The following is a 57,671-nucleotide window of genomic DNA, read 5'->3' on the forward strand; positions in this document are numbered from 1 at the left end:
CGTCGGCGATGCGGTTGTACATCGGAGTGACCTGGGTGGCCTCGATGCGGCGAGCGGCGGCGAAGAGGTCCTCGCCGGGCCGCATGCGCCCCATCGGCTCGTTGATCAGGTCGTAGCCGAACACGGCCGGGTGGCCGGCGAGGCGGGCGGCCAGCGTCCGCCACATGCGGGTCTGCGCGCGGCGCAGGTCGGGGTCCTCGTAGAGGTGCTCGAACGCGGCCTGCACGGCGGGCTCGAAGTACTCGGCGAACCAGTCGTCCGGATGCGGCCGGTAGGACAGCCCGTCCGTGCGGGTGGCCCATTCGGGGATGCCCCGGTGGTCGCCGAAGGCGGGACCGTAGACGTCCTGGTGGGCGTCGATGACGACCCGGACGCGGTGGGCGTGCGCCCAGTCCAGGATCCGCTCGATCCCGCGGAGGTAGCGCTCGCTGCACTGCCCGCGCCGCGGCTCCAGGTCGTCCCAGAACACCGCGAGCCGGGCGAAGCCGAAGCCCCGCGCGGCCATGTCGCGCAGGGACCGCTCGGTGATGCTCTCCAGGGCCCGCTCGCCGCGGTGCTCCTTGTCCGCGAGGTTCCAGCCGCGCAGGGTCAGGGCGCGGCCGTGGTCGTCGGTGAGGCGGGGGATGCCGCCCTCGGTGCCGGCGGTGGCCCCGGTCGTGGGAACGAGCAGGGCCAGAACGGTGGTTACGGCGAGGAACGCCGCCGTGCGCAAGCGTCTCTTCGGCATCCGTCGTTCATACCGTCAGCACCACTTTGCCGAACAGGTCGCCGCTGGACATCTTTTCGAAACCCTCGCGTGCGCGGTCCAGGGGCAGAACGGTGTCGATCACCGGCCGAACGCCCGTCGCCACACAGAAGTTGAGCAGGTCGGCCAGTTCGTCCTTGGTGCCCATGGTCGCGCCGACGACGTTCAGCTCCAGGAAGAAGATGCGCGTCAGCTCGGCCGCCGGCGGCCTGTCGCCGCTGGTCGCGCCGGAGATCACCAGGGTGCCGCCGGGCCTGAGGGACTTGACCGAGTGCGACCAGGTGGCCGCGCCCACGGTCTCGATGACGGCGTCCACGCGGTGCGGCAGGCGGGCGCCCGGCTCGTACGCCGCCTCCGCCCCCAGCTCCACCGCGCGCTCGCGCTTGGCCTTGTCCCGGCTGGTCGCGAAGACCCGCAGCCCGGCCGCGGCGGCCAGCACGATCGCAGCCGTCGCCACCCCGCCGCCGGCCCCCTGGACCAGGACGCTCTGGCCGGGCCGCACGCCCGCCTTGGTGAACAGCATCCGGTACGCGGTCAGCCAGGCCGTGGGCAGGCAGGCGGCCTCCTCGAAGGACAGCTCCTTCGGCTTGGGCAGGACGTTCCAGGCCGGGACGGCGACGCGCTCGGCGAACGTGCCCTGGTACCGCTCGGTGAGGATGGAGCGGGGCTCGTCGGGGCCCACGCCGTGGCCGCTCTGGCCGATGACCGAGTGGAGGACGACCTCGTTGCCGTCCTCGTCGACGCCGGCGGCGTCGCAGCCCAGGATCATCGGCAGCGACTCCTCGCCCAGCCCGACGCCGCGCAGCGACCACAGGTCGTGGTGGTTGAGGGAGGCGGCCTTGACGGTGACGGTCGTCCAGCCGGGGCGCGCCTCGGGCTCGGGGCGATCCCCCAGGACGAGGCCGTTCAGCGGCTGGTCACGGTCGATGCGTGCGGCGTAGGCGGCGAACATGTGCCGAACCTAGTGCCGGGGTGCGCACGGCGGAACCACGCGGCGATGTGACACGCGCCGCGTCCGTCCAGCGGTTCCTGCCGCAACGGCCGTAACCGGCGCGGAGTCCGGAACGCCGCCGTTGACCGGGCCGTACCGGGCCGGTTGGCTTCACTTCTGTCCGAACATGACAGTTCGTGAGGGGGAGGAATGCGTCATCTCAGACCCGCCGCCCTGATGGCGGTCCTGGCCGGCTGCGTCGCCGTCGCGCCGGCGGCCGCGGAGCCCGCGCCGCGCACCGAGCGGGTGAGCGTCGCCGCCGACGGGACGCAGGCCGACAGGGAGATCGGCGGCGCGGATCTCAGCGGCGACGGGCGCTTCGTCGTCCTGCGCTCCATGGCCACCAACCTGGTGCCCGGCACCCCGGACATCCAGCACCGCGTCTACGTCAAGGAGCTGCGGACCGGCCGGATCGAGCTGGTCAGCGTGGCCTCGGACGGCACCCGCGCCAACGGCGCGTCGTGGTCGTCCTCGATCAGCGCCGACGGGCGGTACGTCGTCTTCGACTCCGAGGCGACCAACCTGGCGCCGGGCCGCAACCCCGGCACCAACGGGGACGTCTTCCTCCGCGACCGGGCGACCGGCCGCACCGAGGTCCTCGTCGAGAACAAGGGCACCCGCCCGGCCCACAGCGGCTCCCCGTCCATCAGCGCCGACGGCCGCTACGTCGCCTTCGCCTCCACCCGCGACGACCTCGTCCCCGGGGACACCAACGAGACGTCCGACGTCTTCGTGCGCGACCGCCTGAAGGGCACCACCAAGCGGGTGAGCGTCACCAGCGCCGGAGGGCAGGCCGACGGCTTCTCCGTCTCGCCCGTGATCAGCGCGGACGGGAGCACGGTGGCGTTCAAGAGCATCGCCCAGCTCGCGCCCTGGCCCGGCGCCGGGCTGCGCAAGCCGCAGGCCCGCACCTTCTACGCGCACGACCTGCGCACCGGCCGCACCCAGCTGGCCGCCCAGCGGCTCGACGGCGGGCCCGCGGCCGTCCAGGGCGCGCAGAGCCTGAGCCCCGACGGGCGGTACGCGCTGTTCTCGTCCTCCTCCGACAGCGTCGTCGAGGGCGACACCAACGGCGTCACCGACGTCTTCGCCAAGGACCTGCGCACCGGCGTCACCCGGCGGCTGAGCCTGGCCTCCGACGGCACGCAGGGCGACGGTGCCTCCGGTGACGCGGTGTTCAGCGCCGACGACCGGCGGGTGTTCTTCGCCTCGGACGCCGCCAACCTGGTGCCCGGCGACACCAACGGCGTCGGCGACGTCTTCGCCCGCGACCTGGCGACCGGCAAGGTCGAGCGCGTCAGCCTCGCGCACGACGGCTCCCAGGCCAACGGCCGCTCGGGCGCCCCCAGCACCGACCTGGCCGGGAGGACCCTCGTCTTCACCAGCGCGGCGGACAACCTCGTCCCCGGCGACACCAACGCGGTGTACGACGCCTTCGTACACCGCCTGGGGTGACCTGGGGCGATCTGGGGTGACCTGGGGAGAACAGCCACCCGGGGGGAAAGCCGTGCGGGGCCGGACCGTCCTGCGGTCCGGCCCCGCACGGGGATGCCCGGGGCTCAGCGGCGCGCGACGCCGTCGGCCCGCGCGGCGGCGGCGACGGCCGCCGTCACGGCGGGGGCGACCCGCTCGTCGAACGGCGAGGGGATCACGCACTCCGCGCTCAGCTCGTCCGCCACCACCGCGGCGAGCGCCTCGGCCGCGGCGAGCTTCATGCCCTCCGTGACGCGCGAGGCCCGCACCTGCAGGGCGCCGGCGAAGATGCCGGGGAAGGCGAGCACGTTGTTGATCTGGTTCGGGAAGTCGCTGCGGCCCGTGGCCACGACGGCCGCGTACTTGTGGGCGACCTCCGGGTGGATCTCCGGGTTCGGGTTGGCCATCGCGAAGATCAGCGCGTTCTTCGCCATCTTGGCGACCGCCGCCTCCGCGACCGTACCGCCCGAGACGCCGATGAAGACGTCGGCGCCGTCCAGCGCGGTCTCCAACGGACCGGACAGACCGGCCGAGTTGGTGAACCCGGCCAGCTCGCGCTTGACCTCGGTGAGGTCCGCGCGGTCCCTCGAGACGATGCCCTTGCGGTCGCACACGGCCACGTCGCCGATGCCGGCCTCGACCAGGATCCGGGCGATGGCGACGCCGGCGGCGCCCGCACCCGAGATCACGGCGCGCAGCTCGCCGAGCGTACGACCGGTCAGCCGCGCGGCGTTGCGCAGCGCGGCGAGCGTGACGACGGCGGTGCCGTGCTGGTCGTCGTGGAAGACGGGGATGTCCACGCGCTCCTGGAGCTTGCGCTCGACCTCGAAGCAGCGGGGAGCGGAGATGTCCTCCAGGTTGATGCCGCCGAAGGACGGCGCGAGCCGGGCGACGGTCTCGACGATCTCGTCGACCTCCCGGCAGTCCAGCGCGATCGGCACCGCGTCCACGCCGCCGAACTGCTTGAAGAGGATGGCCTTGCCCTCCATCACGGGCAGGGACGCCTCCGGGCCGATGTCGCCGAGGCCGAGCACCGCGCTGCCGTCCGTGACGACCGCGACGACCTTGGACTTCCACGTGTAGTCGTGGACCAGCTCGGGTTGTTCGGCGATGGCGCTGCACACCTTGGCGACGCCCGGCGTGTACGCGAGGGACAGGTCGTCCCTGTCGCGCACGGGGACGGTCGCCTGGACCGCCATCTTGCCGCCTTGGTGCAGCACGAAGGCCGGATCGGTGAGCTCACCCTGAGCTCCCCCGTCCGGGCCGCCGGCACTGCGAGGATTCACGATCTCCGCTGCCACTTTTCTTGACCCCTTTGTCAGATTGCCATCGAGGGTAACCGCCCCTGGGTTCGCGGAGCGGGTCGGGCACCTGCCCGCGGACCGGACGGCGGATGGGCCACCGTGCGACGGAAGCGCTGCGGACATCGGGCGCGCCGCACACACGCGCCCTGAGCCCCGGGTGAGGGGTGTAACTGGTCTTTCTACCGGAAGAGCGCTACGGCCGACGAGTGAGTTCCGGCCCGGTGAGCGCCGACGGGGCTGTGCGATCCGGCCGGAAACGTGTGAACTGGAGACGACGGCCCGAAAGTGTCCACACAGTGAGACAGACTGGGCGTGACGTGGGTCTCGTGCCCGGAAGCCGATCAGAACGGATATCAGGGCCCAAAGGGGAGTGAACCACCCGGTACTACTTGGCGATCACCCGTTATCCGATTTTGACATCGCTGGCCCCCCGAATGGGGTAGTCCGGATGGCAAGATGCGCAGACCGCACGAGGTCGCGGCATACGAGGAAGTGTGCTGCGAGATCTGCCGTGTTTTCGCGTGATTGCCGAGTTACCAGTCGGACACCCTCTCAACCGCAGGAGGAACGAGCAATGACCGCAAGCACCACCCCCCGCCCGGCTGCCGCCAGGAGTCGTTTGGCCGCCGTCGGCGCGATCGCGGTCGCCGGCACCCTGCTGCTGACCGGCTGTGGCGACCAGCGTGACAAGACCAGCACCGGCAATGGCGCCGGGTCCACCGCGAACTCCAACGCGCCGCTCTTCGGCAAGCTGCCGAAGAAGATCCAGGACGCCGGGGTCATCAAGGTGGGCTCCGACATCGCCTACCCGCCCGTCGAGTTCAAGAAGGACGGCAAGGTCGTGGGCATCGACCCCGACATCGCCGCCGCCCTGGGCAAGGAGCTCGGGGTGAAGGTGCAGTTCGAGAACGGCACCTTCGACGCCCTGCTGACCGGTCTGCGATCCAAGCGTTACGACATCGCGATGTCCGCGATGACCGACACCAAGGACCGCCAGGAGGGCATCGACCCCAAGACCAAGAAGAAGGTTGCCGAGGGCGTCGACTTCGTCGACTACTTCAACGCCGGCGTCTCGCTCTACACGAAGAAGGGCGAGACCAAGGACATCGGCGGCTGGTCCGACCTGTGCGGCAAGAAGATCGGAGTGCAGCGCGGCACCGTCTCGCACGACCTGGCGAAGGCCGAGTCGGAGAAGTGCGAGAAGGACGACAAGGACGCGATCGGCATGGAGGCGTTCGACACCGACCTCGAGGCGCAGACGCGCCTGAAGGCCGGCGGCGTCGACGCCGTCTCCAGCGACTTCCCCGTCGCCGCCTACGCCGTGAAGACCTCGGGCGGCGGCAACGACTTCGAGCTGGTCGGCGACCAGGTGGAGGCCGCTCCGTACGGCATCGCCGTCGCGAAGCAGAACAGCCAGCTGCGGGACGCCCTCCGGGAGGCCCTCGAAGCTGTCCTCAAGAACGGTGCGTACGAGAAGGTCATCAAGACCTGGGGCGTCGACGCGGGCGCCATCAAGGAAGCCAAGATCAACGGCGGTTCCTGACCCTTCCCCGACCTCGTACGGCAACGCTGAAAGGCAACATCCGTGACTGACTCCCCCGACAAGCCCGAGCCCGGGACGACGGGATCCGAGCCCGAGACGCCGGAGACCGGGAAGGCCGCGTCCGAGAAGGCCGCGTCCGAGAAGGCGGCGGCCGCCGACAAGCCGGCCGCCTCCGGCAAGGCCGAGCCCGCCTCCGACAAGCCGGCCGACGGCAAGGCCGAGGCTGCGTCCGAGCCCGAGCCCGCCAAGGCCGATGAGCCCGCGAAGGCCGATGAGCCGGCCAAGGCCGATGAGCCCGCGAAGGCTGAGGAGCCCGCCAAGGCCGACCCCGCCCCGGAGCCCGAGGGCGACAAGGGCGACAAGGACCCCAAGGACGCCCCCAAGGACGCCCCCAAGGACGCCCCCAAGGGCGACAAGGGCGACAAGGGTGGCAAGCCCGCCAAGGCGGACCTCGCCAAGAAGGACGCGGCCGGCGCCACGGGCACCGCGACCCTCCCCGAGGCGATCAAGGCCATCCCGGTCCGGCACTACGGCCGGTGGATCTCGGCGGTCCTGGTCCTGGCCCTGCTGGCCCTGATCGTGAACGCCTTCGCCTCGGCGAACGTCCACTACAGCGCCATCCCGGACTACCTCTTCGACCCCACGGTCCTCTCGGGCCTCGGCAAGACGGTCCTGATCTCGGTGCTCTCCATGGTGCTGGGCCTGGTGCTCGGCATCCTGCTGGCCGTGATGCGACTGTCGAAGAACCCGGTGACGTCATCCGTCTCCTGGCTCTACATCTGGTTCTTCCGGGGCACCCCGGTCTACGTCCAGCTGCTGCTGTGGTTCAACCTCGCGCTGATCTTCCCGTACATCAACCTCGGCCCGATCTACCGGGACGAGATGAGCGACTTCATGACCCCCTTCATGGCCGCGCTGCTCGGCCTGGGTCTGAACGAGGCCGCGTACATGTCGGAGATCGTGCGGGCCGGCATCCAGTCGGTCGACGAGGGTCAGACCGAGGCCGCCCACGCGCTCGGCATGAGCCAGTCGAAGACGCTGCGCCGGATCGTGCTGCCGCAGGCGATGCGCGTGATCGTGCCGCCGACCGGCAACGAGTTCATCAACATGCTGAAGACCTCGTCGCTGGCGGCGAGCGCCGCCCAGTACCTCGAGCTGCTGCGGTCCACGTCCGACATCGGACAGACCACCGGTGCCACGGTGGAGATGCTCTTCCTCGCTGCCACCTGGTACCTGATCCTCACCAGCGTCTTCAGCGTCGGACAGTTCTACCTGGAGCGGCGTTACGCCCGTGGCTCGCTGCGCACTCTGCCGCTCACCCCGTGGCAGAAGGTCAAGGCGAACCTGTCCTCCTTCAGCAACCGTTCCAAGGGAGGCGTCACCGCATGAACGCCATGGTGAAGGCCGAGGGCGTCCACAAGTCCTACGGCGCCGTCCAGGTCCTCAAGGGCATCGACCTCGAGGTCGCCCCGCGCGAGGTGTTCTGCCTCATCGGCCCCTCCGGGTCCGGCAAGTCCACCTTCCTGCGCTGCATCAACCACCTCGAGCAGGTCAACTCGGGCAAGCTGTACGTCGACGGCCAGCTCGTCGGCTACCGCCAGTCGGGCAACAAGCTCTACGAGCTCAAGGACAGCGAGGTGGCCCGCAACCGCCGGGACATCGGCATGGTGTTCCAGCGCTTCAACCTCTTCCCGCACATGACGGCGCTGGCCAACGTCATGGAGGCGCCGATCCAGGTCAAGGGCGAGACCAAGGCCGTGGCCCGGGAGCGCGCCCTGAAGCTGCTCGACCGCGTCGGCCTGGCCGACAAGGCCGGCAACTACCCCTCGCAGCTGTCCGGCGGTCAGCAGCAGCGGGTCGCGATCGCGCGGGCGCTGGCCATGGAGCCGAAGCTGATGCTCTTCGACGAGCCGACCTCGGCTCTCGACCCGGAGCTGGTGGGCGACGTCCTCGACGTCATGCGCGGCCTCGCCGAGGACGGCATGACGATGATCGTGGTCACCCACGAGATGGGCTTCGCCCGCGAGGTCGGCGACTCGGTCGTGTTCATGGACCAGGGCGTCGTCGTGGAGTCGGGCAACCCGCGTGACGTGCTGACGAACCCGCAGCACGAGCGCACCAAGTCCTTCCTCTCGAAGGTGCTGTAACCCGGCACGCGGAACGAGGGGCGGTACGGGCGGCGGCCCGTGCCGCCCCTTTCCGCGTTGCCCGCGCCCGTCTGTAATACCCTCGGCAGAAGAACATCCATTACCGATGTTCCATTGCCGATATTCGGGCGCCATCAGAGGGACCGGACGTGGAACTTGCCTCCTACTCGGACTACGCCGTGCGGCTGGTCAACACCGAGGAGCCCGCGCGCGGCGCCGACGCGCTCACCTCGCTCGACACCGTGCGCGAGCTCGTGGGCCCCGAGTCCCAGTCCGCCCGCCGCCTGACCGACGGCGACCTCACCCGGCTGCGGGCCGTCCGGACCCGGCTGCGGGCCGTGTTCGAGGCGGCCGCCGAGGGCGAGGAGGTGCGGGCCGTGGACCTGCTCAACGCGCTGCTGATGGAGTTCCCGGTCAGCCCGCAGGTCTCGGGCCACGAGTACCGGGACGAGGACGGCCGCCCCAAGTGGCACCTGCACATCGCCGACCACGCCCCCAGCGCCGCCGCGTCGTACACCGCCACCGCCTGCATGGGCCTGGCCGTCCACCTCACCGAGCTGGGCGTCGACCGCCTGGGCATCTGCCAGGCCACGCCCTGCCGCAACGCCTACCTCGACACCTCCACCAACCGCTCCCGCCGCTACTGCTCCGACCGCTGTGCCACCCGCGCCAACGTCGCCGCCTACCGGGCCCGCAAGCGCCTGGGGAACGGCCGCTCGGAGGAGCGCGCGGAGGACGACCGTACGGGCCGTACCGCCGACGCCGCCCACGACAGCAGCGCCGCCGCCGAGCGCTGACCGCGCTCCGGCGGCCGGCGCAGCCGCACCCAGGCGCGGGCCACCACGAACTCGTCCGGCACCGGGCCGAACTCCCGGCTGTCGTTCTCCACCAGCGGGTTGTCCCCCGTCACCCACCAGCCGCCCGCGCGCCGCTCCACCGCGCGCTTGACGATCAGCAGGTCCTGGCGGAACGGATGCCGCATCACCACCACGTCACCCGGTCGCACCACCGCCCCGTACCGCACGACCAACTGGTCCCCGGGGGTCAGCGTCGGGACCATCGAGGGGTTGTAGACCTCCGCCATCCCGATCCGCAGCAGTCCACGACGCTCACGGTCCAGCTCGTGCCCGCGTTCGTCCACCTGCTCCTGCACCGCGGCACCTCCGTGTCCGTTCCTTCCACGCCCGGTCCCAGACTGACACCGGACTTTTGTCCTAAGCCCCCCGGGGCACCCGAGAAAAGCCTTCCCACACCGAGTAATCTCGCACCTGAGAAGACGATCACGAGGAAGGACAGCACATGCTCTCCCGCCTGTTCGCCCCCAAGGTGAAGGTCAGCGCCCACTGCGACCTGCCCTGCGGTGTGTACGACCCGGCCCAGGCCCGCATCGAGGCGGAGTCGGTCAAGGCCGTCCAGGAGAAGTACCAGGCCAACGAGGACGCGCACTTCCGCGCCCGTGCCACGATCATCAAGGAGCAGCGCGCGGAGCTCGCCAAGCACCATGTCTCGGTGCTGTGGAGCGACTACTTCAAGCCCCCGCACTTCGAGAAGTACCCGCAGCTGCACCAGCTGATCAACGACACCCTGAAGGCCCTGAGCGCCGCCAAGGCGTCCACGGACCCGAAGACGGGCGAGAAGGCGCTGGAGCTCATCGCCGAGATCGACCGGATCTTCTGGGAGACCAAGAAGGCCTGACGTCAGGTACGCGACCGCGCCCGGACCATCCCATGGTCCGGGCGCGGTCGTCTGTGCGCGGGCGCCGGGTCAGTCGGACGAGGCGGTGCCCGTCCGGTCCGTGCGCGACCACAGGGCCGCCAGGGACATCGCGGCCGCGAGCAGCAGGGCCACCACCGCGGCCACCCACGGCGTGGTGCGCAGCCCGGCCAGGCCGACGACCGCGCTGCCGGCCAGGCCGCCCACCGCGATGCCGGCGTTGGCGGTGCCGGGTCCGACGACCGCGGCGAGGCCGCCTCCGGCGGCGACCGCCCGGTGGGTGACGATCGGCACGATGGACTGCAGCCCGAACGCCCAGAAGGCGATGAGGGCGTACGCGCTCCAGGGGTGCGCTCCCGCGATGCCGAAGAGCGCCACCGCCACGCCCATCACCGTCGCGCCGGCCACCGCGCCCCGCCGGGGCGCGCGGTCGGCGACGAGGCCCCCCGCCGCGTTGCCGGCGAACGCCGCCACACCGAAGACGGCCAGGCCCGCGGCCACGCCGTCGGCCCCGACGCCGGTCACGTCGGTGAGGTAGGAGCCGAGGTAGGTGAACGGCACGCTGTTGGCCATCATGATCGTGAAGGTGACGACCAGCGGGCCCAGGACTTGCGGCCGGCCGAGGACGCCCAGCGCCCGGCGGTCGGTGACGCCCTGGCCGGGCAGGTCCGGCAGCGTGCGCAGGATCGCGAGCAGGACGAGCAGCGCCGCCGCGCCCTCGAGGGCGAAGCTGACCCGCCAGCCGACCAGGTCGCCCAGCGCCGTACCCAGCGGAGCCCCGAGGAACATGGCCCCGGAGAGCCCGCCCAGCACCATGCCGACGGCGGCACCCTGCCGCTGGGGCGCCACGACGGCCGACGCCGCGCTCAGCGCGCAGCCCAGCGCCAGGCTGTGCACCGTCGACGCCAGCACCCGGCCGGCGATCAGTACGGGGAGCGTGGGGGCGAGGGCCATGACGGCGTGGGCGACGACGAACAGGCCGAGCCCGGCGGGCAGCAGCACCCGCGGCCGGTGGCGCATCACGGTCATGGCGACGGGCAGCGTGGTGACGGCGACGCCGGTGGCGTACAGGGACGACACCAGGCCGGCGGCGCCGGTGGAGACCCGCAGGTCGTCGGTGATCTGCGGGACGACGCCGACGGCCATGAACTCCGTGGTGCTGACGACGAACGCCAGCGCGGTGAGGGCGAGCACCGGGGCCGACCACAGTCCGCGTGCGGGCCGCGGCGCCGCCGCGTTCCCGGGCGCGGTCCGCAGGGTGTCGCTCATGCGCGCGCACCGCCGCCGGACGGTGCGAACGTCAGGCGCAGGCCGTGCTCGCCCTCCGCGCGGACGCCGACCTGCCGGAAGTCGGCCACCCGGATCAGCTCCGAGGCGGCCGGGCTCGTGTGGCCGCCGACGACGACCGTCCGCGCCCGGGCGGCGAGCGCCGCCCGCAGTCCGGCCTCGGCGTCCTCGAACACGACGGTCTCGGCGGGGTCCACGCCGAGCGCGGCGGCGGCCGTCAGATAGCCCTCGGGGCTGGGCTTGCCCTCGCGGACGTCGTCGGCGGTGACGACCACCGGCGGCATCGGCAGCCCGGCGGCGGCCATCCGCCGCTCGGCCAGCTCCCGGCCGGCGGAGGTCACCAGCGCCCAGCTGCCGGGCGCGAGGGCGGCCAGCAGGTGGGCGGCGCCGGGCACCGCGACGACGCCCTCGACGTCGGCGACCTCCTCGGCCACGAGCCGGGCGGTCTCGGCGTCGGCGTCCACGCCCGCGGGGGCGTGCTCGGCGACGGTCTCGCCCGTGCGGCGGCCGTGGGAGGTGGCCAGGATCGCCTCGGCGTCGAGCCCGTGCCGGGCGGCGAACCGCCGCCAGGTGCGCTCGACGACCACCGTGGAGTCGACCAGCGTGCCGTCCATGTCGAACAGCAGCGCCCGCGCGGTCAGGTCCGCGGCTCCGGCGGCCGGGCCGGCGGGGGACGTGGTGTCGGGAGTGTCGTGTGGGGTCATGCCTCAACCTCGTCGGTGTGTGCGGGGAAAGCCTCGGGCGCGAGCGTCGGCCGGGCGGCCTGACGGCGTGCCCAGGCGAGGTCGGCGGCGAGCCGGGCGCGGTCCCCGTCGCGGTAGTCGTTCTCCAGCACCAGCGCGCGGACGGGCACCCGGTGGCGGACGAGCGCGGCGAGCGTCCGCCGGATCAGGCCGTCGCCGCCCATGGGGGCCGTCGCGGCGGCGGGTTCCGCGCTGTCCTTGAGATGGATCTGGTCGGCGAAGTGCCGCCCGGCGGCGGCCAGCAGCTCCGGGACGTCCACCCCGGCCGCGCGCGGGTTGTGGGTGTCCAGCAGCAGCCGGAACGCCGGGGAGCCGACGCGCTCGACGAGTTCGGCCGCGCGGGCGCCGTCGAGCACGTTCTCGTTCGCCAGCAGCAGCCCCCGCGCCGCCGCCTCCGCCGCGGCCGGGGCGAGCACCTCGGCCGTACGCCGCAGGGCCGCCCCGTCCTCGATGGCGCTGCGCCGGAAGCTGGGCACGAAGACCAGCGGGGCGCCCACGGCGCTCGCCGCGTCGAGCAGCCGGGTCAGCACGGCGCGTACGCGCACCGCGTCGGCGCCGCCCGCCGGGGCGGTGAGCCCGATGTCGTTGAGGGTGTTGGCGGCGAGGCCCAGTACCCGCACGCCCGTGGCGGCCGCGGCCTCGCGCACGGCGTCGAGGGTGCCGGGGGCGTCCAGCAGCGGCGCCCGGCCGGGTCCGCCGAGGTCCAGCTGCACCCCGTCGGCGCCGAGGTCGCGCGCGAGCGCGAGCGCGTCCGGCCCCGTCACCGGCAGCCGCCAGTCCGTCAGGCCGACCGCGGGGGGCCGGTGGCCGTCAGCCGTCACGCGACGACGTCCCGGCTCTGCGACACGGGGATCCTCTCGTGCGCGGAGACCCACCGGCCGGCCTCGTCCACGACCAGGCTGTCGCCGTGGAGGCCCGCACCGGAGGTGGCGGCGAGCTCCGTGGCGACGCGGCCGAAGTGGTCCGGGCGCATGTAGCTGTCGTAGCTGAAGTCGGCGGGGCGCCGGCGGCGGATGCCGGGAGTGTCCACCATGCCGGCCGGCAGCACCTGCACGATCCGCACCTTCTCGCCCTTCTCCTCCTGGGCGACGGAGTCCAGCAGGGCGGCGCCGGCCGCCTTGGTCGCCGCGTAACCCGAGCGCCCGGGACCGGCGTTGTAGACCACCTCGGAGGACACGCCGAGGAAGAGCCCCGGCTCCTCGCCGCCGCGCAGGACCGGGAGCGTGGCGTGCAGCGTCATCCACAGGCCGTGCAGGTTGACCTCGAGCTGACGGCGCCACTCCGGCTCGGTCACCTCGTCGAACAGGGCCCGGCGGTCGCCGTAGTGGACGGCCGAGTAGCACACCAGGCTCAGCTCGTCCGTGGTGGCGTCGGCGAGCGCGGTGCGGGCCGCGTCGGCGTCGGACAGGTCGAGGGGGGCCCAGCGCAGGGCCTCGTGGCCCGGGCCCGTGGGGGTGCTGCGGCTGAGCACGGTCACGTCGGCCCCGGCCGCGGCCCACGCGTCGGCGATGCCCCGGCCGATGCCGGTGGACCCGCCGACGACCAGCGCGGTGCGCCCGGCCAGGGAGAGCTCGTGGGATGTGGACATCATGCCTCCAGGGCGTGGCGTGGGGGATGGACGCGGACGGCGAGTTTGACCAGGCGCCGGCCGTCGACGACGCGGTCGCCGCGGCGGGCCAGGTGGGCCATGATCCGCGCCGCTTCGGTCAGGTCCGCGGTGTGGGTGACCACCTCGCGGTAGCGCTCCGGGTGCCGGGTCAACTCCTCGGCGGCCGCCCGGAGATGGCCGTTGCCGACGCCCCGGTGGCCGAGCAGCCGTACGGTGCCGCCGGTGGTCGCGGTCAGCGTGGTGACGTGCGGGGGCTCCGGCAGCCCGGCGCGGTTGGCCGCGCGGATGCCGACGAGGTCGGCGCCGGGAAGGTACGGGGTGCTCGCGCCCGGCGGCAGCCCGCCGAGCAGGTCGACGGTCATCGCCGCCACACCCGTGGCCAGAGTGCTGTGAAGGCAGTCGAGGGTGGCGTCGCGGGGCGTGGCCAGCAGGACGGCGAGCGGTTCGGAGCCGGCGACCTCGCGGATGAGGCCGGCGTTGTCGTCGCCGTGCAGCAGCAGGTGGTCGGCCGCCACGGCCCCGTCCGCGCTCCAGGCGCGCCCGGCCTCGGTGTGGTGGACCTGGAGGACGCGTACGGACGGGCCGAGCCAGTGCCGGGCCGCGCGGACCGCGAGGTGGCCGATGGTGCCGTCGCCGTGGACCAGCAGGCTGCCGGGCCGGTCGACGGCGAGCGCGGACAGCGCGTAGCGCACCACGGCGAGCGGTTCCAGGAGGGCCGCGAGCTCCGGCTCGGGCGTGGTCGGGAGCGGGATCACCAGTCCGCCGCCGACGGCCGAGGCGGGGAGCAGGACCCGCTCCTGGAGCAGCCCGTCCACACCGTGGCCGAGGAGGAAGGAGTCGTCCGTGGGGTGCGTGGGGTTGACCACCACGCGGGTGCCGGGGGCCAGCGACGCGTCGGTGCCGGGCCCCGCCTCGACGACGGTGGCGATGCCCTCGTGGCCGATGACCGGCGCCGGGTCGTCGCGCAGCCCGCGCAGCATCTGCAGGTCGGTGCCGCACAGGCCCGCGACCTCGGGGGCGACGAGGAGTTCGCCGGGTCCGGGGCGCGGCGTCGGGCGCTCCAGCACCCGGACGTCGGTGCCGTCGCGGACGATGGCGCGATGGGTCGTGGTGTTCACGCGGCCTCCTGTGCGCGCAGCGCGGCCAGGCCCGCGCCGATCATTCCGTCGGCCTCGCCGGGGGCGCAGACGGTGATCCGCCGCTCGACCCATTCGGGTGCGAAGTCGCTGGTGAGGTAGAGGCCCTGGCGGGTCAGGTGCCCCAGTACCGCCCGGCGGTAGTGCCCGGCCAGGTCGACCGCGACGCCGCCGGTCAGAGCCACCTCGTCGAGGTCGGGGTCCAGACACAGCGCGGTGCGCAGCACGTCGGCGACGGGTGCGGTGACGGCGTCGAGCAGGTCGCGGGCGAGCGGGTCGTCGTCGTCCAGCGCGGTGCGGAAGGCCGTCTCGAAGGAGGCTCCGGCCTCGATGCCGGCGTGCAGGCGGGAGTCGTCCCAGGCCCGGCCGGCGCGGCGGCGCAGCTCCTCGGCCATGCGCTGGATGCCGGGCCCGGAGGAGAAGGCGGCCAGGTGCCGGGGCCCGGAGCAGTCGCAGCGCAGGTCGACGGGCTCGCCGAGGAGGGTGGTGGACGCGGGGAGGTGGCCGGTCTCGCCCTGGAGTCCGCCGCCGTCGACGGGGATGCGGTCGTCGCGGCGGTCGAGGGTGCGGCAGGCGATGCCGGTGCTGATCGTCATCAGCATGATCTTGCGGTGGTGCCGGCGTGCCGGCGCGGCGGCGAAGTGCAGCAGCGCGGCGGTGACGTCGTTGACGACGTGCCAGTCGACGTCGGGCCGCCGGGCGCGCAACGCGCCCAGCAGGTCGAAGGGTTGGGCGTGGTCCCCCCACAGTGGCGCGGACGCGTAGACGGTGCCGGTGCGGTGGTCGAGCGCGGCGCCGAAGGAGACGCCGGCGGTGGCGCCGGGTCCGGTGGGGACCGACGCGCAGAGCGCCTCCACCATCCGCGCCTGGAGCTGTGCGGGCGAGTCGGTGGGGTGGCGGCGGAAGCCGGGGGAGGGGGACCGCTCGAGGTCGTAGGGCTCGTGGCCCGGGGTCCAGCGGGCCCGGCGCAGATGGGAGCCGCCGACGTCGATGACCGTGACCGGTTCGCGGCCCGCTCGGTCCGGCCGGCCGTGGGCCGGGGTGGGTGTGACGGTGGACATGCCTCTTCCTCTGCGCGTGCCGGACGCGGACGCGGACGCGACCGTGGCCGGAGACCGGCGGGGCGGCCTCGGGCCCGGCGTGGTTATCCCGCGTTTTCCCATGGGGTCGCGGTTTTCCGCCGGAAGGCGCGGATACAGAGAATTCTCGCGGAGCGGGCAGGACGATCCGGCCCCTCCGAGCCCCCCGGCTCGATGATCAACGAGCCCTATGGAATGGCAATCCACGCAGCGTGTCAAACGGCCACCTGTCGAGGTGACAGGCGTCACGCGTGATGTATCGCGGCGCGTAAATGTTTCGGCAATATTGCGGAAAGCCGAGATCTCGCCGAAGAGGAACAAGGAGTTCCTCGACGGTGTTTTGTGGAACCTTTGGCACCGCTTTTGCGGTTCCCCATCGGAACGAAGGAGTTCACTGTGCAACTGCATGTCGTCCTGCCCGACGAGTCACCGGACATGCCGGTTTCCGAGCTCACCGAACTGGCCAAGGAGGCGGAAAACCTGGGTTACTCCGGGATATGGCTGCCCGACCACCTGCTGCCGCCCGGGGACTACGGACCCCGCTACGGCGGCGTGTACGAGCCGCTCGTCACCCTCGCCCATCTCGCGGCCGTCACCTCCCGCGTCACCCTGGGGACATCGGTCCTGGTGCTGCCGCTGCGCGACCCGCTGCTGCTCGCCAAGCAGAGCGCCACGCTCGCGCACCTGAGCGGCGACCGCTTCGTCCTGGGCGTCGGCGCCGGCTGGGAGGGCTACGAATTCGACGCTGCCGGTGCCGACTTCGCCGGCCGTGGCGCCCGGACCACGGCCGCCCTGCGGCTGATCCGCCACCTGCACACCCACGGCGCGGGCCCGTACCGCGACGCCTTCCACTCCTTCGACGGGCGCGCCGTCTTCGCACCGGTGCCCCGGCGGCCGGTCCCCTTCCTGATCGGGGGCAACTCCGACGCGGCGCTGCGCCGGGCGGCCCGGGCGGGGGATATATGGCAGTCGGTCCATATTTCGTCGAGGGAGTTCGCCGAACGCCGCGCCCGGCTGCGGGAGCTGGGCGGGGGCCATGTGAGCGCCGGGGGCCGGGAGTCCTGGACGGACGAGAGCGTCCCCGTCGCGGAGGTCGTGCGGCTCGTACGGGCCTGGGAGGCGGCCGGAGCCGAGCATCTGGCCCTGTTCTTCGGGCCGGTGGCGGGCTTCTCCCGCCGCATGCGCGCCCTGGCGCAGGGGCTCACGGCGTGTGTCTGACGGCCCCTCGGGGCGGGCGGGGCGGAGCCCGTCCTCGGGTCGCGGTCGGGCTCTGACGTGTGACGTTACCCCGTCGTGATCAAGCACACAGAGGGCGGCGGCCGGACACGGAGGGTGATCGCCGGGGTCATGCCGCCGCCCCCGTGAAGCGCGCAGAGTGATCATGAGGGTGCCGCAATCAGGGACATCTCCAGCCTTCGTCGCCGAACGCCCCGTACCGCACCAAAAACTTTGCACTCCGTACAAACGCTTTCCGGTGCCGAAGCCAACCGCCTGGAATCCCCTTATGGAAGTTGCTAGGTTCACTTATGTCGTTCGAGAAATGAATGACGGTGTTCGGATGGGGGACGAACCAGTGACTTTTCGGCATGCCGTCACCACGGCAGCTCTCGCCATGCAGCGCTCCTGTGCCGCCCGATTTCGCGATGTCATCGCCTGCCAAGGCTGACATCCGGGGCTGACATCCCACTCCTGCGCTGATCGAGTCGATTCCCGGCACCGACCGGGACGCATCGCCATGCGTCGAAATCGACCGGGCAGACTGATCCCCTCCCCTTTCCTCGTATTCCTGTATTCACCCTTCCTTGGGTGCGCCGACCCGCCGTCCCCGTGTGTGACGGCCCGGTCGCGTGTGAGAGATCGGAGAGAATTGCCGTATTACAGTGACCCCCTCCAGGACGGCAGCGGCCTCTTCACGTCCGGAGCGCCGATCCGGCGCTGGACCGTCAAGGCCGCCGAGCCGGTCAGCTACGAGGTGGAGATGGCCGAGGGCCTCTTCGACCCCGCGAGCACCCTCCTGCTGGAGAAGGGCGACCCGCAGCCCTCCGGGCCCGGCACCGGACGCGTCCGGCGCGTCATCGTCACCGACACCGTGGTCCACGAGCTCTACGGAGAAGCCGTCCGCGGCTACCTCGACCACCACGGCGTGGAGTACGAGATCTGCGTGCTGCCCGCCGGGGAGACCGCCAAGACCTGGGACAACGTCCTGACCGTCGTCGAGACGCTGGACCGGTTCGGCATCGACCGGCGCCGCGAGCCCGTGATCGGGATCGGCGGCGGCGTGCTGCTCGACATCGTCGGCTTCGTCGCCAGCACCTACCGCCGGGGCACGCCCTACATCCGCGTCCCCACCACCCTCATCGGCCTGGTGGACGCCGGAGTCGGCGTCAAGACCGGGTTCAACTTCAACGGCCACAAGAACCGCCTCGGCACCTACTTCGCGGCCGAACGCAACCTCCTGGACCGCACGTTCCTCAAGACGCTCGACGAGCGGCACGTCAGCAACGGCCTGGCGGAGATCCTCAAGATCGCCCTGATCAAGGACTACCGGCTGTTCACCCTGCTCGAGAGCTACGGCACCGACCTGGTGGCCACGCGGATGCAGGGCCCCTACGACGGCCCGCACCCCGACCCCGCCCTGGAGGTCATGGAGCGCGCCATCCACGGCATGCTCGAGGAGCTCCAGCCCAACCTGCGCGAGCACAAGCTGGAACGCGTCGTCGACTACGGCCACACCTTCAGCCCCACCATCGAGATGCACGCCCTGCCCGAGCTGCTGCACGGCGAGGCCGTCTGCGTCGACATGGCGCTGACCACCGTGCTCGCCGAGCGGCGCGGACTGATCAGCAGGGAGCAGCGCGAGCGCGTCTTCCGCGTCATGGACGACCTGCGGCTGCCGTCCTGGCACCCGCTGTGCGTCCCGGACGTGCTGCTGCCCGCGCTCGCCGACACCGTCCGGCACCGCAACGGCCTCCAGCGGCTGCCCCTGCCGGTGGGCATCGGTTCGGCGGTGTTCGTCAACGACGTCACCGAGCGCGAACTGGCCGAGGCCGCCGAGCACATGGCCGAGGCCGCGGCGGTGACCCGATGACCGTGGCGACCCCGCCCCGCGCCCTGGCCGCGAACCGCCCGGCCGCGGACCGCCCGGCCGCGAACCGCCCGGCCGCGGACCGCCTGAGCGTCACCCGCCGCCCGGACGGCGCCGCGCCGACCACCGTCCACGGCCCGGCCGGCGCCATCCGGTGGACCTCCTTCGCCGGCCGCCGCCAGCTGCGCTCGGCCACCGAGACGATCGGCTGGGCGGCGCTGCCGCCCGGCTGCGTGACCGCGCCGCGGCTCCAGCCCCGCACCGAGGGCGCCTGCCTCGTCCTCGGCGGCACCGGCGAGTACCTCACCGGGGACGAGTCCCTGCCGCTGCGGCCCGGCTCGCTGGTGCTGGCCGGCGTCGGCAGCCCCCGCGGACTCGCCAACACCGCCTCCGGCGACCTGACCTGGCTGGCCGTCGAGACCCTCTCCCCACCCACCCGGGCCACCCTGGCCGGGGCACTTCCCCCGTACGGAGGCACAGCCGTGAGCACCCTCTCCGTCCACGATCTCTTTGCGGACGGCAGCGTCGAGACCGCCGGCACCTTCACCGGCCCCCTCCGGCGCATCGAGATCGTCGACATCCCCGCCGGCGAGATCCGCACCCTCGGCGCGCCCGACGCCGAACTCGCGGTGTACGTCATCAGCGGCGGCGGCACCGTGACCAGCGCCGCCGCCCCCGAACCGGTGGTGGTCTCCGGAGACACCTGCGTCACCACGCCCGTCGGCGCCGAGACCTCCTTCGCGGCGATCCAGTCCCTGCGGCTGGCCGTCATCACCCTGCGGGTCACGCCCGAGGAGGCCGCCCGGTGATCGTGACCACGCCCGCCCGGCGGGCCGCGACGCACGGCGTCGGCCCCGAGGGCGACGGCCCGCGCTGGCAGAGCCTGGCCGGGCGCGCCATGCTGCGCAGCGAGTGCGAGTCCATCGAGCACTGGGCGCTCGACGCCCACCAGGCGCTGCCGCTGACGCCGGACCACGGCGTGGACGAGGCACTGGTCGTGCTCTCCGGCTCAGTCACCGTCGAGGGCGACGGCGCCGCCGGCGTCACCGCCGGGGCGGGCGGCTGCGTCCTGCTGCCGCACGGCACCGGCGGCCTGGTACGGGCCGGCGGCGACGGCGCCGCGTTCATCAGCGTCCGCGTGCTGCCGGACCACGTCAGCCGCGCCCTGCCGCCCCGGCTGCCCCAGCTCGCTCCCTGACCCGCCCCGGCCCCACCAAGAACTGCGGAACATCGGAACATCTATGCGTTGGAACGACATCTACATCGCGGCGACCGCCTCCTGGCTGCCGGAGCGCGTCACCGTCGAATCCGCCCTGGCCGCGGGCGACTACGACGCCAGGGACGCGGAGCGGCACGACCACGTCTCGGTGACCGTCACCGACCCCGGCGACAACGTGGCCGACCTGTGGACCCGGGCCGCCCGGGCCGCGCTGGCCCGTACCGGCGACGACGTGGCCGGCCCGGACATCCTGCTGTGCACCGCCACCTTCGGCGCCGGCATCGACGGCTGGAACGCCGCCGCCTACGTACAGCGCGAACTGGGCCTCGAGGGCTGCCTCTCCGCCGAGCTGCGCGGCGCCTCCAACGGCTCGCTGCTCGCCACCGAACTGGCCGCCGCCCACCTGACCGCCCAGCCGTCCGCCACCACGGCCCTGATCACGGCGGGCGACCTCTTCCCCCTGCCGTACTTCGACCGCTGGCGCGCGGACCGCATCCTCTTCGGCGACGGCGCCGCGGCGGCCGTGCTCTCCACCGAGGGCGGCTTCGCCCGGATCGTGGCGTCGGCCACCCACACCGACGCCACCCTCGAGGGCATCCACCGGGCCGACGAGCCCATCGGCCCGTTCAACCCGGATGCCGCCTACCCCATCGACCTCCGCACCCGCAGCCGCCGGTTCCAGGAGACGACGATGGACAAGGACGAGATCCGCACCCGGATGGACGCGGGCCTGGCCACCGCGGCCAAGCGCGTCTACGAGGAGTCCGGCGTCCCCATCGACAGGATCGACCACGTGGTCGTGCCCCACCTGGGCAGGGCGCTCATCCAGAGCCAGGTGCTGGACCCCATCGGCAAGGCCTCCCTGGACGGCACCACCTGGGAGTTCTCCCGCGAGACCGGCCACCTCGGACCGGCCGACCAGCTCGCCGGGCTCAACCACCTCGCCGAGAGCGGCGCCCTGCTGCCCGGCCGGCACGTGCTCCTGGTCGGCCTCGGCGCCGGCTACAGCTGGACCTGCACCCTGCTGGAAGTGGTGGCCGAACCCGGCCCGGCCCTCGCGCGGCACGCCGCCCCCACCCGCTGACCGGCGCCTCCTCGCCGACGAACGACGCGTCGCCGTACGACGCCGCACCCGACAAGGAACCTCCCATGACCCCACCCAGCAGCGCCGCCCACGGGCTGAGCCGCCGCGGTCTGTTCACCGGCGCCGCCGCCGCGGGCACCGCGGCCGCCCTCCCCTCCCTCCTCGCCCCGGCCCCGGCCGTCGCCGCCCCGAAGGCCCCGGCGACGACCGCCGCCAAGCCGGTCGCCGCGTTCCCCGGCGCCGTCGTCAAGCCCGGCGACGGCCGGTACCCCGCGCTGAGCCGGGGCAACAACCACCGCTTCGTCGGCGAACCGGAGTACATCCGGCTCGTGAACTCCACCGCCGACGTCGTCCAGGCCGTCCAGGAGGCGGTGGACGCCGGCAAGCGGATCGCGGTCCGCAGCGGCGGCCACTGCTACGAGAACTTCGTCGACGACCGCGCCGTCAAGGTCGTCATCGACCTCTCGGAGTTCAACACCGTCTCCTTCGACCAGCAGCGCGGCGCCTTCTCCGTCGAGGCGGGCGCGATGCTCGGCGAGGTGTACGAGCGGCTCTACAAGGGCTGGGGCGTCACTGTGCCGGGCGGCAACTGCCCGACGGTCTGCGCCGGCGGCCACGTCGCCGGCGGTGGCTACGGCTCCCTCTCCCGCAAGCACGGACTGATCGTCGACCACCTCCACGCCGTCGAGGTCGTCGTGGTCGACGCCTCCGGCAAGGCCCGCGCGGTGATCGCCACCAACGCCCCTCGCGACCCCAACCGCGAGCTGTGGTGGGCCCACACGGGCGCCGGCGGCGGCACCTTCGGCGTGGTGACCCGCTACTGGTTCCGCTCTCCCGGCGCGTCCGGCTCCGACCCCGCCAAGCTGCTGCCCCAGCCCCCCTCCGAGGTGTGGATCCACAACGTCGTCTGGCCCTGGAGCGCGCTCGACGAGAACTCGTTCGGCCGCCTGGTGCGCAACTACGGCGCCTGGCACGAGCGCAACAGCGGCCCCGACTCGCCGTACCGCGACCTGTTCTCCCAGCTGAAGCTCATCCACCCCAGCAACGGGGTGGTCGTGATGAGCACGCAGATCGACGCCGGGGCCCCGAACGCCGAGAAGCTGCTGGACTCCTTCCTGGCCGCGGTCACCGACGGCGTCGGCGCGCCGCACACCGTCACCGAGCGGCACCGGCTGCCCTGGCTGCAGGCCACCCGGTGGACGGGCTTCACGGGACCGGACTCCACCCAGCGGTTCAAGGGCAAGCCCGCCTACTTCCGCAAGAACTTCACCGAGGCGCAGACCCGGACGATGTACCGCCACCTCACCCGCGAGGACTTCAAGTCCTCCGGCGCGTTCATGACCCTGGCGAGCATCGGCGGCCAGGGCAACGCGGTGGCGCCGGACGCCACGGCCGTGGCCCAGCGCGACTCCGTGATCAAGTTCCAGTGCGGCGTGCTGTGGACCGACGCCGCCGAGGACGCCCGCCAGCTGGAGTGGGTGCGCGGCCTCTACCGCGAGATGTTCTCCGCCACCGGCGGCGTGCCCGTCCCCAACGAGCAGACCGACGGCCTGTTCATCAACTACGCGGACGTCGACGCCCGCGACCCCGAGCTCAACACGTCCTCGGTCCCCTGGAGCACCCTGTACTTCAAGGGCAACTACCCCCGCCTGCAGCGGGCGAAGGCCGCCTGGGACCCGAAGAACCTCTTCCGGCACACGCTCTCCATCGAGCCGCCGAAGTAGCCCCGCGACCGCCCGGCGTCCCACCCCCGGGTACCCCCCACTCCCGTACCCCCATCCCCCCATCGACCCCCCGAGCGGGTCTCGACCGAGAGGAAACACCCCCATGACCAGCCAGGAAACCAGCACCGCCGCCCGTCCGCTCGAGGGCCGGACCGCCCTGGTCACCGGCTCGTCCCGCGGCATCGGCCGGGCCATCGCCCTGCGCCTGGGCCAGGACGGCGCCAACGTCGTGGTGAACTACCACAGCAACGCCGAGGCGGCCCAGGAGCTCGTCGCCGCCATCGAGGCGGCCGGCGCCAAGGCCATAGCGGTGCGCGGCGACGTCGCCCGCCGCCAGGACGTCGAGGAGCTCTACGCCCAGGGCACGTCCGCCTTCGGCGGCATCGACATCCTCGTGCACAACGCCGGCACCGATGCCGAGGGCGCCATCGCCGAGCTGGACCCGGAGTTCGTCGAGCGCGTCGTCGACCTCAACCTCAAGGGCTCGCTGCACACCCTGCAGCTCGCGGCCCAGCAGCTGCGCGACGGCGGCCGGATCATCAACATCTCCACCGGCTACACCCGCGTCACCTTCCCCGGCTTCGGCCTCTACGCGGCGACCAAGACCGCGGTCGAGCAGCTGGTCCTCACCCTGTCCAAGGAGCTCGGCGCCCGCGGCATCACCGCCAACTCGGTGCTCCCCGGCGTCGTCAGCACCGACCGCACCGAGCGGCTGCGCGAGCAGTTCGACTACTTCGCCTCGCTGACCCCGCTCGGCCGCATCGGCGAGCCCGAGGACATCGCCGACGTGGTGGCCTTCCTCGCCGGCGACGGGGGCCGCTGGGTCACCGGTCAGTCGATCGCGGCCTCCGGCGGCCTCGTCTGACATCGCGTCATCCATGGGGGCCGCCGGCCCGGCCGGGCCGCACGGCGGCACCGGCGGCCCCCATGGCGCTCCACCGCAGCATCCGCAGCATCGTCGCACCCAGCACCCCGGGGGAATCATGAGAGAAGTCAGCGTCGGCACGGCCTCGGCCGTCCATCGCCGGGCGCGTGTCGCCGGTGACACGACGGCAGTCGTCTACGAGGGCGTGGAGATCACCTACGCGGAGCTCAGCGACCGGGTCCGCTCGATGGCCACCGCCCTGTCCCGGGGCGGCCTGCGGGCCGGGGACCGCGTCGCCTACCTCGGCCTCAACAGCGCACTGCTGCTGGAGACCGCGCTCGCCGCCGCCCACCTCGGGGCGATCTTCCTCCCGGCCAACTTCCGGCTCGCCCCCGAGGAGGTGTCCTACCTCCTGCACGACTCCGGCACCCACACCGTGGTCGCCGAGGACGGGCACCGGGCGGTCATCGACGGCATCGCCGACGGCTCACCGGCCCGCCGCTTCCTGCTCGGCGACCGCGACCCGCTCGTGCCGGCCTCCCCCGACGCCCACCCGCGCTGGGAGCGCCTGTCCGCGGTGACCGAGGGGGTGCCGCGGGGCGAGGCCGTGAAGGCCGGCGCCGACGACACCGCCGTGCTGATGTACACCTCGGGGACGACCGGCCGGCCCAAGGGCGTGATGCTGACGCACGGCAACCTGTGGTGGAACCACCTCAACGTGGCCGGCGCCATCGACGTCAGCCCCCGCCACACCACCCTCGCGGTGGCCCCCATGTTCCACATCGGCGGCCTCAACGCCTTCACCCTCGGCACCCTCGCCCGCGGCGGCACCGTGGTCGTACGGCGCTCCTTCGACCCCGCCCAGTGCCTGGCCGACCTGGTGACGTACCGGGTCAACAGCGTGTTCGCGGTGCCCGTGATGTTCACCGCGCTCGCCCGTACGCCGGGATTCGCCGAGGCCGACCTCGGCGCGCTGACGGCCGCCGTGGTGGCCGGGGCCCCGGTGCCCGGCCAGCTGGTGCGCGACTACGCGGCCCACGGTGTCCGGCTGCAGCAGGCGTGGGGCCTGACGGAGACCGCCCCGTTCGCCACCTGCCTGCCCCCGCACCTGATCGGCGAGCACCCGGACTCGGCGGGCTTCCCCATGCCGTACACCGAGATCCGGCTGACGCACCCCGAGACCGGGGCCACGATCACCGAGCCGCGGGTGCCGGGCGAGGTCTGCGTCCGCGGCCCCCATGTCACCCCGGGCTACTGGAACAACCCCGAGGCCACCGAGCTGGCGTTCGACAGCTCCGGCTGGTTCCACTCCGGCGACATCGGCTACCTCGACGACCAGGGCCTGCTCCACATCGTCGACCGCCTCAAGGACATGATCATCAGCGGTGGGGAGAACGTGTACCCCGCCGAGATCGAGCGGGTGCTCGCCGCCCACCCGGACGTACGCGACGTGGCGGTGGTGGGCGTACCCCACCCCAAGTGGGGCGAGACCCCGATCGCGGTGCTGCGCCAGGACCCCGGCGCGCCCCGGCTCGGCGTCGAGGAGATCCGCGCGTTCGCCGGAGAGCGGCTGGCCCGCTACAAGCTGCCGACCGCCGTCACCCACGTCGAGGCGCTGCCCCGCAACACCAGCGGAAAGCTCGACAAGGTCGCCCTGAGGGCATGGGTGCTCAGTGAGCACGCGACCGAGGCCGTCGGCGCCTGACCGCCGCTCCACCCACCCGTACATCACCCCCCGCCACAGAAGAGATAACGCACACCATGGACACCTCCGCCCCGGCCGCCGACAAGGCCGAGCTCCTCATCGACGGCCACACCCTGACCGTGGCCGACGTCGTCAACGGCGCCCGCCCCACCGACCCCACCCGCGCCCGGCTCGCCGAGGGTGCCATCCAGCGGATCGAGCAGTCCCTCGCGCTCAAGGGCAAGGTCATCGAGGCCGGGCTGCCCATCTACGGCGTCACGTCCGGCTTCGGCGACAGCAACACCCGGCAGATCTCCGGCAAGAAGTCGCAGGCCCTGCAGACCAACCTCATCCGCTTCCTGTCCTGCGGCATCGGCCCCGTCGCCGCGCCGGACGTGCTGCGCGCCACGATGATCATCCGCGCCAACTGCCTCGCCCGCGGCGCCTCCGGCGTCCGCCCCGAGATCCTCGAGCTGCTGCTGGAGTGCCTCAACCACGACGTGCTGCCGCCCATCCCCGAGCGCGGCTCGGTCGGCGCCAGCGGCGACCTGGTCCCGCTGAGCTACGTGGCCGCGCTGCTCACCGGCCAGGGCAGGGCGCTGCACGGCGGCGAGGAGAAGGACTCCCGCACCGCCCTGGCCGACGCCGGCCTCAGCGAGGTCGTGCTCGAGGCGAAGGAGGGGCTGGCGCTGGTCAACGGCACCTCGTTCATGTCGGGCTTCGCCGCCCTCGCCGTCCACGACGCCGCCGAACTGGCCTTCGCCGCCGACCTCTCCACCGCCCTGGCCTCGCAGGTGCTCCAGGGCAACCCCGGGCACTTCGTCCCCTTCATCTTCAACCAGAAGCCGCACCCCGGCACCCGTACCAGCGCCCGCACCATCCGCCGGCTGCTCGGCGACCCCGAGGACCGCGACCCGGGCGTGGACGTCGAGGGCGCGGCCCTGACCGAGGCCGGCTTCCGGCAGCTCGAGGAGCCCATCCAGGACCGCTACTCCGTGCGCTGCGCCCCGCACGTCGTCGGCGTGCTGCGCGACACCCTGGACTGGGCGACCACCTGGGTCGAGGTCGAGATCAACTCCACCAACGACAACCCGCTGTTCGACGTCGAGGCGGGCATGGTCCGCAACGGCGGCAACTTCTACGGCGGCCACGTCGGCCAGGCCATGGACGCCCTGAAGACGGCCGTGGCCAGCGTCGGCGACCTGCTGGACCGTCAGCTCGAGCTCGTCGTCGACGAGAAGTTCAACAACGGGCTCACCCCCAACCTCATCCCGCGCTTCGCCCCCGACAGCTGGGACGCGGGCCTGCACCACGGCTTCAAGGGCATGCAGATAGCCGCCTCCGGCCTGACCGCCGAGGCGCTCAAGACGACCATGCCCGCGACCTCGTTCTCCCGCTCGACCGAGGCGCACAACCAGGACAAGGTCAGCATGGCCACGATCGCCGCGCGGGACGCCCGTACGGTCGTCGAGCTGGTCCGGCAGGTCACCGCCATCCACCTGCTGGCCCTGTGCCAGGCGGCCGACCTGCGCGGCCTGGAGTGCCTGAGCGGCCCGACGCGGGCCGCCTACGAGCTGGTCCGCTCCGTGTCCCCCACCTTGGACGGCGACCGTCCGCTGGCGGAGGACATCCAGCGCGTGGCCGCCCTCATCGCCGCCGGCGACGTGCGCCGCGCGGCCGAAGGCGCCGACCTCGGCTGACGCGCCCTTCGCGCCGAGGGGCGCGGGGGGACGGGCGGGGGCGGTGCGTGCCGGGCCGGCTGCCCCGGTGCGCGCTGGTGCGCGCCGGACTGTCATGCTCCGCGCCTGACAAAAGTCATGCCGAGCGGTGGACGGTCGGCTCTGCCGCCAAGAGGGCCTCCCCCGTGATGCTGTACGTGTCCCCGGAAAAGGGGCGCGTACGACTCACGGGGGAGAGGCCCATCATGCGGACGGTCACGAGGACGGCGAACACCTCCGGGGCGCGGACGGCGGCCGCCGACCGGCGTCGTGCGGTGGTGCAGAGCCTGGCGCCGCTGGTCGTGGACGCGCTCCTGCCCATGGCCGCCTACTACGCGCTGCGCGAGGGCTTCGGCATGAGCACCTTCGCCGCGCTGGCCTGGAGCAGCGTCCTGCCGGCCCTGCGCACCGTCTGGAGCATCGTCAGGGACCGCCGGCTCAACGGCCTCGCGGCCCTCATCCTGACCGTCAACGTCCTGGGCCTGCTGCTCACCACGGTCACCGGCGACGTGCGTCTGATGCTCGCCAAGGAGAGCGCCGGCAGCGGCGTGGTCGGCATCGTGGTGCTGGCGTCCGTCCTGGCCGGGCGGCCGCTGATGACCGCGGGCCTGCGGCCGTGGGTCACGCGCGGCGACGCCGCCAAGAACGCCGCCTGGGACCGGCTCATGGCCGGCACCGCCCGCTTCCGCCGTGCCGAGCTGACCTTCTCGGCGGTGTGGGGCGCCTCCCTGCTGGCCGAGTCCGTCGTCCGCGTCGTCGGCGCCTACACGCTGCCGGCCGACACGATGGTGTGGCTGAGCAGCGTGATCATGGGCGTCGCCGTCGTCGCCGCGATCGTCGTCTCGGGCGCCATGGCGGTCGACCCCATGGAGAAGATGGTCGCGGCCGAGGCGGCCGAGGCGGCCGAGGCGGCCTGACGGCCGACCCGGCTCCCTCGGCTGCTTCACTCCCCTTGTTCGACCGCGGCCCTATGGCCCGACGTGGTTCATCGGCACCGGAGACGCGCGCCAGCACCGGTGAATGGTCTCTCGGTAGCCCATGTGGGACGGGTTCCGGCCTACGTGCCGGAAGGCCCAGCTGCGCGCCTTCTCGAACTCCGCGTCTGCTTCGGATGACGCCTGGCACGTGGTGCACGTCATTGCGAAGACGGCCTCCGCGTCGTCCGGACCGAGCTCTGGGCTGATCACCCAGTTCACCCATCGAATCACCGTGTGCGCACTCACTTTCCCCACCTGCTTGACGCATTGGCCGACCGGACCTTTGCGCTCAGCCATTCCGCGTCCGTGGCCGGGCGCACCGAGCCCGGGTCGGCCTCCCATTCCCTCCCGCCGGCAGGCGGGCGAAGCTGCAGGCGGGGCCCCACGTGGCCCATCACCTGTCCGATCCTGCCCTGGCGCGCGTCGACCACGAATGTGCCCGTCTCCGGTGTCTCCCGGCGTTCCCCCGCGAAGCACACACACGCGGGCGGTTGGTGGCGGAGCCTGATGTCGATTCCGTGCACTGTCACCCATGGCACGACGGCGCCGTCCGTGCTGCCCGTCGGGATGTCGGGGTGCTGTGTGGCGACCGCGGGCGGTGACGTCGCTGGCGGCGCCAAGCGGACCGTAGGGCTGACGGTGGGGTTCGGTTTCGGGTTTCCGGGCGTGCAGAGCACCCGCACGCGTGTGAACCAGTGGGAGATAAAATGGCGCATGTCGACCTGCTTTCTCCAGGTTGGCCATGCCCCGGAGCCGTGACAGCGGCTGCCGGGGTGCCGAATTTCCGACTTGCCTAGGCAAGTGGCTTCAACGTAGGGCTTCTCAACTTGCTTAGGCAAGTTGTTCCGACGAAAAAAGAGGGCCAACCTAGAGGGTTGGCCCTGGCGTTACTCCCCGTCAGGGAACGTCGATGACGTACCGGAACCTATGGCGGTCGCACGGCACTCGTGAGTCGAGAACCTCCACGGCCCTACCGCTCGCGACCCGGGCAGTGCGCAGCACTCGGGCCAGAGGCACGCCGAGAGGGATCGCGAGAGCCTCCGTCTCGGAGGGTACGGGCATCCGGATGTCGAGGTCCTCCACGAACTGCGTGATGCGTTCGCGCACGGGCCCGGTGGGGTTCTCGATGAGGGCGCTCACCCCGCCTCGGATCTTCCTCGGTTCCTCCACGGCCGTCCCATGAAAGAGATCGAAGGGGTAGTACCCGTCCACGAGTTGTGCCGGCTTGCCGCTCAGGAGGTATATGCGCCGTCGGACGATCACCGGATCGCCGGTGGGTATTCCAAGCCGTCCAGCCACCTCAGGCGGAGCCGGGGTGGTCTCCACCTTCAGGATTCGTTGCTCGGGCATGAGCCCTTGTGCCGCAGCCTCGGCGTTGAAGTTGCTGACACCTGTCTTGAGGCGGTGCCGGAAGTTCGCTCCGGTCGTGAGCATCTGCACACTGGGGCGAGGCCGGACAGTGGCGGCTTTGCCCTGGCTGCTCGCCACCAGTCCCTCGGATTTAAGGAGGGCGACACCTTTCGCCGCAGTCGCCCGCGTCGTTCCATAGCGCGCCTTCAGCGCGTTCTCGGACGGCAGCTTGTCCCCGGGGCCGAGCTCGCCCGTCAGGATCGAAGCCCGTAGATCGTCGGCGATGCGCTGGTAGAGAGGTCGTGGGTGGTCGGACATCAGGGGTCACCTCAGCTTGTCTGCGCAGGCAGCGTACGACAAGCTTCCCTTTCGGAAGTTCCCTGTCCCGTCAGTCCGTGAAGGCCCACCCGCTCCACTCGGTCACCGTGACGGCAACGACAGGCCCCTGGGGAGGGTTGTCCGCGTACTGGGCGTATTTCTCTTGCAGAAGTCCGATGGGGACACTGCACTGCGCGGGCTCCGTCCAGGTCTCGGCGTGCCCATCGGCCCGCGCCCACCACAATGCTCGCCAGTCGTCCGCGTAGTGGTCGACCAGCACGGAGACCTGGGGGTTCTCCCGGATGTTCCGTAGGCGGCGGAGATTCTGCGTGCGCTTCGGCTTGTGGTCAATGGCGAAGTACAGCATGTCCCGGTCCAAGGCGAAGACGATGGGCACCACGTGCGGTCTGCCCGTCTTGTCTGTCGTGGCCAATCGGGCCACCGGCGAATTCGCGAAGCGTGCTCGGGCTTCCGCAGGTCCAAGCTTCATCGCTCGACGGTACTCGAGGTCTGCAGTCGCGGCGAGCCTTTGCCTGACGCGCGCCAGCCCTGTTCGTATGACGGCGGAAGGGGGCGGGGGCGGGGCGGGCCCTTCTGGGGCGTAAGTGTTATTTGCGGCCCAAGTGCCGGGTAATGACACGCAAGTTGGGGCAACGGGCCGTAAATAATGCAGCCCCAGAAGGGCCCGCCCCGCCCCCGCCCCCGACCCCGGACCGACGGCCTCAGCCCCGCAGCATCGCCACCTGACCGCCCAGCTCCCTCAGTCCTGCCGCTCCCGCAGCAGCGCTCCGACGCGGGCGGCGGCGGCCGCCAGGTGGTGGCGGGCCTCGGCCAGCTGATCGGCCGTCACGCCGTGGTCGCGGGCCGCGTCGCGCACCTCGTCGCGGAAACGATCCAGCAGCCGGTCGAGGTCGCGGGCAGGGTTCTTGGAGAAGGCGTCGTCGGCCGTGGCCCAGTCGGGCAGTGGGATCCCCTCGGCGGCCGGCTCGTCGCGGTCGGTGCGCTCGACCGTGACGGTCGTGGGGCCCGCGGGGGCGTCGCCGCGGCCGGCCTGGCCGGCCAGCGCGCCGAGCTCCCTGGCCAGGGCGCCGAAGCCCTCGACCAGGCCGGCGGGCCAGTCGCCCTTGCGGGCGTGCTCGCGCATCTGCTCGCGGACCCGCTCCTGGATGCGCAGCATCTCCTCGCGGGCGTGCTCCTGGGCGGCGCGGGCCTGGCGGCGGGCGGTGTGGGCCTCCTCCCGGGCGCGGTGGCTCTCCTCCTTCGCCCGGCGGGCCTGCTCCTTCCACTCCTCCTTGGCCTTGCGCAGCTCCTCCTTCGCCGTGGCGAAGTAGTCGGCGGAGTGGCCGTCGGCAGTGGTGTCGGCGCGGGCCTGGCGCGCGGCCTCGCGCATCTCGCGGCGCAGGTCGCCCGCCGCGCCCCGGACGTCCTCGCGGATGTCGGCGGCGAGCGCGGCGACGGACTCACGGATCTCGAGCTCGAGGTCGGCCAGTTCGCCCTGGCGCTCGGCGAGCTCGGCGCGCCCGGCGTCGGTGAGGGAGTAGACCTTGCGGCCGCCTTCGCTCGTGTGGGTGACGAGTCCCTCGGCCTCCAGCTTGGCCAGGCGCGGGTAGACGGTGCCGGCCGAGGGTGCGTACAGCCCCTGGAAGCGCTCCTCCAGCAGCCGGATGACCTCATAGCCGTGGCGCGGGGCCTCGTCGAGGAGCTTGAGCAGGTACAGCCGCAGCCGGCCGTGGGCGAAGACGGGAGGCATCAGAGGACCTTTCCCTGGACGGGGACATCGGCGACGTCCTCCTGGGACGGGGGCCGCCGCAGCAGCGCCACCGCGCCCGAGAGGGTGGTGACCTTGAGCCGGCCGCGGCCCGCGCCGAGCCGGCCGGTGATGCGCTTGGCGCCCCACTGGCCGCTGACCCGCAGGTCGTCGAAGGCGCAGGAGACCTGGCCGCTGGTGGTGTTGGCGTTCACCTCGGCGTCCACCGGGTGCGGCAGCCGGACGGCGACCTCGCCGGAGACGCTGGTCAGGTCGAGGGTGGGGCGGTCCGGGGCGCCGGCGGCCAGGTCGACCGTCATGTCGCCGCTGACGGTCTCGGCCTTGACCGAGGCGCTCGCGCTCTCGATGAGGGTCAGGTCGCCGGAGACGGAGTTGAAGCGCAGGCCGCCGGCGAGCGCCTGGGCCTGGAAGTGGCCCGAGACGGTCTCCGCGCGGACCTCCCCGCGCACGCCGACGAGCGTGGTGTCACCGCTGACGCCGCGTACCTCAGTGGCGCCGGTGATCCCGGAGACCACGGCGCTCGCGCCGACGACGCCCAGCTCGACCCGGGTGGCGGTCGGCACGGTCAGGGTCACCGTGACGCTGCGCTTCCACTCCTTGCGGTCGAACCACTTGAGGACGTTCTTCCAGGGCAGGTCCTCGTACGCGACGGTGAGCGTGCCGCCCTCGTGGGTGACGATCAGGGGCGGGCCGTCGATCGCGGACAGCTCCAGGCCGGCCGGACCGCCGTCCGTGCCGACGACGTTGACGGTGCCGCCGACGACGCGCACCTTCAGGGCCGTCACGGGCCCCTCGAAGGCGAGCTTCTGCGGCGTGGTGAGCGACCACTCGGACCGGTCGGACATTCCGGGCTCCTCTGCGGGTGGACGGGACGCAACATATCGCGTCTGTCAATAAACACGATATATCGCGTCGTCCGGAAGTCAAGTGCCGCTCGAGTGACATAGCGTTGACGCATGTCCGCTACTGATCGCAGCCGGGCGGCGGGGGTACTGCTGCTCTGCCGGGCCGAGCCCGACCGTGTCCGTCCCTCCGCACAGCTCCTGCGCGAGCCGATGCTCCTCGCCCCCGCCGGCGAGGACTGGACCGTGCTGGTGCCGGCCGAGGAGGCGTGGCGGGAAGAGGGCAGCCACCTCGCCGCCGTCGCGGCCGAGTGGGCGCACGCCCTGACGGTCGCCGAGTCCTGGCCGGCGGTCGGGCTGTGGTGGGACGAGGAGGGCGCGGGCTTCGTGGTGGCGGCGGGCTTCCGCCGCACGGTCGGCTACACCTGGCTCGCCGACGGCGCGCCGGTGGGCGAGGAGGGCGCGATGACCGCACTGCGCGCCCGGCTGGGCCTGGACCCCGTGCTGGACGCCGAGGCCTTCGACCAGCTGACCCGGCCGGACTCCGACGCCGACGCGGCGGCGCGCGTACGCGGGGTGATCGCCGTGCTGGCGCGGTCGGGCCTGCACCTGCCGGCCGGCCTCGTCCCCGGGGCGGGCACCGACGTGCTGCGCGCGGCGGCCGAGGCGGCGCCGAGGGTCGAGGCGGTGGAGTGGCCCGGCTGGCGCGAGGCGGTGCGCGGCGGGCTCGACGCCTCGGAGAACGGCCTCATGGGGGAGTGGATACGGGGCCCGAAGGCGCGGGCGCTGGGGGCCGCCGAGATCGCGGCGGGCGTCTGCCTGCTGGTCTACGCCCGGCGGGGTGCCGGTTCGCGTCGGCGCTGGTCGGCGGCGGGCGTGGTGCTCGTCGCGGACGGGGCGCTGACGATCGCCTACGACACATGGCGCGCGCGTGGGACGTGGGGGACGAGCGGGGCGTAAGCCCGTACGCGATGCCGGGCCGTCGCCGCCGCCCGGCACCGCGAGAGGGGCCAGGCGGGCGAGATGGGGCCACGCAGCGGGAGGGACTACTCGTCGTCCTCGTCGTCCAGCCGGGCCAGCCACGTCGCGAGGCGCTCGACCGGGACCTCGAAGTCCGGGTTGAGGTCGACGAACTCGCGGAGCCGCTCGGCGACCCAGCCGAGGGAGACCTCCTCCTCGCCCCGCCGGTTCTCCAGTTCCTCGATGCCGCGGTCGGTGAAGTACAACGTGATCTCCGTTGGGGGATGGTGGACGGGCCTGCAGTCCAGCCCAGGATAGGCGGCGGCCCCGACGGCCTTGGCCAGGACCTCTCGCGCCGGTGCGATCAGAGGACTAGCCTGCTGCCTCACTCGCGGCGACACCGCCGGCAACGACGGCACCGCCCGCGGCGACGCCACCGCCCAACAGCGGAGGCAACGAAGGCAACGCGGATAACGCGGATAACGGGGACAACGGCAGCAACGGCAGCGACAGAGGCGTCCGCGGCGACCGGTCGCGGACGCGGACGCGGTAACGGGGGTGGCGCGTGGCCGACGGCATCACTCAGGTCCGGCTCGACGACGGCACGGTCGTCTGGGCGAGGATCACGGAGGCACAGGAGCTCGCGGAATCGTCCGGGGGCGCGTACGAGGACTCGAGCGCCGCTCGGCGCGTGGCCGATATGGCGGGCGGTCTCGCCGACGTCGTACGCGGCGTCGTCGGATCCCTGCGCATGGGTCTCGCGGCGGCACGACCGCACGAGGTCAGGGTGGAGTTCGGCATCGAACTGGCCGCTCAGGCGGGCCAGGTGATCAGCCTCATCGCCGACGGCAGCGGCAAGGCGTCGATCACCGTGGCGCTCACCTGGGCGGAGCGGGCCGAGCAGGGGGAGCCCGCCGCCCCCGGCGCTCCTTGAGCGCCCTGGAGGGGACCGCGCGCCGTGCGGTCGTACGCATCGCGGAGCGCGACGGCGGGTATGACCGAAGCGGCGCCCGGTTCTGGGGCAGTGGCTTCTTCATCGCCCCCGGCTGGGTCCTGACCTGCGCCCATGTGGTGGGGAACGGGGGTGGCGACGTGCTCCGCGGCCGTAGCGTCGTCGACGTCACCGACTGGCGGGACCGCACCACCGCCGGCCGGGTCGCGCTCGCCCTGCCGTGCCCCGACGACGCCGACCGCCCGCCCCGGCCCTGGCCCCTGCCGGACCTGGCGCTGGTGGAGGTGGACGCCGCGGACGACACCGAATGCCTGTGGCTGAGCGACCGTTCGACGATCGTGCCCGCCGACATCAGCGTGCACGGCTGGTCGCGGGACACCGGCGAGCTCGCCCCGCGCCACGGCCTCGGCACCGCCAGCGGCGGCGAGGGCGGCAGCGCCATGCTGTTGCGCGGCGAGATCCCGGTGGCCGGCTGCTCCGGCGGGCCCGTGGTGGACACCGGCAGGGGAGCGGTCATCGGCGTCGGAAAGGGGCGGGGCAAGGGCGACGCCGGACTGGCCGTGCCGATCACCGCCCTGCGCCGCGTCGCCGACGACCGGCCCGGCCGGGACCGGCTGCACGCGATCATCCGCGCCCACGACCGCCACCACTACGACCGCTACCGCGCGCTCGGCACCGGCGGCAGCTGGCCCGGCCTGCAACAGCGCCTGCGCGAGGCGGCGCTGCGGGCCCCGGTCGGCGGCTTCACCCCCCGGCTGCGCACCCACCTCTTCGCCCGCCTGGCCGAACTGACCCCGCCCCGCACCCCCGGTGAGGTGATGCAGCTGGTCGGCGACACCAAGCGCCGCATGATCCAGGACCCGTACCACCCGGGCGTCGAGCACGACCCGCGCACATGGCGGGAGGGTGTGGGCCTGCTGTACGACCTGCGCGACGGCGCCGGCCGGGCCAAGGAGCCGGACGGCGAGCGGGACCTGGAGCTGGAGGCGGTGCTGCTCTACTCGGCCCGGGTCGCGGCGGCCGTCAGCCGCCTGGGCCACGACCGGGACATGCCCCACCTGCGCGACCTGAGCGGATGGCTGACCGGCGAGGCCGAGCCCCTGTCCTACGTCATCCGCGAGGAGATACGGCAGATACTGCACGGCGGCTCCCCGGCGCCCGAGGCGCCGCGCGCCGCGGCCCCGCCGGGGACGGTCGAGCTGCGCAAGCCCGAGCGCAGGGACGTCGAGCCCGGCCCGGGCGGCCCGCCCACCCGCCGCCGGGGCGATGTGATCGTCGAGATCGACCCCCTCCTCTACGGCGACCGCTACCCCTGGCGCGTCAAACTCCTGCTCGAGGACGGCATGGTCACCCCGCTGCACGCCGACGACGAGGGCGTGCCCCGGGCCCTGCTGCGCGAGCGGCTGCGCGAGCCCGTCGCCGCCGCGCTGGACCAGGGAGACGTCGGCGAACACCTGGCCGAGCTGCATGTGGTGCTGCCGCGCGAGCTGTTCGACGAACCGCTCGACGACTGGCGGCTCGCGCCGCCCGGAGCCGAGGACGACGGCTTCGACCCGCGCACCATGCCCCTCGGCCTGCGCCGCGTGGTGATCCTCAAGGACCGCAGGCGCCGCGACCAGCCCGCCACCCCCGAGTGGAAGAAGCGCTTCAAACGGGCGAGTCTCGGCCCGATGACCGCCGTGCCACTGCGTCGCGAGGCGCCGGCGCACGGCCACGACGGCCCGCGCCGGGAGGGCGGCCACGTGGCGTACGCGCGGCTGTCCGAGGCGCCCGGCACGGCCGTGCCGGTGTACTGCGGCGAGGTCGGCCGGGGCGCGGGCGCGACGGCGATGGACGCCGCACTGGCCGCCGGGCACGGGGTGGTGATCTGGCGCCGGTGCGCGACCGGCCATACGGATTGCGCCGAATTCCACGAGCGGGCGGCCCGGCTCGTGTGCGAGGCGGGGAACGCCGAGGGGCTCCACCGGCGCGTCCGCAACCTCCGCATCCGCTGCGGCGACCCCGACTTTCCCGATCCGGACGCCTTGTGGGCGCGTTCCATCGCGCTCCTGTTCGACGATCCGGATCGTCCGCCGGGGCCCGACACGCCGTTGCACGCCCCCGGCGTCCGTCCCGGGACGGCGCCATGACACCACGTCAAGTACCTGCCAGGAGAGTCCCGAAAGGGTCGGCAGGGCAGTGTCCGGACGGTACCGTCGAGCGGGGGACGGCAGCGGGCGGCAGGGACGCGAAGCCCCGGGCACGGCAGGCCTCACGGTCATCACCAGCTACGAGGAGCCCAGTGTGAACGATTGGCGCATCTATCGGGGAGCCGGCCTGCCGCACGACGGAATCCGGCGGCTGCCGCCGCCCCCGCCCTGGCGGGACTTCGCCTCCGCCGGACCCGACACCGGCTCCGGCAGCGACCCCAGCGCCGCCCGCCGGCTCGGGGTGCTGCGCCGCCTGGTGGAGAACCACCACCCCCGCCCCGAAGAGGTGGAGGCCGTCAACGCCGCGCTCTACCTGCGCCGTCCGCTCCTGGTCACCGGCACCCCCGGAACGGGCAAGTCCACTCTCGCCCACGCCGTCGCCCACGAGCTGGGCCTGGGCCGCGTGCTGCGCTGGCCCATCGTCAGCCGCAGCACCCTGCGCGACGGCCTCTACCACTACGACGCCATAGCCCGCCTGCAGGACGTCCAGCTCGAGCGCGCGGGCGGCGACGGCGGCGCGCGGCGCTCCATCGGCTCGTACGTCCGCCTCGGCCCGCTCGGCACCGCCCTGCTGCCCGTGGCCCGGCCGCGGGTCCTGCTGATCGACGAGCTGGACAAGGGCGACCTCGACCTGCCCAACGACCTCCTCAACGCCCTGGAGGAAGGGGAGTTCCGGCTCCCCGAGCTGGAGCGGATCGCCGACCGCGAACCCGAGGTCGAGGTCCTCACCGACGACAGCGAACGGGCCGTCGTCCACGGCGGCCGGGTGCGCTGCACCACGTTCCCGCTGATCGTCCTCACCTCCAACGGCGAGCGCGACTTCCCCGCCGCGCTGCTGCGCCGCTGCATCCAGCTCGACCTCGAGCCACCGCGCGAGGAGCAGGTCACGGCCATGGTCAGAGCCCATCTCGGCGACGACGCGGTGGCCTCCGGCGACGCCCTCATCCAGCGGTTCCTCGAGCGGGAGCCCGGCGAGGTGATCGCCGCCGACCAGCTGCTCAACGCCCTCTTCCTCACCCAGCACGCGCCCCGCGCCGAACGCGTCACCCGCGAGCGGCTCGCGAACATGCTCATGCAGCCCCTGGACCGTCCGAGGTGATGAGAGATGACGGCGCCCCCCGACCATCGGCTGGGGCAGTTGGTCGCCCGGCTGCGGTCCGCGCGGTGGGACCTCACCGCGCGGGAGCTCGCGGACGCCGTGTGGCTGGCCCAGTGGGTCACCCCGGACGCGGCCCCGGCGGCGGACGGGGAGCGCCCGGCGGGTGAGACGCCCCTGACCGCCGACCGCCCTGCCGGCCGCCCCGGCGGGGCGGGCCGCACCGCCCCGCCGGACGCCCGGAGCGGGCCCGGCGGGCGGGAGGACCGTACGGCCCCGGGCCGCACGGAGCGTCCGGTGGGGCGGTCCGGCCCGGTGTCCCTCTACGCCCACGGCGCGGGCCCGGGGACCGACCCTGGCGAGGCCCGGGGCGAGACCTTCCCGATCCGCATCCCGATGGCCGCGTCCCTGCCCGGCCTGCTCGGTCTGCAGCGCGCCCTGCGGCCCCTGCGCGGCTACCGCGTCCCCGGCGCCCGCCCCCCGGGCCCGCTCGACGAGGACGCCACCGCCGAGACCGGCGCCTCCTCCGGCGTCCTGGAGCCCGTCTACCGCCCGGGCGAACACCGGGCCGCCACCATGCAGCTGCTGATGGACGCCTCCGCCTCGATGGCCGTCTGGGAGCGCATGCTGGAGGAACTGCGCCAGACCTGCGCCCAGCTCGGCGTCTTCCGGGACGTCCAGGTCCGCTATCTGCACCGGGGCGCCGACGGCGCCCCCCTGATCGGCACCACCGCCCAGCCCGGCGCCGCCGGCCGGCCGCACCCGCGCGCCGCCCAGCAGTTCCGCGACCCCACCGGGCGCAGCCTCACCCTGGTCGTCAGCGACTGCGTGGGCCGGCTGTGGCAGGAGGGACGGGCCCAGCGCCTCCTCCACGACTGGGCCCGCACCGCGCCGCTCGCCGTCGTCCAGCCCCTGCCGCCCCGCCTGTGGCCGCGCACCGCCCTGCCCGCCGAGCCCGGAACGCTCACCCGCGACCCCGCCACGGGCGGCAGGCCGCACTTCGAGCCCGACGGCTACGGCCCCCCGCCCCCCGCCGCCGCCCTGCCCGTCCCCGTCCTGCCGCCCACCCGCGACGCCCTGGGCACCTGGGCCCGGCTGCTGTCCGGCCCCGGCCGGCAGACCGTGCGCGGCGCCGCCGCCTGGCTGCGGCCGGACCAGCCGCCCCTCGACGTGCCGGCGCCCGGACCCGGCCGGGCCGCCGCGCCCGACGCCGGCGAACTGCTGCGCACCTTCCGCGCCGGCGCCTCCCCGGGCGCCCTGCGCCTGGCCGTACACCTGGCCGCCGTACCGCTGACGCTGCCGGTCATGCAGGTCGTCCAGCGCGCGATGCTGCCCGACACCGGCCCCATGGAGCTGGCCGAGGTGCTGCTCAGCGGGCTGCTGTGGCGGCTGCCCGGGCCCGGCCCGGACCCCGCCGCCGGGCACCGCTACGAATTCGCCGACGGTGTGCGGGAGATGCTGCTGCAGTCCCTCGACCGCAGCGCCGCCGCCCTCGTCCTCAAGCACTGCTCCGACTACGTCGAGCGCCACTTCGGCAAGGGCGCCCGCAACTTCTCCGCCCTCGCCGCCGCCCAGCTCTCCGGCCGCCCCCTCCCGGACGACGACACCCGCCCCGCCGGCCCCCCGCCCGCCGACGCCCCGGCCGAACCGGAGCTCTTCGCCGAGGTGCCCGCCCGCGTGGTCCGCTGGTACCAGCCCTCCGCCGTGGGCAGCGGGCCCGTCGCGGAGGCCGAGCGACTGCTGCGCCTGTGGCACGTCCAGGCCGACCCCACCCTGCTCCACGAGGCCCGCGAACGCGCCGCCCCCGCCGCGGCCATCCCTCTCGCCCCAGTCGACCCTGACGACATCACCGGCCCCCGCGAGCCCGCCGCCGCCGAGGGGGTACGGGCCCGGCTCGTCCTCGGCCGGGTCCTGCGCGCCCTGGCCGGCACCGAGTCCGTACGCCATGACCCCATCCAGCGGCACACGATGCTGACGGAGGCCGTCGCCCTGCTCACCGAGGCCCACGACCACACCGGCCCCGCGGGCGAACACCGCACGGAGGCCGCCCTCGAGCTCGCCACCACCCAGCACACCACCTGGCTGGCCGACGGCGACCACGAACGCCTCCTCGCCGCCGAACGGACCCTGCGCGCCCTGCCCGGCGGCACCCCCGAACGCCACCTGCGCCTGGGCCGGGTGCTGCTGGACCTCGCCCGGGCCGGCCACGACACGGCCGGACGCGCCGCCGAGGCCGCATCCGAACTCCACGAGGGCCACGCCCTGCTCGAGGCCGCCGACGCCCCCGACATCCGGCGCTGCGCCGCCCTGCTGGACCTCGCCCGGGCCCTGCGGCTGTCCGGGGCGCCCGCCGCCGACACGCTCGCCGTCCTCGAACGCGCCGTCGGCCGGGCCGTCGACGACCTCCAGCGGTTGAGCTGCCGCACCGAACAGGCCCGTGCCCACGCGGACACCCGGTCCTGGCCGGAGGCCGACGACGCCTACGCCGCCGCCGTCGCCCTCACCGGACGGCACAGCCCCCGCCGGTGCGAACTCCTCGCCGAATGGGGCGAGTCGCTGCTGGGCCGGGCCGAGACGGCCGACGAGGACGGCCCCGTGGAGATCGTCGGCCGCGCCGAGGCGGTGCTGCGGGAGGCCTTCGCGGTCAGCCCCGGGCGCTCCCCGCTGCGCGCGCGGACCCAGCTGATGCTGGGCCGCGCCCTGGTGCTGCGGTTCGGCCGGCAGGGCTTCCTGCCCGACCTCTACGAAAGCTGCCACCTGCTGGAACAGGCGGTCCGCCAGGCCCCCGACGGCCTCACCCGCGCCGAGGCCTGGCTGGCGCTGGGCACCGCCCGGCTGACGCTCGCCGAACACTCCGCCACCATGCCGGTGGCCGACGCGGCCACCGCCTTCGAGACCGCCGCCAAGGAGGCCCGACGCCGGTCCGCCGACGGCGAGCCGGGCTCGGTGACCGCCGCCCGCGCCCTGCACCGCCACGGCGTGGCCCTGGAACGCATGGGCATGCCGGGGGCCGCACTGGCCGCCTACCGCGACGCGCGGCGCGAATGGCTCGCCCTCACCGGCCGGCTGGCCGAGGTGCCCTGGCCCGAGGTCCAGGCCACCCGCGAGAGCGTGGCACGCCTCGGCGGCCCATGACCGGAGGTGGCCCGGGCGGGTTTCTGCGTCATGGGCCCCGGGAAGAACCGTGCAGCCGCGGGGGCCGCTCCCGGCGGAGGGCGGCAGGGAGGAGAAGAAGGTGCCTGAGCACGAGAACGCCGCTACGGTCGCGCGGGACGACGCCCCGCGGGTGCCGCCGCTGCCCGACCTCACCGGCCTGGGCCTGCGGGCCTTGCGCGAGACGACGGACCGGGACGTGGCGGTCGCCGTGGAGCACGCGCTCGCCCGCCCGGCGGAGCTGGCCGAGACCTGGTACTCCGGCGGCAGCGAGGCGGGCGCGACGGGCGCCGCGCGCTGAACCCGCCGCGACGAGCCGGTTTCCGGACAACAAACCCCGGGGCGGCGGAATGAGGTGGCCCGTATGACCGTCAAACCCCGGGCGGCGGAATGAGGTGGCCCGTATGACCGTCGAACGCCTGCCCCCCGGGGCCCTGGCCCGCCTGGCCCGGACCCGGTGCGCCCCCGGCGACCACGCCGCGCTGCGCGACGGCGCCCACAGCCTGCGGCTGGTGCTGTTCAAGTCCCTGCTGACCCGCCTCGAACGCCACCCCGGCGCGGTGCCCCGCCCCGCCCGCGAACGCTTCGAGGAGCACTGGCGGTTACTCGAGCGCACCGAGGCCCGCGACCGGCGCCCGGTGCGCGACACCCTGGACTACCCCTCCGTCGGCCACTGGCTGGCCCGCACCCTCGCCGCCCCCGACGGCGACGCCCTGGCCGGCGCCCTCGGCCACTTCGGCGCCGTCGTCGCGGCCGCCGCCCTGCGCGCGAGCGGCTCCTTCACCCTGGAGACGGCCACCCCCGGCGGCGTCCTCGTCCTCCCCGGCGCCGGCCTCGCCGAGACCGGCACCGGCACCGTCCGGCTCACCGCCCACGGCCGCACCGCCCGCCTGACCGCCGCCGGCCGCCGCACCGGACCCGTACTGCTGCGCGTCCCCGGCCGCGTCTGCGGCGTCGGCCCCGGCTGGCGCGCGCTGAGCGCCCTGCCCGGCAGCGACGCCCTCGTCGACGACCTCGACCCCTACCGGGCCCCGCCCGAGGGCGTCAGCCGCGCGGCCCTGCCCCCCGCCCCCCGCTCCGAGACCGGCGGCGAGCCCTGGGCCCGGCACTGGCGCGCCGCGCTGGACCTGCTGCGCGCCACCGACGCCGAGCGCGCGGCCGAGGTGACGGCGCTGCTGCGCTGCCTGGTGCCGCTCGCCCGCTCCGGCCCGTACGGACGCGCCGTCACCCGAGTGAGCGCCACCTACCGGGTGGCGCCCGGCGCCGTCCTCACCTCGGCCCCCGACACCGCCGAGGACCTCGCCGAGGTCCTCGTCCACGAGACACAGCACGGCAAGCTCGCGGTCCTCCACGACCTTCTGCCGCTGCACCGCGCCGCGCCCGAGGCCGTGCACCGCGTGGCCTGGCGCGCCGACCCCCGGCCGTTCGCCGGGGTGCTCCAGGGCACGTACGCGCACCTGGCCCTGGCCGACTTCTGGGCCCGCGCGGCCGCCGGCCGCACCGGCACGCCGTCCGCCCGGCGCGAGGCCCGGGCGCGCCGTGATTCCTACCTCCGGCAGGTCGCGCAGGCCCTGCCCATCCTGCTTGAATCGGGAGAACTGACTCCCGCCGGACGGGAGTTCACCCAAGGCATGGAGCGGCACCTCGCGGACCTGGGGCGGCTCCGCGACCCGTCCGCGGCGATCGGCGGTACGTCACCAGCTGGTGACGTACGGTAATCTTGCGTCCGTGCCGGCCCCTCGGCCGACGCAGTGCGAAGGAACAGAGGGAGACGTGCGGATGGCCACGCAAGGGCAGGGCAGCGAGCATTTCGTCGTCGTCTTCGCCGGGTACCACCGGCCCTGGGCCACCTGGATCGGCCACCGGCTGGAGAGCCACGGCCACCGGGTCACCCTGCAGCGCTGGGATCCCCGACGGGAGGTCCCCCTGGAGACCGCCCTCGGCGACCTGCTGCTGGCCTCCGGGCGGATACTGCTCGTCCTCAGCGACTGGTTCTTCCAGCTCGGGCCGCGCCGCGAGGGCGAGTGGAGCGAGGCCCTGCGCGGCGTCGTCGCCGCCAACGCCCAGCGCTTCGCCGCCGTCAACCTCACCAACCGCACGCTGCTGCCCGCCACCGCCGTGCTGGAGCCGGTGGACCTGTGGAGCGTCGGCGCCCAGGAGGCCGAACGCCGCCTCCTCAGCCGCCTCGGCCTCCCCCCGGCCTCCGGCCGCCGCCCCCTGCCCGCCACGCCCGGCTCCCGGTTCCCCAACGACCCCCCGGCCGTCTGGGGCGAAGTACCCCGCCGCAACGTCCGCTTCACCGGCCGCGACGACCTCCTCAACAGCCTCCAGCAGCACCTCATGGACGCCGAGCAGGGCACCGCCGTCGTCACGCTCCTGGGCATGTCCGGCATCGGCAAGACCCAGATGGCCGCCGAATACGCCCACCGCTTCAGCTCCGACTACGACGTCGTCTGGTGGGTGAACTCCGACACCCGCGGCACCCTGCGCGAACGCCTCGGCGAGCTCGCCCCCGAGCTGGGCCTCGCCAGCGGATCCGAACCCGGCGAGCGCATCCGCGCCGTGGGGGAGGCGCTGCGCCGCGGCGACCCCTACGGCCGCTGGCTGATCGTCTTCGACGGCTGGGACGACATCGACGGCGCCGAGGACCTGCTGCCCGAGGGCCCCGGCCACGTACTGATCACCTCCCGCAACCGCAGCTGGAACGACAGCCGCACCACCCTGGTCGAGGTGCCCGGCTTCGACCGCCACGAGAGCACCGGCTACCTGATGCGCCGCGCCCCCCGCATCACCGCCGACCAGGCCGACGAGGTCGCCGCCGAGCTCGGCGACATCCCCCTCGCCCTCGTCCAGGCCGCCGCATGGCTGGGCGAGTCCGACATGGACGTCAACGACTACCTGCGCATGGTGCGCGACGGCGAGCTGTCCGAACTCACCGACCAGAGCGGCTTCGACGGCGTCCCCCGCTCCTCCCTCACCTCCTGGTCGATACTGATCAACCGGCTCCGCGAGTCCCAGCCCCACGCCGTGGAGCTGCTCTCCCTGTGCACCTCCTTCGCCCCCGGCCGCATCCCCATCGGCCTGGTCCGCCACCTCGCGGCCGCCGACCTGCCGGAAGGCCTCGGCTGGCTCGCCACCGACCTGGCCGGCTGGACCCGTGCCCTGGACACCCTCGTCAACTACTCGGTCTTCACCCGCGACACCCGCAGCGCCCTCGCCGGCGAGGAGCCGGGCCCCGAGCAGGAGTCGGTGCACATGCACCGCATCGTCCACGACATCGTCGGCCGCCTCACCTCCCCCGAGGACCGCAGGCGGCACCGCGAGGTCGTCCGCCGGATGCTCGTCGCCGCCGACCCCGGCAACCCCCAGGACTCCCGCCTGTGGCCCCGCTACGCCGAGCTGCTGCCCCACCTCGAGCCCTCCGGCGCGCTCGGCAGCCGCGACGACCGCGTCCAGGAGACCATCCTCAACCTGCTGCGCTACTGCTTCCGCAGCGGGGAGTTCCGCACCGGCGTCGAGCTCGCCGACCAGGTGCGCGAGCACTGGTCGGAGCTCTTCCCCCCGGAGCACCCCCGCATGGTCGAGCTCACCACCCAGCAGGGCAACATCCTGCGCGCCTACGGAGGCTTCCGCGCCGCCTACGAACTCGACCGCGAGCTCCTGGACAGGCTGCGCGCCGCCCCCGCCACCGACCCCACCCACCTGATGACCGCCACCAGCTGCCTGGCGGCCGACCAGCGCTACCTCGGCCAGTTCTCCGAGGCCCTCCAGGCCCAGCGCGAGGTCCTCGAGACCGCCCTCGAACTCCTCGGCCCCGACGACTACCTGACCCTCCTCGCCCAGCACAACCTCGGCGCCGGCCTACGGCTCCTGGGCCGCTACGCCGAGGCCTACGAGGTCGACCTCGAGACCCTGCGCAAACGCGAGTCCCTGCTGCGCGCCCGTCACGCCACCACCCTGGTCTCCGGCATCGCCTGCGCCCGCGACCTGCGCCTGATGGGCCGCTACCGCGACGCCCTCGCCCGCCAGGAGCTGGGCATGCGGCTGCACGTCCAGGTCCTCGGCCCCCAGCACCCCCAGACCCTGCGCGCCCGGCACAACCTCGTCCTGTGCGAGCGCCGCGCCGGCGCCCTCCAGGACGTCGGCGGCGTCATGGCCAGCCTGCTCGACCAGACCGAACAGGTCCACGGCCGCCGCCACTACGCCACCATCTGCCTCGTCGTCGACTACGGCAACTACGCCCGCGAACACGGCGACCTCGGCCAGGCCCGCGACCTCATCGCCGAAGGCGAGAACGGCCTCCGCGAACTCCTCGGCCCCGCCCACCCCATCAGCACCGGCATGCTCTCCAACACCGGCCTCGTCCTCCAGGCCGCCGGCGAACGCGCCGAAGCCCTCACCATGTTCGAGGCCGCCCTCGCCGGCCTCACCGCCACCCTCGGCCCCGACCACCCCTGGGTCCTCGGCTGCGCCCTCAACGCCGCCGCCGGCCGCAACTTCACCGGCCGCCTCGACAGCGCCCAGGAACTCAGCCGCGACACCCTCCGCCGCGCCCGCCACGCGCTCGGCGAGGACCACCCCTTCACCCTCTCCTGCGAGGTCGCCCTCGCCATGGACCTCCGCGCCCTGCGCGAACACGAGGAAGCCGGCAAGGTCGAGGAAGGCGCCCTCCAACGCCTCACCCGCACCCTCGGCGCCCAGCACCCCCACACACTGGCGGCCCGCCAGCGCATGCGGCCCTACTGGGACTTCGAGCCGTACATGGGGTGAGCCTGCGCGGTCGCTCCCTTCGGACGCCGGGGCGCCGTCGCCTGATATGTCACCGGCCCCCACCGCCGAAGCGGTGGGGGCCGGTGACATATCAGTGCTCAGTCCCGGGGGAACTTGCCGGTCGTCAAAGTGATGCCGAGGGCGGTGTCCGTCAGGTCGATCGGCTCACCGAAGTCCAGCCGCATGCTGGTGCGGTACTCGCCGTCCTTCGGCATGGTGTGCACGTGGCACTGCCCCGTGTAAGGGTCCGCGATCAAGTACACGGGGATCTCGCCGACGGCGTAGGCGGCGGCCTTCTTGCCGTAGTCGTTGGCGCGGGTCTCGCGGGAGATCACTTCGAGAATGAACTCGACGTCCTGGTAGCGCCAATTCCCCTTCGCGTCAGGTTCTGCTCCGTCGGAGACCTTGTACAGATCGGGAGCGAAACCATTTCTGTAGCCGGGCAGATCGAGGCGTACGTCCATCTCGATCGGGCTGTCCGGCCCGAAGTGGGAGGCCAGTTGGAGCAGCACGCTCTTGATGATGGCTGAGTGCGTGCGCCTCTGTGGCGACATGACGATTGCCCCCTCGACGATCTCGCCCTTGTACCCCTCGGGGACGATCTCGTAGAGAAGCTCGAACATGTCGTCGAAGCTCTGCTCGCCGCTGTCGGCCATCTCGGTCCTGTCGGTCAGTGTGATGGTCACTGTGGCGCTCCTCCCCGCTGCCGCTGGTTTCAGCAGCCGCGCAGTACAACGATAGGCACGGTGCCCGCGTCACGTCCGCGGCTCATCCGTCATGCCGCCGCCACCTCCGGCTCGGCGGGGGTGGCCGTCGCCGGGGTCAGGGCCAGGTCCAGGACCTGGCGGACGTCCGAGACCGGGTGGACGTCGAGCTTGGCCAGGATCTCGGCGGGGACGTCGTCGAGGTCGGGCTCGTTGCGCTTGGGGATGATCACCGTGGTGATGCCCGCCCGGTGCGCGGCGAGCAGCTTCTGCTTCACGCCGCCGATGGGCAGGACGCGGCCGGTCAGCGAGACCTCGCCCGTCATGGCCACGTCGGGGCGGACCTGGCGGCCGGAGAGCAGGGAGGCCAGGGCCGTCGTCATGGTGATGCCGGCGCTGGGGCCGTCCTTGGGCACCGCGCCCGCCGGTACGTGCAGGTGGACGCCGCGCTCCTTGAAGTCGCCGACCGGCAGTTCGAGCTCGGCGCCGTGCGAGCGGAGGAAGGAGAGCGCGATCTGGGCGGACTCCTTCATCACGTCACCCAGCTGGCCGGTCAGGGTCAGGCCCGCGCCGCCGGTCTCCGGGTCGGCCAGGGAGGCCTCGACGAAGAGGACGTCGCCGCCCGCGCCCGTCACCGCCAGGCCCGTGACCACGCCGGGGACGGACGTGCGCCGCTCGGCCGGGTCCTGGGCCGACTCGGGCGTGTGGTGCGGCCGCCCGATCAGCGGGCGCAGCCGGTCGGCGCCGATGGTGAAGGGCAGCTCCTGCTCGCCCAGCTCGTGCCGGGCCGCTACCTTGCGCAGCAGCCGGGCCACCGCGCGCTCCAGGTTCCGTACGCCCGCCTCGCGGGTGTACTCGCCGGCCAGACTGCGCAGGGCCTCGTCCTCCAGCACGACCTCGCCCGGCTCCATGCCCGCCCGCTCCAGCTGCCGGGGCAGCAGGTGGTCGCGGGCGATGACGACCTTCTCGTCCTCGGTGTAGCCGTCGAGGCGGACCAGTTCCATGCGGTCGAGCAGTGCCTCGGGGATGGCCTCGAGGACGTTGGCGGTGGCCAGGAAGACCACGTCGGACAGGTCGAGCTCGACCTCCAGGTAGTGGTCGCGGAAGGTGTGGTTCTGGGCCGGGTCGAGGACCTCGAGCAGGGCGGCGGCCGGGTCGCCCCGGAAGTCGGAGCCGACCTTGTCGATCTCGTCGAGCAGGACGACCGGGTTCATCGAGCCGGCCTCCTTGACCGCCCGGACGATGCGGCCGGGCAGCGCGCCCACGTACGTACGCCGGTGGCCGCGGATCTCCGCCTCGTCGCGGACGCCGCCGAGCGCGACGCGCACGAACTTCCGGCCCATGGCGTGGGCCACGCTCTCGCCCAGCGAGGTCTTGCCGACACCGGGCGGGCCGACGAGCGCGAGCACCGCGCCCCCGCGCCGCCCGCCGACCACGCCCAGCCCCCGGTCGGCGCGCCGCTTGCGCACCGCCAGGTATTCGGTGATCCGTTCCTTAACGTCCTCCAGGCCCGCGTGCTCGCGGTCGAGCACGGCCTTGGCGCCGGGGATGTCGTAGGCGTCCTCGGTGCGCTCGTTCCACGGCATCTCCAGGACCGTGTCGAGCCAGGTGCGGATCCAGCCGCTCTCGGGGCTCTGGTCGGAGGCGCGCTCGAGCTTGCCGACCTCCTTCAGCGCGGCCTCGCGGACCGCCGGCGGCAGGTCGGCGGCCTCGACGCGGGCGCGGTAGTCCTCGGACTCGTTCTCCGGGTCGCCGTTGAGCTCGGAGAGCTCCTTGCGGACGGCCTCCAGCTGGCGGCGGAGCAGGAATTCGCGCTGCTGCTTGTCGACGCCCTCCTGGACGTCCTTGGCGATCGACTCGGCGACGTCCTGCTCGGCGAGGTGGTCGCCGAGCCACTTCACGGCGAGCCGGAGCCGGGCCACCGGGTCGGCGGTCTCCAGCAGTTCGACGCGCTGGGCGACGGTGAGGAAGGGGGAGTAGCCGGCGTTGTCGGCGAGCTGGCCGACGTCGTCGATCTGCTGGACGCGGTCCACGACCTGCCAGGCTCCGCGCTTGCGCAGCCAGCTGGTGGCGAGGGCCTTGTACTCCTTGACCAGCTCCGTCACCGCACCGGGCAGAGGGGCTGGGGTGATCTCCTCCATCGCGACGCCCTCGACCCACAGCGCGGCGCCCGGGCCGGTGGTGCCGGCGCCGATGCGGACGCGGCGCACGCCGCGGATCAGGGCGCCGGGGTCGCCGTCGGAGAGGCGCCCGACCTGCTCCACGGTGCCGAGCGTGCCGACTCCGGCGTACGTGCCGTCCACGCGCGGCACGAGCAGGACCCTGGGCTTGTCGCCCGGGGTGGCCGCGGCCTGGGCCGCCTCGACGGACGCCCGGGCCTCGGGGTCCGAGAGGTCCAGCGGGACGACCATGCCGGGCAGCACGACCTCGTCGTCGAGCGGCAGCACGGGCAGGGTGAGCGGTGTGGACGTCGAAGCCATGATCTCCCCTTCGGCAGGCAAGTTGAGTTATGTGGACTCAATGCTTGCCGCCGCCGGGATGTTCCCCGCCCTCCGCCCGTTCGCTCTGAGCGATCAAGCCGGGAAGGCCCGCCGGTAGTCCGTCGGCGTCACCCCGAAGTGCAGCGCGAAGTGCCGGCGCAGGTTCGCCCCCGTCCCCAGCCCGCTCAGCTCGCTGATCCGCTCCACCGACAGCGCCGTCGACTCCAGCAGCGACTGGGCCCGCACGAGGCGCTGGGTGAGCAGCCACTGCAGCGGCGTCGCGCCCGTGGCCGCCTGCAGTCTCCGGTGGAGCGTCCGCGGGCTCGTCCCGGCGCGGCGGGCCAGGTCGTCGACGGTCAGCGGCCGGTCCAGGTGCGCGGTGGCCCACTCCAGCACGGGCGCCAGGCCTTCGTCGTCGGTGGCGGGTACGGACAGGTCGACGAACTGCGCCTGGCCTCCGGGCCGGTGCGCGGGCACGACGAGGCGGCGGGCCAGCTGGTTGGCGACGTACGCGCCGAGGTCGCGGCGGACCAGGTGCAGGCACAGGTCGAGCCCGGCGGTGACCCCGGCGCTGGTGAGGACGTCGCCGTCGTCGACGTAGAGGACGGAGTCGTCGACGGCGACGCCGGGATGGCGCCGCACGAGCTGTTCGGAGTGCATCCAGTGGGTGGTGGCGCGGCGGCCGTCGAGGATCCCGGCCGCGGCGAGCGCGAAGGAGCCGGCGCACAGGGACACCATGCGGGCCCCGTCGTCGGCGGCGCGGCGCAGCGCGGTCAGGAGGTCCGGGGGCAGCTCCCGGTCGCCGTCGACGCAGGCCTCCGGGACCGAGGGGACGATCACCGTGTCCGCGCCCGCCAGGCCCTCCAGCCCGTGGGACGTACGCAGCGCGAAGCCGCCCGCCCCGGCCTGTGCCCCGGCCCCGCTGTCACCGGAGCCCCCCGCCGAGCACAGCCGCAGGTCGTACCAGGGGTCGGCCAGGTCGTGGTGCGGGATGCCGAAGACCGTGCAGACCACCCCCAGTTCGTACAGGTCCCAGAAGGGGACGTCGTCATCGATCACGACCACGGCGACGGTTCCTGCGCTCATGCCCGAAGCCTATGGCAGGAATTTTTCGACGCCCGTCAGTTCTGCCACTGTCGACGGCCGACGGGCGGTGCGAGCGTGGTCCTACTTGATCCACAAGGGGAGAAAACCATGACTGCTGTCACCGTTCTCGGCCTGGGCCGGATGGGCTCCGCCCTGGCCGGCGCGTTCCTGGCCGCCGGCCACACCACCACCGTCTGGAACCGTTCGGCCGCCAAGGCCGACGCCCTGGTGGCGCGCGGTGCCGTCCGCGCGGAGTCACCCGGCGCCGCCGTCGCGGCGAGCGAGCTCGTCGTGGTCTGCGTGACGACCTACGAGGACGCGCATGCCGTCCTCGCCCCGGTCGCCGGCGACCTGGCCGGCCGCACGCTCGTCAACCTCACCTCCGGCTCACCCGAACAGGCCCGCGAGAGCGCCGCGTGGGCGGCGGAGCACGGCGCCGACTACCTCGACGGGGCGATCATGACGACCCCGCCGGGCATCGGGAGCACGGAGTTCATGCTGCTGTGCAGCGGCTCGCCGACGGCGTTCGCCGCGCACCGGCGGACGCTGGCGAACCTGGCCGATCCGGTGGACCTCGGCGCCGACCCGGCGCTGGCCTCGCTCTACGACACGGCGCTGCTCGGCCTGATGTGGTCGACGCTCAGCGGCTGGCTGCACGGCGCCGCGCTGACCGGCTCCGAGAAGGTGAGCGCGGCGGACTTCACCCAGGTGGCGATCCGCTCGTTCACGGCCCTCGCGGGGTTCATGAGCACCTACGCGCCCCAGATCGACGCGGGCCGCTACCCGGGCGACGACGCCACCCTCGACATCCACCTGGCGTCGATGGACCACCTGATCCACGCCAGCGAGGCCCGCGGCCTGGACGTCGAGCTGCCGGAGCTGCTCAAGGCGTTCACCGCCAGGGCCGTCGCGGCGGGGCACGGCGGCGACAGCTACGCACGTCTGATCGAGGTCGTACGGGACGGGGGCCGCGCGTGAGCGCCCCGGCACAGGCGGGGGACGCCGTGCTCACCACGGCCTCGTGGGCAGCGCTCGTGGTCGCGGCATCCGAGGAGTGCACGGGCGCGCTGGAGGCGGGCGCCGACGGGGACTGGTCGCGTCCCGCCGGGGACCTGGACTGGTCCGCTCACGAGGCCCTCGACCACCTGGCGCTCGGCCTCGTCGGCTACGCGGGACTGCTGACGGCCCGGCCCACCGACCGCTACATCGCGCTGTTCGCCTCGCTGGACCCGGTGGCCCCGCTCTCAGCGCGCCTGGAGGGCATCCGCATCGCGGCGGCGCTCCTCGCCGCCGCCGTCCGCGGTGCGGGGCCCGGGGACCGGGCGTGGCATCCGTGGGGCCACTCCGACGGACCCGGCTTCGCCGCCATGGGCGTGGTGGAGACCGTCGTCCACACCCACGACATCGCGCGCGGACTGGGGCTGGGCTGGACCCCGCCCGACGGGCTCTGCGCGCCCGCCCTGCGCCGGCTCTTCCCCGACGCCCCGGCCGGCCACCCCGCCGGCCGCACCCTCCTGTGGTGCACGGGGCGGGACATACTGCCGGGGCAGCCACGGCGGCAGGAATGGCAGTGGGACGGCAGCGTCCGCTGACGCCCGCGAACCGGCCTGCCGGGCGCCCTCGCGGACGAGCGGCACGCAGGCGATCCCCGTCAGCAGCGCGATGGGGTGGCCCCAGCTGGCGAGCGGGTCGACGAGCTCGATCAGGTCCCGGGCGCAGATCGCCCCGGCAACGCCCAGCAGCGTCCACCTCCAGCGGCCCGGAAGCAGCCCCGAGAGGGCTCCGACGCAGGCCATCAGGCCGAAGCTGATGCCGTAGTCCAGGCGGTGCAGCGAGGCCTCGGGCAGCCGGCCGGCCGCGACCGCGCCCGCCACGGGGAGCTCGGTGGCCAGCGTGGCCAGCACGTGCCCCGCCAGGAACACCCCGGCCGTCCGGGCCGCGCCCACGCGACGCTCCAGCGCGGTCCCGACGAGGGCGAAGGCGGGCCCGTACGCGGAGAGGAGGCCGCCGGCCACCCACAGGGCGCTGGCCAGGAGGACGATCAGCGGCTGGTCGGCCAGGTGGGCCGCGTCCGTGCTGGAGTCGCGCAGCAGCTGATTGACGGTGGCCTCGTCGCCGACGTCGGCGTAGATGGCGAGAGCCAGCAGGATCAGGCCATAGAAGAAGGTGAACGGCGTTCCCGTGGGAGTGGGCAGCAGCCGGCCGATGCGCCTCAGCGCGCGGCGGCGACGCGAGGGCGTCGCGCTGGAGTTCACGCCGGAGTTCGCGTCGGCGTCAACCGCGGTCACTCGGTCATGCCCCTTTCCGCGCACCACTCCGGGGCCGCGGAAAAAATCGCCCGCCCGCCCATTCAAGAACATTAAGGTGCACAGGCTCCGCCGAATCAACCTCTGGCCGTGACTCCGGTCACCCTTGTCAACCTCTTGACGCGCGGTTGCGTCGGCGCAGCCCGTCGACCTGAGGAGGCATGAGAATGACCGTCCCGGACATCCGGCGCACCGCCGACGAGACGCCCGTCACGATCGAACGACGCGAGGGCCCCCACGGCGAGGTCGTGCTGCGGCGCAGGGGGACGCACTACGAGATCATCGCCAACGGCTGCTTCCTGATGGACACCGCCGACGGCCGCTCCGAGCGCCTGCTGGTCGACGCGGCCCTCGCCGCGCTGCCCGTCGGCCGCCCGTCCCCGTCCGTGCTGATCGGCGGCCTCGGCGTCGGTTTCTCCCTGGCCCGGGCGGCCGCCGAGCCGCGCTGGGGGCGGATCACGGTCGTCGAACGCGAGGAGGCGGTCATCGACTGGCACCGCACGGGCCCGCTGTCCGCGATCTCCGCCCCGGCGCTGGCCGACCCGCGCACCCGGATCGTCCACGACGACCTCCTCGCCCACCTGCGCGGCGCGGCCGCGGACGGCGGCGAAGACCCCGTTCGTGCCGAGGGCACCGGCTACGACGCCCTCTGCCTCGACATCGACAACGGCCCCGACTGGACCGTCACCGAGGACAACGGCGGCCTCTACTCACCCGCCGGTCTCGCCGCCTGCCGGGCCCGGCTGACCCCCGGCGGCGTGCTCGCCGTATGGTCCGCGCAGCCCTCCCCGGCATTCGAACAAGCCCTCCGGAATGCCGGATTCGCCGGGGTAACCACCAGAGAGATCACCGTTGCCCGGGGCGTCCCCGACGTGGTCCACCTCGGCATCGGCGCCGCGTAGCCGAGCCGCGCCGGGTGCCCGTAACCTGCCTTCCACAACTGCAGGACTGCCAGCGAGAACGCTACGGGAAGACGCTAGGGGCGGGGCGCATGGAGCAGACACACATCGGCCCGAGCGGCGCCGCAGCCTCCGCCGGGGCACAGCGCCGGGTACTGATCGTCGAGGACGACAGGACAATCACCGACGCCATCGCGGCCCGGCTGCGGGCCGAGGGATTTCAGGTACGTACGGCGGGCGACGGGCCCGCGGCGGTGGACACCGCCGAGGCGTGGCAGCCGGACCTGCTGGTCCTGGACGTCATGCTGCCCGGTTTCGACGGGCTGGAGGTGTGCCGCAGAGTCCAGGCCCAGCGGCCCGTCCCCGTCCTGATGCTCACCGCGCGCGACGACGAGACCGACATGCTCGTCGGTCTCGGCGTCGGCGCCGACGACTACATGACCAAGCCGTTCTCGATGCGCGAGCTGGCGGCCCGGGTGCATGTGCTGCTGCGCCGCGTGGAACGCGCGACGCTGGCCGCGCACACACCGCGCAGCGGCATCCTGCGGCTGGGCGAGCTGGAGATCGACCACGCCCAGCGCCGGGTCCGGGTGCGCGGCGCGGACGTCCATCTGACGCCGACCGAGTTCGACCTGCTGGTGTGCCTGGCCAACACGCCGCGCGCGGTGCTCTCCCGCGAGCAGCTGCTGGCCGAGGTGTGGGACTGGGCCGACGCCTCCGGCACCCGGACGGTGGACAGCCACATCAAGGCGCTGCGCCGGAAGATCGGGGCGGAGCGGATCCGTACGGTCCATGGGGTGGGCTACGCGCTGGAGACCCCGGCCGCATGACGCGCGAGAGCGGGCCGGCGGCAAGGGCGTGGGGCCGGGTCTGGGAGGCGCTGCGCCCCCTGGACCCGTACCGGTCGGTGAAGGCGGCGCTGGGCGCGCTGGTCATCGGCTCGGTGGTGATCACGACGTTCCTGGTGTTCGTCGCGATCCGCTCGGCGACCGAGCTCCGGGTGATCACCATCTTCTCGATCATCGCCTCGCTGCTGATCACCCAGTTCGTGGCGCACCGCCTGACCGCGCCGCTGGACGAGATGACCGAGGTCACCCGGGCCATGGCGCAGGGTGACTACACCCGCCGGGCGGGAGCCGGCCGACGGGACGAGTTCGGGGACCTGGCCGCCGCCTTCAACCGCATGGCGGCCGACCTGGAGGCGGTGGACACCCACCGCAAGGAGCTGGTCGCCAACGTCTCGCACGAGCTGCGCACGCCCATCGCGGGCCTGCGGGCCGTCCTGGAGAACGTGGTGGACGGCGTCTCGGCCGCCGACCCCGAGACGATGCGCACGGCGCTGCGGCAGACCGAACGGCTGGGCCGGCTGGTGGAGCAGCTGCTGGACCTGTCCCGGCTGGACAACGGCGTGGTGCCGCTGCGGGCCCGGCGCTTCGAGGTCTGGCCGTACCTGGCGGGCGTGCTGAAGGAGGCGAGCATGGCCTGCGTCAGCGGCTCCTCGCCCCGTGCCCGCAAGGACGTGCACCTGCACCTGGACGTCTCGCCGCCGGAGCTGACGGCGCACGCGGACGCCGAACGGCTGCATCAGGTGGTGGCCAATCTGGTGGACAACGCGGTCAAGCACAGTCCCCCGCACGGCCGCGTCACCGTGCGTGCCCGGCGCGGGGAGGGGGCGGAATCGCTGGCCCTGGAGGTGCTGGACGAGGGCCCCGGCATCCCCGAGTCCGAGCGGCACCGGGTCTTCCAGCGCTTCAACCGGGGCACCTCCGGCACCCCGGGGCCGGGCAGCGACGGCGGTACGGGCCTGGGTCTGGCGATCGCGCGCTGGGCCGTCGACCTGCACGGCGGGAACATAGGAGTGGCCGAGTCACCGCGTGGCTGCCGCATCCGGGTCACTCTTCCGGGCGGACCTCGGGAACAGTCTTGACGTAGGGTCGGTGGTGGGAGCACACGTCCGAACCGGGCGTGGGGCAGGCCCAGGCGAACCCAGGAAGTCCCGGGACGAGTGGAACCACCGGGTTTTCCCGCCATGTCATGCCCTGAAACCCGGGTCCGAGTGTGACTTAGGCGACGACTGGCCCGGGTGGCCTGCATCTAAGGTCCCGACAGGCGTAGCCTTTATTCCCGCTGTCCACCACCTTAGGAAGCGGAAGAGGGCGGTTGCCGCCGTGTCGCCACAGTCCCCCAACACCTCGAGCATCTCGACCGACCAAACGGGGCAGGCCAAGAGTCCTGCCGACGTTTTCGGTCCCAATGAGTGGCTCGTCGACGAGATCTACCAGCAGTACCTCCAGGACCCGAACTCGGTCGACCGAGCCTGGTGGGACTTCTTCGCCGACTACAAGCCGGGCCAGACGGCGGCTGCGCCGCCGACGGACGCCGGGGCCCCGGTGACGCCGGCCGCGCCGGCGCCGGCCCCTGTCGCCCCGGCCCAGCCGGCCCCCGCTGCCCAGGCCCCCGCGGCTCCGGCCGCTCCGGCCCCTGCCGCCGCGGCTCCGGCCGCCGCGCCCGCGAAGCCCGCCCCCGTGGCGAAGCCCGCGGTCGCCAAGCCGGCCGCGGCCGCGAAGCCGGCCACCGAGCCGGCCGCCGGCCCGGAGTTCGTCACCCTGCGCGGTCCGTCCGCCGCGGTCGCCAAGAACATGAACCTCTCCCTGGAGCTGCCGACGGCCACGTCCGTCCGCGCGGTCCCGGTGAAGCTGCTGTTCGACAACCGCATCGTCATCAACAACCACCTGCAGCGTGCCCGCGGTGGCAAGGTCTCCTTCACGCACCTCATCGGCTTCGCCATGGTGCAGGCGCTGAAGCTGATGCCGTCGATGAACTACTCCTTCACGGAGAAGGACGGCAAGCCCACCCTCGTCAAGCCCGAGCACGTCAACCTCGGTCTGGCGATCGACCTGGTCAAGCCCAACGGCGACCGCCAGCTCGTGGTCGCGGCCATCAAGAAGGCCGAGACGCTCAACTTCTTCGAGTTCTGGCAGGCGTACGAGGACATCGTCCGCCGCGCCCGGGTCGGCAAGCTGACGATGGACGACTTCACCGGAGTCACCGCGTCGCTCACCAACCCCGGCGGCATCGGCACCGTGCACTCCGTGCCGCGCCTGATGCCCGGCCAGGGCCTGATCATCGGCGTGGGCGCCATGGACTACCCGGCCGAGTTCCAGGGCACCTCGCAGGACGCCCTGAACAAGCTGGGCATCTCCAAGGTCATGACCCTGACCTCGACGTACGACCACCGCGTGATCCAGGGCGCCGCCTCCGGCGAGTTCCTGCGGGTCATGAACCAGCTGCTGCTGGGCGAGAACGGCTTCTACGACGAGATCTTCGAGGCGCTGCGCATCCCCTACGAGCCGGTCCGCTGGCTCAAGGACATCGACGCCTCGCACGACGACGACGTCACGAAGGCCGCCCGCGTCTTCGAGCTGATCCACTCCTACCGGGTCCGCGGCCACGTCATGGCCGACACCGACCCGCTGGAGTACAAGCAGCGCAAGCACCCCGACCTCGACATCACCGAGCACGGCCTCACCCTGTGGGACCTTGAGCGCGAGTTCGCGGTCGGCGGCTTCGCCAGCAAGTCGATGATGAAGCTGCGCGACATCCTGGGCGTGCTCCGCGACTCGTACTGCCGCACCACCGGCATCGAGTTCATGCACATCCAGGACCCCAAGCAGCGCAAGTGGATCCAGGACCGCGTCGAGCGCCCGCACTCCAAGCCGGAGCGCGAGGAGCAGCTGCGCATCCTGCGCCGCCTGAACGCCGCCGAGGCGTTCGAGACGTTCCTGCAGACGAAGTACGTCGGCCAGAAGCGGTTCTCCCTGGAGGGTGGCGAGTCCGTCATCCCGCTGCTGGACGCCGTTCTGGACGCGGCCGCCGAGGCCCGCCTGGACGAGGCCGTCATCGGCATGGCCCACCGTGGCCGCCTCAACGTCCTCGCCAACATCGTCGGCAAGTCCTACGCGCAGATCTTCCGCGAGTTCGAGGGCAACCTCGACCCGAAGTCGATGCACGGCTCCGGCGACGTGAAGTACCACCTGGGTGCCGAGGGCGTCTTCACCGGCCTGGACGGCGAGCAGATCAACGTCTCGCTGGCCGCCAACCCCTCCCACCTGGAGACGGTCGACCCGGTCGTCGAGGGCATCGCCCGCGCCAAGCAGGACATCATCGGCAAGGCCGGCACGGACTTCACCGTCCTGCCGATCCAGCTGCACGGCGACGCGGCCTTCGCGGGCCAGGGCGTCGTGGCCGAGACCCTGAACATGTCGCAGCTGCGCGGCTACCGCACCGGCGGCACCGTGCACATCGTCATCAACAACCAGGTCGGCTTCACCGCGCCGCCGGAGTCCTCGCGCTCGTCGATGTACTGCACCGACGTCGCCCGGATGATCGAGGCGCCGATCTTCCATGTGAACGGTGACGACCCGGAGGCCGTGGTCCGCGTCGCGCGGCTCGCCTTCGAGTTCCGCCAGGCGTTCAACAAGGACGTCGTCATCGACCTGATCTGCTACCGCCGCCGCGGCCACAACGAGTCCGACAACCCGGGCTTCACCCAGCCGCTGATGTACGACCTGATCGACAAGAAGCGCTCGGTGCGCAAGCTGTACACCGAGTCCCTCATCGGTCGTGGCGACATCACCCTCGAAGAGGCCGAGCAGGCGCTGCAGGACTACCA

General features: G+C 73.2%; 48 protein-coding genes and 1 pseudogene (2 of these 49 running past the window's edge). 30 read left to right on the top strand and 19 right to left on the bottom strand.

What is annotated here, in order from left to right; genetic code table 11:
- Together AB4K12_RS17155 and AB4K12_RS17160 are read right to left on the bottom strand one after the other, a co-directional pair.
- Nucleotides 1–727, bottom strand: partial view of a cellulase family glycosylhydrolase gene (locus AB4K12_RS17155; RefSeq protein WP_368435000.1) — the 5' portion only. It extends 680 nt beyond the left edge of the window; only the first 727 of its 1,407 coding nucleotides appear in the window; the start codon lies at nt 725–727; the stop codon falls past the left edge of the window.
- A gap of 7 nt (nt 728–734) precedes the next feature.
- Nucleotides 735–1,697 carry a zinc-binding dehydrogenase gene (locus tag AB4K12_RS17160; protein WP_368435001.1) on the bottom strand — a complete coding sequence of 321 codons (963 nt, stop codon included), beginning with the start codon at nt 1,695–1,697 and terminating at the stop codon, nt 735–737.
- Between the two features lie 189 nt (nt 1,698–1,886).
- On the opposite strand from AB4K12_RS17160, the gene AB4K12_RS17165 reads away from it, so the two are divergent.
- Nucleotides 1,887–3,191, top strand: coding sequence for a TolB family protein (locus AB4K12_RS17165; protein WP_368435002.1), 1,305 nt, complete (start codon nt 1,887–1,889; stop codon nt 3,189–3,191).
- A gap of 104 nt (nt 3,192–3,295) precedes the next feature.
- Here AB4K12_RS17165 and AB4K12_RS17170 read toward each other — a convergent pair whose 3' ends face one another.
- Nucleotides 3,296–4,510 (bottom strand): NADP-dependent malic enzyme, encoded by a 1,215-nt coding sequence (locus AB4K12_RS17170; protein WP_368435003.1) that lies wholly within the window; start codon nt 4,508–4,510, stop codon nt 3,296–3,298.
- A 577-nt stretch (nt 4,511–5,087) separates the two neighbouring features.
- Here AB4K12_RS17170 and AB4K12_RS17175 point away from each other — a divergent pair.
- From AB4K12_RS17175 to AB4K12_RS17190, 4 genes are all read left to right on the top strand, one after another.
- Nucleotides 5,088–6,056, top strand: coding sequence for an ABC transporter substrate-binding protein (locus AB4K12_RS17175; RefSeq protein ID WP_368435004.1), 969 nt, complete (start codon nt 5,088–5,090; stop codon nt 6,054–6,056).
- A 504-nt stretch (nt 6,057–6,560) separates the two neighbouring features.
- Nucleotides 6,561–7,445 (top strand): amino acid ABC transporter permease, encoded by an 885-nt coding sequence (locus AB4K12_RS17180; protein WP_368435274.1) that lies wholly within the window; start codon nt 6,561–6,563, stop codon nt 7,443–7,445.
- Nucleotides 7,442–8,203 carry an amino acid ABC transporter ATP-binding protein gene (locus AB4K12_RS17185; protein ID WP_362261018.1) on the top strand — a complete coding sequence of 254 codons (762 nt, stop codon included), beginning with the start codon at nt 7,442–7,444 and terminating at the stop codon, nt 8,201–8,203. Before AB4K12_RS17180 ends, AB4K12_RS17185 begins: the two co-directional genes overlap by 4 nt.
- 149 nt (nt 8,204–8,352) lie before the next feature.
- Nucleotides 8,353–9,000 carry a CGNR zinc finger domain-containing protein gene (locus AB4K12_RS17190; RefSeq protein WP_368435005.1) on the top strand — a complete coding sequence of 216 codons (648 nt, stop codon included), beginning with the start codon at nt 8,353–8,355 and terminating at the stop codon, nt 8,998–9,000.
- On the opposite strand, the gene sodX is transcribed toward AB4K12_RS17190, so the two are convergent.
- Nucleotides 8,886–9,356, bottom strand: coding sequence for a nickel-type superoxide dismutase maturation protease (sodX, locus tag AB4K12_RS17195; protein WP_368435006.1), 471 nt, complete (start codon nt 9,354–9,356; stop codon nt 8,886–8,888). The genes AB4K12_RS17190 and sodX overlap by 115 nt on opposite strands.
- Before the next feature lie 146 nt (nt 9,357–9,502).
- Between sodX and sodN the strand changes: the two genes are divergently transcribed.
- Nucleotides 9,503–9,898, top strand: a complete 396-nt coding sequence (gene sodN, locus AB4K12_RS17200) for a superoxide dismutase, Ni (protein WP_086567954.1) — start codon at nt 9,503–9,505, stop codon at nt 9,896–9,898.
- Between the two features lie 69 nt (nt 9,899–9,967).
- On the opposite strand, the gene AB4K12_RS17205 is transcribed toward sodN, so the two are convergent.
- From AB4K12_RS17205 to AB4K12_RS17230, 6 genes are read right to left on the bottom strand one after another with little or no spacing between them, the layout of a single operon-like run.
- Nucleotides 9,968–11,185, bottom strand: a complete 1,218-nt coding sequence (locus AB4K12_RS17205) for an MFS transporter (RefSeq protein WP_368435007.1) — start codon at nt 11,183–11,185, stop codon at nt 9,968–9,970.
- Nucleotides 11,182–11,907, bottom strand: a complete 726-nt coding sequence (locus AB4K12_RS17210; protein WP_368435008.1) for an HAD-IA family hydrolase — start codon at nt 11,905–11,907, stop codon at nt 11,182–11,184. The genes AB4K12_RS17205 and AB4K12_RS17210 overlap by 4 nt, the downstream gene beginning before the upstream one ends.
- Complete coding sequence (locus AB4K12_RS17215; protein ID WP_368435009.1) at nt 11,904–12,767, bottom strand: sugar phosphate isomerase/epimerase family protein; 864 nt, start codon at nt 12,765–12,767, stop codon at nt 11,904–11,906. Before AB4K12_RS17215 ends, AB4K12_RS17210 begins: the two co-directional genes overlap by 4 nt.
- A complete protein-coding gene (locus tag AB4K12_RS17220) occupies nt 12,764–13,534 on the bottom strand; it encodes an SDR family NAD(P)-dependent oxidoreductase (RefSeq protein ID WP_368435010.1) in 771 nt (256 codons plus the stop codon). Before AB4K12_RS17220 ends, AB4K12_RS17215 begins: the two co-directional genes overlap by 4 nt.
- Nucleotides 13,534–14,673 carry an alcohol dehydrogenase catalytic domain-containing protein gene (locus AB4K12_RS17225; protein ID WP_368435011.1) on the bottom strand — a complete coding sequence of 380 codons (1,140 nt, stop codon included), beginning with the start codon at nt 14,671–14,673 and terminating at the stop codon, nt 13,534–13,536. Before AB4K12_RS17225 ends, AB4K12_RS17220 begins: the two co-directional genes overlap by 1 nt.
- A complete protein-coding gene (locus AB4K12_RS17230; RefSeq protein ID WP_368435012.1) occupies nt 14,670–15,752 on the bottom strand; it encodes an ROK family protein in 1,083 nt (360 codons plus the stop codon). The genes AB4K12_RS17225 and AB4K12_RS17230 overlap by 4 nt, the downstream gene beginning before the upstream one ends.
- A 414-nt stretch (nt 15,753–16,166) precedes the next feature.
- On the opposite strand from AB4K12_RS17230, the gene AB4K12_RS17235 reads away from it, so the two are divergent.
- The 10 genes from AB4K12_RS17235 to AB4K12_RS17280 all read left to right on the top strand — a co-directional run bounded on the left by AB4K12_RS17235 (nt 16,167) and on the right by AB4K12_RS17280 (nt 28,066).
- Complete coding sequence (locus AB4K12_RS17235; protein WP_368435013.1) at nt 16,167–16,988, top strand: TIGR03619 family F420-dependent LLM class oxidoreductase; 822 nt, start codon at nt 16,167–16,169, stop codon at nt 16,986–16,988.
- Nucleotides 16,989–17,637: 649 nt separating this feature from the next.
- Nucleotides 17,638–18,858 carry a sedoheptulose 7-phosphate cyclase gene (locus AB4K12_RS17240; RefSeq protein WP_368435014.1) on the top strand — a complete coding sequence of 407 codons (1,221 nt, stop codon included), beginning with the start codon at nt 17,638–17,640 and terminating at the stop codon, nt 18,856–18,858.
- Entirely contained in the window at nt 18,855–19,664 is an 810-nt protein-coding gene (locus AB4K12_RS17245; RefSeq protein ID WP_368435015.1) for a cupin domain-containing protein, read from the top strand. Before AB4K12_RS17240 ends, AB4K12_RS17245 begins: the two co-directional genes overlap by 4 nt.
- Nucleotides 19,661–20,053 (top strand): hypothetical protein, encoded by a 393-nt coding sequence (locus AB4K12_RS17250; RefSeq protein WP_368435016.1) that lies wholly within the window; start codon nt 19,661–19,663, stop codon nt 20,051–20,053. Before AB4K12_RS17245 ends, AB4K12_RS17250 begins: the two co-directional genes overlap by 4 nt.
- 43 nt (nt 20,054–20,096) lie before the next feature.
- Complete coding sequence (locus tag AB4K12_RS17255; protein WP_368435017.1) at nt 20,097–21,158, top strand: ketoacyl-ACP synthase III family protein; 1,062 nt, start codon at nt 20,097–20,099, stop codon at nt 21,156–21,158.
- Nucleotides 21,159–21,223: 65 nt separating this feature from the next.
- The gene (locus tag AB4K12_RS17260; protein WP_368435018.1) at nt 21,224–22,882 is read left to right on the top strand and encodes an FAD-binding oxidoreductase; all 1,659 of its coding nucleotides are present in this window, start codon (nt 21,224–21,226) and stop codon (nt 22,880–22,882) included.
- 103 nt (nt 22,883–22,985) lie between these two features.
- Nucleotides 22,986–23,747 carry an SDR family oxidoreductase gene (locus tag AB4K12_RS17265; RefSeq protein ID WP_368435019.1) on the top strand — a complete coding sequence of 254 codons (762 nt, stop codon included), beginning with the start codon at nt 22,986–22,988 and terminating at the stop codon, nt 23,745–23,747.
- A gap of 118 nt (nt 23,748–23,865) precedes the next feature.
- Nucleotides 23,866–25,452 (top strand): AMP-binding protein, encoded by a 1,587-nt coding sequence (locus AB4K12_RS17270; RefSeq protein WP_368435020.1) that lies wholly within the window; start codon nt 23,866–23,868, stop codon nt 25,450–25,452.
- Nucleotides 25,453–25,508: 56 nt separating this feature from the next.
- Nucleotides 25,509–27,131: a histidine ammonia-lyase gene (hutH, locus tag AB4K12_RS17275; protein WP_368435021.1), complete on the top strand. Its 1,623-nt coding sequence runs from the start codon at nt 25,509–25,511 to the stop codon at nt 27,129–27,131.
- Nucleotides 27,132–27,355: 224 nt separating this feature from the next.
- A complete protein-coding gene (locus AB4K12_RS17280) occupies nt 27,356–28,066 on the top strand; it encodes a VC0807 family protein (protein ID WP_368435022.1) in 711 nt (236 codons plus the stop codon).
- A 957-nt stretch (nt 28,067–29,023) separates the two neighbouring features.
- Here the strand turns inward: AB4K12_RS17280 and AB4K12_RS17285 are convergent.
- From AB4K12_RS17285 to AB4K12_RS17300, 4 genes are all read right to left on the bottom strand, one after another.
- On the bottom strand, nt 29,024–29,794 hold the full coding sequence (locus AB4K12_RS17285) for a GntR family transcriptional regulator (protein ID WP_368435023.1): 771 nt from the start codon (nt 29,792–29,794) through the stop codon (nt 29,024–29,026).
- Between the two features lie 70 nt (nt 29,795–29,864).
- Nucleotides 29,865–30,284 carry a TIGR03668 family PPOX class F420-dependent oxidoreductase gene (locus tag AB4K12_RS17290; protein WP_368435024.1) on the bottom strand — a complete coding sequence of 140 codons (420 nt, stop codon included), beginning with the start codon at nt 30,282–30,284 and terminating at the stop codon, nt 29,865–29,867.
- 270 nt (nt 30,285–30,554) lie between these two features.
- A complete protein-coding gene (locus AB4K12_RS17295; RefSeq protein ID WP_368435025.1) occupies nt 30,555–31,544 on the bottom strand; it encodes a helix-turn-helix transcriptional regulator in 990 nt (329 codons plus the stop codon).
- Nucleotides 31,544–32,407 (bottom strand): DUF4097 domain-containing protein, encoded by an 864-nt coding sequence (locus AB4K12_RS17300; protein ID WP_368435026.1) that lies wholly within the window; start codon nt 32,405–32,407, stop codon nt 31,544–31,546. Before AB4K12_RS17300 ends, AB4K12_RS17295 begins: the two co-directional genes overlap by 1 nt.
- Before the next feature lie 111 nt (nt 32,408–32,518).
- Between AB4K12_RS17300 and AB4K12_RS17305 the strand changes: the two genes are divergently transcribed.
- Nucleotides 32,519–33,364 (top strand): hypothetical protein, encoded by an 846-nt coding sequence (locus AB4K12_RS17305; protein WP_368435027.1) that lies wholly within the window; start codon nt 32,519–32,521, stop codon nt 33,362–33,364.
- An 86-nt stretch (nt 33,365–33,450) separates the two neighbouring features.
- Here the strand turns inward: AB4K12_RS17305 and AB4K12_RS17310 are convergent, their stop codons facing one another.
- On the bottom strand, nt 33,451–33,630 hold the full coding sequence (locus tag AB4K12_RS17310; protein ID WP_086567929.1) for a DUF6104 family protein: 180 nt from the start codon (nt 33,628–33,630) through the stop codon (nt 33,451–33,453).
- A gap of 299 nt (nt 33,631–33,929) precedes the next feature.
- Here AB4K12_RS17310 and AB4K12_RS17315 point away from each other — a divergent pair, with 299 nt between their 5' ends.
- From AB4K12_RS17315 to fxsT, 7 genes are all read left to right on the top strand, one after another.
- A complete protein-coding gene (locus tag AB4K12_RS17315) occupies nt 33,930–34,298 on the top strand; it encodes a CU044_2847 family protein (RefSeq protein WP_368435028.1) in 369 nt (122 codons plus the stop codon).
- Nucleotides 34,295–36,445: a trypsin-like peptidase domain-containing protein gene (locus AB4K12_RS17320; RefSeq protein WP_368435029.1), complete on the top strand. Its 2,151-nt coding sequence runs from the start codon at nt 34,295–34,297 to the stop codon at nt 36,443–36,445. Before AB4K12_RS17315 ends, AB4K12_RS17320 begins: the two co-directional genes overlap by 4 nt.
- A 154-nt stretch (nt 36,446–36,599) precedes the next feature.
- Nucleotides 36,600–37,604, top strand: coding sequence for an AAA family ATPase (locus AB4K12_RS17325; protein ID WP_368435030.1), 1,005 nt, complete (start codon nt 36,600–36,602; stop codon nt 37,602–37,604).
- 6 nt (nt 37,605–37,610) lie between these two features.
- Nucleotides 37,611–40,736, top strand: a complete 3,126-nt coding sequence (locus AB4K12_RS17330) for an SAV_2336 N-terminal domain-related protein (protein ID WP_368435031.1) — start codon at nt 37,611–37,613, stop codon at nt 40,734–40,736.
- Between the two features lie 100 nt (nt 40,737–40,836).
- Nucleotides 40,837–41,055, top strand: a complete 219-nt coding sequence (locus AB4K12_RS17335) for a hypothetical protein (protein WP_368435032.1) — start codon at nt 40,837–40,839, stop codon at nt 41,053–41,055.
- 103 nt (nt 41,056–41,158) lie between these two features.
- Nucleotides 41,159–42,472 (top strand): HEXXH motif-containing putative peptide modification protein, encoded by a 1,314-nt coding sequence (locus AB4K12_RS17340; protein ID WP_368435033.1) that lies wholly within the window; start codon nt 41,159–41,161, stop codon nt 42,470–42,472.
- A 61-nt stretch (nt 42,473–42,533) separates the two neighbouring features.
- The gene (gene fxsT / locus AB4K12_RS17345) at nt 42,534–45,524 is read left to right on the top strand and encodes an FxSxx-COOH system tetratricopeptide repeat protein (RefSeq protein ID WP_368435034.1); all 2,991 of its coding nucleotides are present in this window, start codon (nt 42,534–42,536) and stop codon (nt 45,522–45,524) included.
- Between the two features lie 98 nt (nt 45,525–45,622).
- Here the strand turns inward: fxsT and AB4K12_RS17350 are convergent, their stop codons facing one another.
- From AB4K12_RS17350 to AB4K12_RS17360, 3 genes are all read right to left on the bottom strand, one after another.
- Entirely contained in the window at nt 45,623–46,210 is a 588-nt protein-coding gene (locus tag AB4K12_RS17350) for a Uma2 family endonuclease (RefSeq protein ID WP_368435035.1), read from the bottom strand.
- Between the two features lie 89 nt (nt 46,211–46,299).
- Nucleotides 46,300–48,708, bottom strand: a complete 2,409-nt coding sequence (lon, locus tag AB4K12_RS17355) for an endopeptidase La (RefSeq protein ID WP_368435036.1) — start codon at nt 48,706–48,708, stop codon at nt 46,300–46,302.
- 93 nt (nt 48,709–48,801) lie between these two features.
- Nucleotides 48,802–49,794 carry a GlxA family transcriptional regulator gene (locus AB4K12_RS17360; protein WP_368435037.1) on the bottom strand — a complete coding sequence of 331 codons (993 nt, stop codon included), beginning with the start codon at nt 49,792–49,794 and terminating at the stop codon, nt 48,802–48,804.
- A gap of 108 nt (nt 49,795–49,902) precedes the next feature.
- Between AB4K12_RS17360 and AB4K12_RS17365 the strand changes: the two genes are divergently transcribed.
- A complete protein-coding gene (locus AB4K12_RS17365) occupies nt 49,903–50,772 on the top strand; it encodes an NAD(P)-dependent oxidoreductase (RefSeq protein ID WP_368435038.1) in 870 nt (289 codons plus the stop codon).
- Between the two features lie 56 nt (nt 50,773–50,828).
- Nucleotides 50,829–51,386, top strand: coding sequence for a maleylpyruvate isomerase N-terminal domain-containing protein (locus AB4K12_RS17370; protein ID WP_368435275.1), 558 nt, complete (start codon nt 50,829–50,831; stop codon nt 51,384–51,386).
- Between the two features lie 39 nt (nt 51,387–51,425).
- On the opposite strand, the pseudogene AB4K12_RS17375 reads toward AB4K12_RS17370, so the two are convergent.
- A pseudogene (locus tag AB4K12_RS17375) lies at nt 51,426–52,154 on the bottom strand (rhomboid-like protein); the annotation flags it as partial.
- Nucleotides 52,155–52,267: 113 nt separating this feature from the next.
- On the opposite strand from AB4K12_RS17375, the gene AB4K12_RS17380 reads away from it, so the two are divergent.
- The 4 genes from AB4K12_RS17380 to AB4K12_RS17395 all read left to right on the top strand — a co-directional run.
- Nucleotides 52,268–53,002, top strand: a complete 735-nt coding sequence (locus AB4K12_RS17380; RefSeq protein ID WP_368435039.1) for a spermidine synthase — start codon at nt 52,268–52,270, stop codon at nt 53,000–53,002.
- Between the two features lie 89 nt (nt 53,003–53,091).
- Nucleotides 53,092–53,829, top strand: coding sequence for a response regulator transcription factor (locus AB4K12_RS17385; protein WP_086568410.1), 738 nt, complete (start codon nt 53,092–53,094; stop codon nt 53,827–53,829).
- Nucleotides 53,826–54,926 carry an ATP-binding protein gene (locus AB4K12_RS17390; protein ID WP_368435040.1) on the top strand — a complete coding sequence of 367 codons (1,101 nt, stop codon included), beginning with the start codon at nt 53,826–53,828 and terminating at the stop codon, nt 54,924–54,926. The genes AB4K12_RS17385 and AB4K12_RS17390 overlap by 4 nt, the downstream gene beginning before the upstream one ends.
- 241 nt (nt 54,927–55,167) lie before the next feature.
- Nucleotides 55,168–57,671: the 5' portion of a multifunctional oxoglutarate decarboxylase/oxoglutarate dehydrogenase thiamine pyrophosphate-binding subunit/dihydrolipoyllysine-residue succinyltransferase subunit gene (locus AB4K12_RS17395; RefSeq protein ID WP_368435041.1), read on the top strand. Its footprint extends 1,282 nt past the window's final position; the window shows 2,504 of its 3,786 coding nt (coding positions 1–2,504); the start codon lies at nt 55,168–55,170; its stop codon lies beyond the right edge, outside the window.

The sequence above is a fragment of the Streptomyces sp. C36 genome, from assembly GCF_040932295.1.
GTDB lineage: Bacteria > Actinomycetota > Actinomycetes > Streptomycetales > Streptomycetaceae > Streptomyces > Streptomyces triculaminicus.

Coding starts and splice junctions, on each gene's coding strand:
- fxsT (WP_368435034.1), top strand. CDS start 42,534: ATGGCCACGCAAGGGCAGGGCAGCGAGCATTTCGTCGTCGTCTTCGCC.
- AB4K12_RS17185 (WP_362261018.1), top strand. CDS start 7,442: ATGAACGCCATGGTGAAGGCCGAGGGCGTCCACAAGTCCTACGGCGCC.
- lon (WP_368435036.1), bottom strand. CDS start 48,708: ATGGCTTCGACGTCCACACCGCTCACCCTGCCCGTGCTGCCGCTCGAC.
- AB4K12_RS17265 (WP_368435019.1), top strand. CDS start 22,986: ATGACCAGCCAGGAAACCAGCACCGCCGCCCGTCCGCTCGAGGGCCGG.
- AB4K12_RS17220 (WP_368435010.1), bottom strand. CDS start 13,534: ATGTCCACATCCCACGAGCTCTCCCTGGCCGGGCGCACCGCGCTGGTC.
- AB4K12_RS17255 (WP_368435017.1), top strand. CDS start 20,097: ATGCGTTGGAACGACATCTACATCGCGGCGACCGCCTCCTGGCTGCCG.
- AB4K12_RS17295 (WP_368435025.1), bottom strand. CDS start 31,544: ATGCCTCCCGTCTTCGCCCACGGCCGGCTGCGGCTGTACCTGCTCAAG.
- AB4K12_RS17365 (WP_368435038.1), top strand. CDS start 49,903: ATGACTGCTGTCACCGTTCTCGGCCTGGGCCGGATGGGCTCCGCCCTG.
- AB4K12_RS17390 (WP_368435040.1), top strand. CDS start 53,826: ATGACGCGCGAGAGCGGGCCGGCGGCAAGGGCGTGGGGCCGGGTCTGG.
- AB4K12_RS17165 (WP_368435002.1), top strand. CDS start 1,887: ATGCGTCATCTCAGACCCGCCGCCCTGATGGCGGTCCTGGCCGGCTGC.
- AB4K12_RS17160 (WP_368435001.1), bottom strand. CDS start 1,697: ATGTTCGCCGCCTACGCCGCACGCATCGACCGTGACCAGCCGCTGAAC.
- AB4K12_RS17340 (WP_368435033.1), top strand. CDS start 41,159: ATGACCGTCGAACGCCTGCCCCCCGGGGCCCTGGCCCGCCTGGCCCGG.
- AB4K12_RS17175 (WP_368435004.1), top strand. CDS start 5,088: ATGACCGCAAGCACCACCCCCCGCCCGGCTGCCGCCAGGAGTCGTTTG.
- AB4K12_RS17205 (WP_368435007.1), bottom strand. CDS start 11,185: ATGAGCGACACCCTGCGGACCGCGCCCGGGAACGCGGCGGCGCCGCGG.
- AB4K12_RS17270 (WP_368435020.1), top strand. CDS start 23,866: ATGAGAGAAGTCAGCGTCGGCACGGCCTCGGCCGTCCATCGCCGGGCG.
- hutH (WP_368435021.1), top strand. CDS start 25,509: ATGGACACCTCCGCCCCGGCCGCCGACAAGGCCGAGCTCCTCATCGAC.
- AB4K12_RS17210 (WP_368435008.1), bottom strand. CDS start 11,907: ATGACCCCACACGACACTCCCGACACCACGTCCCCCGCCGGCCCGGCC.
- AB4K12_RS17285 (WP_368435023.1), bottom strand. CDS start 29,794: ATGTCCGACCACCCACGACCTCTCTACCAGCGCATCGCCGACGATCTA.
- AB4K12_RS17245 (WP_368435015.1), top strand. CDS start 18,855: ATGACCGTGGCGACCCCGCCCCGCGCCCTGGCCGCGAACCGCCCGGCC.
- AB4K12_RS17280 (WP_368435022.1), top strand. CDS start 27,356: ATGCGGACGGTCACGAGGACGGCGAACACCTCCGGGGCGCGGACGGCG.
- AB4K12_RS17260 (WP_368435018.1), top strand. CDS start 21,224: ATGACCCCACCCAGCAGCGCCGCCCACGGGCTGAGCCGCCGCGGTCTG.
- AB4K12_RS17380 (WP_368435039.1), top strand. CDS start 52,268: ATGACCGTCCCGGACATCCGGCGCACCGCCGACGAGACGCCCGTCACG.
- AB4K12_RS17305 (WP_368435027.1), top strand. CDS start 32,519: ATGTCCGCTACTGATCGCAGCCGGGCGGCGGGGGTACTGCTGCTCTGC.
- AB4K12_RS17330 (WP_368435031.1), top strand. CDS start 37,611: ATGACGGCGCCCCCCGACCATCGGCTGGGGCAGTTGGTCGCCCGGCTG.
- AB4K12_RS17230 (WP_368435012.1), bottom strand. CDS start 15,752: ATGTCCACCGTCACACCCACCCCGGCCCACGGCCGGCCGGACCGAGCG.
- AB4K12_RS17385 (WP_086568410.1), top strand. CDS start 53,092: ATGGAGCAGACACACATCGGCCCGAGCGGCGCCGCAGCCTCCGCCGGG.
- sodN (WP_086567954.1), top strand. CDS start 9,503: ATGCTCTCCCGCCTGTTCGCCCCCAAGGTGAAGGTCAGCGCCCACTGC.
- AB4K12_RS17360 (WP_368435037.1), bottom strand. CDS start 49,794: ATGAGCGCAGGAACCGTCGCCGTGGTCGTGATCGATGACGACGTCCCC.
- AB4K12_RS17300 (WP_368435026.1), bottom strand. CDS start 32,407: ATGTCCGACCGGTCCGAGTGGTCGCTCACCACGCCGCAGAAGCTCGCC.
- AB4K12_RS17290 (WP_368435024.1), bottom strand. CDS start 30,284: ATGAAGCTTGGACCTGCGGAAGCCCGAGCACGCTTCGCGAATTCGCCG.